Source organism: Corynebacterium felinum (assembly GCF_030408755.1).
GTDB classification, from domain to species: domain Bacteria; phylum Actinomycetota; class Actinomycetes; order Mycobacteriales; family Mycobacteriaceae; genus Corynebacterium; species Corynebacterium felinum.
In genome coordinates this window covers 634,388-691,516 of sequence record NZ_CP047209.1, presented here as the reverse complement: position 1 = coordinate 691,516, position 57,129 = coordinate 634,388, and the positions used below count along the sequence as shown (strand labels likewise).

At 54.7% G+C, this 57,129-nt stretch carries 57 protein-coding genes (2 of these 57 only partly in view); 20 read left to right on the top strand and 37 right to left on the bottom strand.

The features are described from left to right. Together CFELI_RS03100 and CFELI_RS03095 are read left to right on the top strand one after the other, a co-directional pair. Window positions 1-843, top strand: the 3' portion of a protein-coding gene (locus CFELI_RS03100) for a DEAD/DEAH box helicase (protein WP_277104739.1). 561 nt of this gene lie to the left of the window's left edge; only the last 843 of its 1,404 coding nucleotides appear in the window; its start codon lies beyond the left edge, outside the window; the stop codon is at window positions 841-843. A gap of 12 nt (window positions 844-855) precedes the next feature. Further along, the gene (locus CFELI_RS03095) at window positions 856-2,145 is read left to right on the top strand and encodes an Rv3212 family protein (protein ID WP_290259404.1); all 1,290 of its coding nucleotides are present in this window, start codon (window positions 856-858) and stop codon (window positions 2,143-2,145) included. Window positions 2,146-2,263: 118 nt separating this feature from the next. On the opposite strand, the gene CFELI_RS03090 is transcribed toward CFELI_RS03095, so the two are convergent. Further along, entirely contained in the window at window positions 2,264-2,686 is a 423-nt protein-coding gene (locus tag CFELI_RS03090) for a hypothetical protein (RefSeq protein ID WP_277104737.1), read from the bottom strand. 968 nt (window positions 2,687-3,654) lie between these two features. On the opposite strand from CFELI_RS03090, the gene CFELI_RS03085 reads away from it, so the two are divergent. Then, a complete protein-coding gene (locus CFELI_RS03085) occupies window positions 3,655-3,915 on the top strand; it encodes a WhiB family transcriptional regulator (RefSeq protein ID WP_277104736.1) in 261 nt (86 codons plus the stop codon). 173 nt (window positions 3,916-4,088) lie between these two features. Further along, the gene (locus tag CFELI_RS13670; RefSeq protein ID WP_370443781.1) at window positions 4,089-4,163 is read left to right on the top strand and encodes a 50S ribosomal protein bL37; all 75 of its coding nucleotides are present in this window, start codon (window positions 4,089-4,091) and stop codon (window positions 4,161-4,163) included. 111 nt (window positions 4,164-4,274) lie between these two features. Here CFELI_RS13670 and CFELI_RS13610 read toward each other — a convergent pair whose 3' ends face one another. Together CFELI_RS13610 and CFELI_RS03075 are read right to left on the bottom strand one after the other, a co-directional pair. Next, complete coding sequence (locus tag CFELI_RS13610; protein ID WP_353959548.1) at window positions 4,275-4,460, bottom strand: anti-sigma factor family protein; 186 nt, start codon at window positions 4,458-4,460, stop codon at window positions 4,275-4,277. A gap of 202 nt (window positions 4,461-4,662) precedes the next feature. After that, a complete protein-coding gene (locus CFELI_RS03075) occupies window positions 4,663-5,268 on the bottom strand; it encodes a sigma-70 family RNA polymerase sigma factor (RefSeq protein WP_277104734.1) in 606 nt (201 codons plus the stop codon). 273 nt (window positions 5,269-5,541) lie between these two features. Between CFELI_RS03075 and ybaK the strand changes: the two genes are divergently transcribed. Beyond that, the gene (gene ybaK / locus CFELI_RS03070) at window positions 5,542-6,045 is read left to right on the top strand and encodes a Cys-tRNA(Pro) deacylase (RefSeq protein ID WP_277104733.1); all 504 of its coding nucleotides are present in this window, start codon (window positions 5,542-5,544) and stop codon (window positions 6,043-6,045) included. A 14-nt stretch (window positions 6,046-6,059) separates the two neighbouring features. Here ybaK and CFELI_RS03065 read toward each other — a convergent pair whose 3' ends face one another. After that, entirely contained in the window at window positions 6,060-6,713 is a 654-nt protein-coding gene (locus CFELI_RS03065) for an SOS response-associated peptidase (protein WP_277104732.1), read from the bottom strand. A gap of 49 nt (window positions 6,714-6,762) precedes the next feature. On the opposite strand from CFELI_RS03065, the gene aroA reads away from it, so the two are divergent. Together aroA and rsgA are read left to right on the top strand one after the other, a co-directional pair. Continuing rightward, window positions 6,763-8,112 carry a 3-phosphoshikimate 1-carboxyvinyltransferase gene (gene aroA, locus CFELI_RS03060; RefSeq protein WP_277104783.1) on the top strand — a complete coding sequence of 450 codons (1,350 nt, stop codon included), beginning with the start codon at window positions 6,763-6,765 and terminating at the stop codon, window positions 8,110-8,112. A gap of 1 nt (window position 8,113) precedes the next feature. Then, on the top strand, window positions 8,114-9,142 hold the full coding sequence (gene rsgA / locus CFELI_RS03055; RefSeq protein ID WP_277104731.1) for a ribosome small subunit-dependent GTPase A: 1,029 nt from the start codon (window positions 8,114-8,116) through the stop codon (window positions 9,140-9,142). A gap of 103 nt (window positions 9,143-9,245) precedes the next feature. On the opposite strand, the gene CFELI_RS03050 is transcribed toward rsgA, so the two are convergent. Then, window positions 9,246-10,556, bottom strand: coding sequence for a fatty acid desaturase family protein (locus tag CFELI_RS03050; RefSeq protein WP_277104730.1), 1,311 nt, complete (start codon window positions 10,554-10,556; stop codon window positions 9,246-9,248). Between the two features lie 38 nt (window positions 10,557-10,594). Then, window positions 10,595-11,692, bottom strand: coding sequence for a ferredoxin reductase (locus CFELI_RS03045; protein ID WP_277104729.1), 1,098 nt, complete (start codon window positions 11,690-11,692; stop codon window positions 10,595-10,597). Between the two features lie 248 nt (window positions 11,693-11,940). On the opposite strand from CFELI_RS03045, the gene CFELI_RS03040 reads away from it, so the two are divergent. Continuing rightward, on the top strand, window positions 11,941-12,066 hold the full coding sequence (locus CFELI_RS03040) for a hypothetical protein (RefSeq protein WP_277104728.1): 126 nt from the start codon (window positions 11,941-11,943) through the stop codon (window positions 12,064-12,066). Here CFELI_RS03040 and CFELI_RS03035 read toward each other — a convergent pair. Then, complete coding sequence (locus tag CFELI_RS03035; protein ID WP_277104727.1) at window positions 12,049-12,555, bottom strand: DUF6912 family protein; 507 nt, start codon at window positions 12,553-12,555, stop codon at window positions 12,049-12,051. The genes CFELI_RS03040 and CFELI_RS03035 overlap by 18 nt on opposite strands. After that, window positions 12,555-12,965, bottom strand: a complete 411-nt coding sequence (locus tag CFELI_RS03030; protein ID WP_277104782.1) for an HAD family hydrolase — start codon at window positions 12,963-12,965, stop codon at window positions 12,555-12,557. The genes CFELI_RS03035 and CFELI_RS03030 overlap by 1 nt, the downstream gene beginning before the upstream one ends. A 236-nt stretch (window positions 12,966-13,201) precedes the next feature. Between CFELI_RS03030 and CFELI_RS03025 the strand changes: the two genes are divergently transcribed. Continuing rightward, the gene (locus CFELI_RS03025) at window positions 13,202-13,702 is read left to right on the top strand and encodes a hypothetical protein (protein WP_277104726.1); all 501 of its coding nucleotides are present in this window, start codon (window positions 13,202-13,204) and stop codon (window positions 13,700-13,702) included. A 36-nt stretch (window positions 13,703-13,738) separates the two neighbouring features. Here the strand turns inward: CFELI_RS03025 and secA are convergent, their stop codons facing one another. The 5 genes from secA to CFELI_RS03000 all read right to left on the bottom strand — a co-directional run bounded on the left by secA (window position 13,739) and on the right by CFELI_RS03000 (window position 19,734). Then, window positions 13,739-16,327 (bottom strand): preprotein translocase subunit SecA, encoded by a 2,589-nt coding sequence (gene secA / locus CFELI_RS03020; RefSeq protein ID WP_277104725.1) that lies wholly within the window; start codon window positions 16,325-16,327, stop codon window positions 13,739-13,741. 391 nt (window positions 16,328-16,718) lie between these two features. Next, entirely contained in the window at window positions 16,719-17,375 is a 657-nt protein-coding gene (gene hpf / locus CFELI_RS03015; protein ID WP_277104724.1) for a ribosome hibernation-promoting factor, HPF/YfiA family, read from the bottom strand. 141 nt (window positions 17,376-17,516) lie between these two features. Next, window positions 17,517-18,140 (bottom strand): ComF family protein, encoded by a 624-nt coding sequence (locus tag CFELI_RS03010; RefSeq protein WP_277104723.1) that lies wholly within the window; start codon window positions 18,138-18,140, stop codon window positions 17,517-17,519. Between the two features lie 206 nt (window positions 18,141-18,346). Further along, window positions 18,347-19,135, bottom strand: coding sequence for an MFS transporter (locus tag CFELI_RS03005; RefSeq protein ID WP_290259394.1), 789 nt, complete (start codon window positions 19,133-19,135; stop codon window positions 18,347-18,349). Between the two features lie 14 nt (window positions 19,136-19,149). Continuing rightward, entirely contained in the window at window positions 19,150-19,734 is a 585-nt protein-coding gene (locus CFELI_RS03000; RefSeq protein WP_277104721.1) for a hypothetical protein, read from the bottom strand. A 394-nt stretch (window positions 19,735-20,128) separates the two neighbouring features. On the opposite strand from CFELI_RS03000, the gene CFELI_RS02995 reads away from it, so the two are divergent. Beyond that, the gene (locus tag CFELI_RS02995) at window positions 20,129-20,353 is read left to right on the top strand and encodes a hypothetical protein (RefSeq protein WP_277104720.1); all 225 of its coding nucleotides are present in this window, start codon (window positions 20,129-20,131) and stop codon (window positions 20,351-20,353) included. 342 nt (window positions 20,354-20,695) lie between these two features. Here the strand turns inward: CFELI_RS02995 and lpqB are convergent, their stop codons facing one another. The 9 genes from lpqB to CFELI_RS02950 all read right to left on the bottom strand — a co-directional run bounded on the left by lpqB (window position 20,696) and on the right by CFELI_RS02950 (window position 30,726). Beyond that, window positions 20,696-22,432, bottom strand: coding sequence for an MtrAB system accessory lipoprotein LpqB (gene lpqB, locus CFELI_RS02990; protein WP_277104719.1), 1,737 nt, complete (start codon window positions 22,430-22,432; stop codon window positions 20,696-20,698). Beyond that, on the bottom strand, window positions 22,429-24,099 hold the full coding sequence (gene mtrB / locus CFELI_RS02985; RefSeq protein ID WP_374724760.1) for an MtrAB system histidine kinase MtrB: 1,671 nt from the start codon (window positions 24,097-24,099) through the stop codon (window positions 22,429-22,431). The genes lpqB and mtrB overlap by 4 nt, the downstream gene beginning before the upstream one ends. A 22-nt stretch (window positions 24,100-24,121) precedes the next feature. Then, on the bottom strand, window positions 24,122-24,796 hold the full coding sequence (gene mtrA / locus CFELI_RS02980) for an MtrAB system response regulator MtrA (RefSeq protein ID WP_277104717.1): 675 nt from the start codon (window positions 24,794-24,796) through the stop codon (window positions 24,122-24,124). Between the two features lie 252 nt (window positions 24,797-25,048). After that, window positions 25,049-25,681 (bottom strand): dTMP kinase, encoded by a 633-nt coding sequence (locus tag CFELI_RS02975; protein WP_277104716.1) that lies wholly within the window; start codon window positions 25,679-25,681, stop codon window positions 25,049-25,051. Between the two features lie 232 nt (window positions 25,682-25,913). After that, window positions 25,914-26,621, bottom strand: coding sequence for an ABC transporter permease (locus tag CFELI_RS02970; protein ID WP_277104715.1), 708 nt, complete (start codon window positions 26,619-26,621; stop codon window positions 25,914-25,916). After that, complete coding sequence (locus CFELI_RS02965; RefSeq protein WP_338078734.1) at window positions 26,618-27,184, bottom strand: ATP-binding cassette domain-containing protein; 567 nt, start codon at window positions 27,182-27,184, stop codon at window positions 26,618-26,620. The genes CFELI_RS02970 and CFELI_RS02965 overlap by 4 nt, the downstream gene beginning before the upstream one ends. 185 nt (window positions 27,185-27,369) lie before the next feature. Further along, window positions 27,370-28,923: an IS1380 family transposase gene (locus tag CFELI_RS02960; protein WP_290258967.1), complete on the bottom strand. Its 1,554-nt coding sequence runs from the start codon at window positions 28,921-28,923 to the stop codon at window positions 27,370-27,372. 86 nt (window positions 28,924-29,009) lie between these two features. Further along, a complete protein-coding gene (locus CFELI_RS02955) occupies window positions 29,010-29,798 on the bottom strand; it encodes an ABC transporter permease (protein WP_277103940.1) in 789 nt (262 codons plus the stop codon). Continuing rightward, complete coding sequence (locus CFELI_RS02950) at window positions 29,791-30,726, bottom strand: ABC transporter ATP-binding protein (RefSeq protein ID WP_277103939.1); 936 nt, start codon at window positions 30,724-30,726, stop codon at window positions 29,791-29,793. Before CFELI_RS02950 ends, CFELI_RS02955 begins: the two co-directional genes overlap by 8 nt. Window positions 30,727-30,811: 85 nt before the next feature. On the opposite strand from CFELI_RS02950, the gene CFELI_RS02945 reads away from it, so the two are divergent. Continuing rightward, entirely contained in the window at window positions 30,812-31,414 is a 603-nt protein-coding gene (locus CFELI_RS02945; protein ID WP_277103938.1) for a TetR/AcrR family transcriptional regulator, read from the top strand. A 978-nt stretch (window positions 31,415-32,392) separates the two neighbouring features. Here CFELI_RS02945 and ahcY read toward each other — a convergent pair. Together ahcY and CFELI_RS02935 are read right to left on the bottom strand one after the other, a co-directional pair. Beyond that, window positions 32,393-33,832 (bottom strand): adenosylhomocysteinase, encoded by a 1,440-nt coding sequence (gene ahcY, locus CFELI_RS02940; RefSeq protein ID WP_277103937.1) that lies wholly within the window; start codon window positions 33,830-33,832, stop codon window positions 32,393-32,395. A 170-nt stretch (window positions 33,833-34,002) separates the two neighbouring features. Beyond that, window positions 34,003-34,353: a DUF4259 domain-containing protein gene (locus CFELI_RS02935; RefSeq protein WP_277103936.1), complete on the bottom strand. Its 351-nt coding sequence runs from the start codon at window positions 34,351-34,353 to the stop codon at window positions 34,003-34,005. A gap of 661 nt (window positions 34,354-35,014) precedes the next feature. Here CFELI_RS02935 and CFELI_RS02930 point away from each other — a divergent pair. After that, window positions 35,015-35,863 carry a hypothetical protein gene (locus tag CFELI_RS02930; RefSeq protein WP_277103935.1) on the top strand — a complete coding sequence of 283 codons (849 nt, stop codon included), beginning with the start codon at window positions 35,015-35,017 and terminating at the stop codon, window positions 35,861-35,863. Window positions 35,864-35,974: 111 nt separating this feature from the next. On the opposite strand, the gene manA is transcribed toward CFELI_RS02930, so the two are convergent. The 4 genes from manA to CFELI_RS02910 all read right to left on the bottom strand — a co-directional run bounded on the left by manA (window position 35,975) and on the right by CFELI_RS02910 (window position 40,330). Next, window positions 35,975-37,159 carry a mannose-6-phosphate isomerase, class I gene (gene manA, locus CFELI_RS02925; protein ID WP_277103934.1) on the bottom strand — a complete coding sequence of 395 codons (1,185 nt, stop codon included), beginning with the start codon at window positions 37,157-37,159 and terminating at the stop codon, window positions 35,975-35,977. A gap of 57 nt (window positions 37,160-37,216) precedes the next feature. Then, window positions 37,217-38,206 carry a MurR/RpiR family transcriptional regulator gene (locus tag CFELI_RS02920; protein WP_277103933.1) on the bottom strand — a complete coding sequence of 330 codons (990 nt, stop codon included), beginning with the start codon at window positions 38,204-38,206 and terminating at the stop codon, window positions 37,217-37,219. A 1-nt stretch (window position 38,207) separates the two neighbouring features. After that, window positions 38,208-39,584 carry a phosphomannomutase/phosphoglucomutase gene (locus CFELI_RS02915; protein WP_277103932.1) on the bottom strand — a complete coding sequence of 459 codons (1,377 nt, stop codon included), beginning with the start codon at window positions 39,582-39,584 and terminating at the stop codon, window positions 38,208-38,210. Between the two features lie 329 nt (window positions 39,585-39,913). After that, entirely contained in the window at window positions 39,914-40,330 is a 417-nt protein-coding gene (locus tag CFELI_RS02910) for a DUF3499 domain-containing protein (RefSeq protein WP_277103931.1), read from the bottom strand. Window positions 40,331-40,421: 91 nt separating this feature from the next. Between CFELI_RS02910 and CFELI_RS02905 the strand changes: the two genes are divergently transcribed. Beyond that, a complete protein-coding gene (locus CFELI_RS02905) occupies window positions 40,422-40,889 on the top strand; it encodes a metallopeptidase family protein (protein WP_277103930.1) in 468 nt (155 codons plus the stop codon). A 243-nt stretch (window positions 40,890-41,132) separates the two neighbouring features. Here the strand turns inward: CFELI_RS02905 and CFELI_RS02900 are convergent, their stop codons facing one another. From CFELI_RS02900 to CFELI_RS02890, 3 genes are all read right to left on the bottom strand, one after another. Continuing rightward, window positions 41,133-41,432, bottom strand: a complete 300-nt coding sequence (locus CFELI_RS02900; RefSeq protein ID WP_277103929.1) for a WhiB family transcriptional regulator — start codon at window positions 41,430-41,432, stop codon at window positions 41,133-41,135. Between the two features lie 728 nt (window positions 41,433-42,160). After that, window positions 42,161-43,234, bottom strand: a complete 1,074-nt coding sequence (manB, locus tag CFELI_RS02895) for a mannose-1-phosphate guanylyltransferase (RefSeq protein ID WP_277103946.1) — start codon at window positions 43,232-43,234, stop codon at window positions 42,161-42,163. A 188-nt stretch (window positions 43,235-43,422) separates the two neighbouring features. Further along, on the bottom strand, window positions 43,423-44,328 hold the full coding sequence (locus tag CFELI_RS02890; RefSeq protein WP_277103928.1) for a glycosyltransferase family 2 protein: 906 nt from the start codon (window positions 44,326-44,328) through the stop codon (window positions 43,423-43,425). 128 nt (window positions 44,329-44,456) lie between these two features. Between CFELI_RS02890 and CFELI_RS02885 the strand changes: the two genes are divergently transcribed. The 6 genes from CFELI_RS02885 (at window position 44,457) to CFELI_RS02860 (ending at window position 50,879) form a co-directional block, all read left to right on the top strand. Continuing rightward, the gene (locus tag CFELI_RS02885; protein ID WP_277103927.1) at window positions 44,457-46,028 is read left to right on the top strand and encodes an LCP family protein; all 1,572 of its coding nucleotides are present in this window, start codon (window positions 44,457-44,459) and stop codon (window positions 46,026-46,028) included. Window positions 46,029-46,237: 209 nt separating this feature from the next. Continuing rightward, window positions 46,238-46,900 (top strand): TIGR03089 family protein, encoded by a 663-nt coding sequence (locus CFELI_RS02880; RefSeq protein WP_277103926.1) that lies wholly within the window; start codon window positions 46,238-46,240, stop codon window positions 46,898-46,900. A 356-nt stretch (window positions 46,901-47,256) separates the two neighbouring features. Beyond that, window positions 47,257-48,546 (top strand): ABC transporter substrate-binding protein, encoded by a 1,290-nt coding sequence (locus tag CFELI_RS02875; RefSeq protein ID WP_277103925.1) that lies wholly within the window; start codon window positions 47,257-47,259, stop codon window positions 48,544-48,546. Between the two features lie 244 nt (window positions 48,547-48,790). Beyond that, on the top strand, window positions 48,791-49,852 hold the full coding sequence (locus CFELI_RS02870) for a carbohydrate ABC transporter permease (protein WP_277103924.1): 1,062 nt from the start codon (window positions 48,791-48,793) through the stop codon (window positions 49,850-49,852). Between the two features lie 44 nt (window positions 49,853-49,896). Beyond that, a complete protein-coding gene (locus tag CFELI_RS02865) occupies window positions 49,897-50,679 on the top strand; it encodes a carbohydrate ABC transporter permease (RefSeq protein ID WP_277103945.1) in 783 nt (260 codons plus the stop codon). Next, window positions 50,679-50,879, top strand: a complete 201-nt coding sequence (locus tag CFELI_RS02860) for a hypothetical protein (RefSeq protein WP_277103923.1) — start codon at window positions 50,679-50,681, stop codon at window positions 50,877-50,879. The genes CFELI_RS02865 and CFELI_RS02860 overlap by 1 nt, the downstream gene beginning before the upstream one ends. 768 nt (window positions 50,880-51,647) lie before the next feature. On the opposite strand, the gene CFELI_RS02855 is transcribed toward CFELI_RS02860, so the two are convergent. Beyond that, window positions 51,648-51,899: a HypC/HybG/HupF family hydrogenase formation chaperone gene (locus CFELI_RS02855; protein ID WP_277103922.1), complete on the bottom strand. Its 252-nt coding sequence runs from the start codon at window positions 51,897-51,899 to the stop codon at window positions 51,648-51,650. A gap of 1 nt (window position 51,900) precedes the next feature. After that, window positions 51,901-53,079 (bottom strand): nickel-dependent hydrogenase large subunit, encoded by a 1,179-nt coding sequence (locus CFELI_RS02850; protein ID WP_277103921.1) that lies wholly within the window; start codon window positions 53,077-53,079, stop codon window positions 51,901-51,903. A gap of 64 nt (window positions 53,080-53,143) precedes the next feature. On the opposite strand from CFELI_RS02850, the gene CFELI_RS02845 reads away from it, so the two are divergent. Continuing rightward, complete coding sequence (locus CFELI_RS02845) at window positions 53,144-53,488, top strand: hydrogenase maturation nickel metallochaperone HypA/HybF (RefSeq protein WP_277103920.1); 345 nt, start codon at window positions 53,144-53,146, stop codon at window positions 53,486-53,488. On the opposite strand, the gene CFELI_RS02840 is transcribed toward CFELI_RS02845, so the two are convergent. The 4 genes from CFELI_RS02840 to CFELI_RS02825 all read right to left on the bottom strand — a co-directional run. Continuing rightward, entirely contained in the window at window positions 53,457-53,999 is a 543-nt protein-coding gene (locus CFELI_RS02840) for a HyaD/HybD family hydrogenase maturation endopeptidase (protein WP_277103919.1), read from the bottom strand. The genes CFELI_RS02845 and CFELI_RS02840 overlap by 32 nt on opposite strands. Before the next feature lies 1 nt (window position 54,000). Continuing rightward, entirely contained in the window at window positions 54,001-55,263 is a 1,263-nt protein-coding gene (gene cybH, locus CFELI_RS02835; protein ID WP_277103918.1) for a Ni/Fe-hydrogenase, b-type cytochrome subunit, read from the bottom strand. Further along, a complete protein-coding gene (locus CFELI_RS02830) occupies window positions 55,260-57,005 on the bottom strand; it encodes a nickel-dependent hydrogenase large subunit (RefSeq protein WP_277103917.1) in 1,746 nt (581 codons plus the stop codon). Before CFELI_RS02830 ends, cybH begins: the two co-directional genes overlap by 4 nt. Before the next feature lie 89 nt (window positions 57,006-57,094). Further along, window positions 57,095-57,129, bottom strand: the final stretch of a protein-coding gene (locus CFELI_RS02825) for a hydrogenase small subunit (RefSeq protein ID WP_277103916.1). Its footprint extends 1,204 nt past the window's final position; 35 of the gene's 1,239 nt are visible here — the last part of the coding sequence; its start codon lies beyond the right edge, outside the window; its stop codon occupies window positions 57,095-57,097.

Sequence of the window (57,129 nt, the reverse complement as noted above, 5' to 3'; positions counted from 1 at the left end):
CATCAAACGATGCTGTTCTCCGCCACAATGCCCGGCGCGGTGCTTTCCTTAGCACGTACTTTCTTGCATCAGCCGGTCCATATTCGTGCCGAACAGACTGATACCAGCGCGACTCATGCAAGTACTCAACAGATTGTTTTCGCTTCTCACCGGATGGATAAACCAAGTTGTATCGCCCGGATTTTGCAAGCGAAAGACCGCGGTCGCACGATCATTTTCACCCGAACCAAACGTTCCGCTGCCGAGCTGGCTGAGGATCTTGCTGCTCGCGGTTTTAGTGTGGGGGCAGTGCACGGCGATTTGAACCAGCAGGCCCGTGAGGCTTCATTGGAGGCTTTCCGTGCGCAGGCGATTGATATTTTGGTAGCCACGGATGTTGCTGCCCGCGGCATTGACATTGACGATGTCACCCATGTGATCAACTATCAAACTCCAGATGATCCGATGACCTATGTGCACCGTATTGGCCGTACTGGCAGGGCTGGGCATTCCGGAACTGCGGTGACGTTGGTTGGGTACGATGAGTTGAATAAGTGGAAGAATATCGATGACGAACTCGAGTTAGGTATCGGTGAGCCTCCGCAGTGGTTCAGTACTTCACCTGAGCTATTTGCTGCTTTGAATATTCCAGACGATGCCACCGATCAGGTAGGTTCGGCCAAGCGCGTGTTCGGTGCTCGCATTTCTGCCCGTTCTATGGGCAATCGTGGTAGTAGTCGGGGTCAGCGGTCAGCCCGTAGTGGCCGTGTGGGTAAGGCTGGTCGTGCGCAGCGGAGTTCGGGTCGTGAGCAGTCGTCTCGTTCGCGTCACCGTTCGCGTCCTACGCAGAGGTTTCAGGATTAGTACAAGAGGTTAATGCCTATGAATTCTCACGCCCGCATTCCCACCTTAATTCACGGGAAGAACCATCGTGTAGTCGCAGTGATAATCGCCGTGATCTGTGTGGTGTGTATTGCTGGTGCATGGTGGACTGCCCCCATTCGTTTGTCCGCATTGTCTCCGGCGCAGTCCCCTTTCCTAGAGCCGTTGCCTGCAACGCGAGTCTCCGAGGGGTATGAGGAGGCTATGCGGGTTGCTTTTGATGTTGATGTCCCTGCCCCTGTGATTGTTGGGGGTTTGCTGATCTCTGTCAGTAATGGGGCGGAAACGTTGGTGGGGGCTGATGATACACAGCACCGCCATGATGGGTCGACGGTAAGTGCATTTGATCCTGCCACTGGCGATAAAGTGTGGGAGTATCGCCGTGAGTTGGATGTCTGTTCGCTGGCGCATGGATGGGGTGAAGTGATTATTAGCTACCGCAGCGGATTGGGTTGCGGTGAGGTGGTCAGCATTGATGCATTAACGGGCAATTATTCGTCCACGCGTTCCTCCATTGCCCCTCCAGTGGTCGCCCCTGTGGCGTCCAATGACCGTGTGGGCGTTGTTGCTTCCACGCGTGTGGAGCTGTGGCGTAATGATTTGGTGCGCACAGTGGAGTTTGGTCGCGTTGAGGCGAAGCAAGAGCCGGAAATGCAGCCGTATGAGGAGTGTGAGATTAATTCTGCGCTGACTCGCACCGATGTGTTGGCAGTGGCACACAAGTGTGAGGATATCGGTTATCTGCGGGTGATTGGCACAACCCCGGAAGATTCACGAAAACCTGAATTAACGTTTGAAGCTCCGCTGCCGTCGCCGCATGCGCAGGTTGTGGGAGTGACGAGTAGTGCGGTTGCGGTGTATGTTCCGGGTGATCATCCTTCTCTGATGCTTTTCGACGCCGAGGGCACGCTTCGTAGTACCTCCACTGTCGCAGCCTCCCCCGCCGTCGATCAGGCGAATGGGGTATATTCCCCGGCTGTGGCAGATTTGCCGCACCACATTACATGGTTCGATGGGGCGCGTTTGTATGTGCTCCATCCCACCCAGCTAGATATTCTCTTTACCTTCGACGATGCCATCGGCACACCTATCAATGTCGGGTCATCGTTGGTTTATCCGACTGCTTCGGGCATCAACGTGGCGGATTGGACCACAGGGGAGGTTGTTTCTTCCCTCCCGCTTGACCGCGGTGATTTTAGTGGCACGACTGCCTTGAAGAGTTCGGGGAAGAACCTTGTTGAGAAACAAGGACACGAACTTGTTGTCTATCGCCCACGTGCATAAAACTCTGAGTTAACTGCCTGATCCCTCCCACGAATGTGTGCAAGGTGTATTCGCACCACAGACGAAAGTGGCCTTGAGTCTTCGATAGTTCTATCAGACTCAAGGCCACTTTTTGTGTTTAGTAGGTAGCTGCCGCCCAGGCAACGGCACGGGGGCTAAAGAGCATGCCGAGTGCAAGGATTGCGGAGAGCGCTGTGGCTAATCCCATTGCCACTTGTCCTGCACTGAACATGTAATAAGAAATAAGCAGCAACAAGATTTCAAGCATGATCACAGGGCCACGGCCCCATCGTTTTGCTTTGGCCATGAAAATCGCGCCGACGAGGACAGTGCCAAAGATGATGATGAAAAAGATTGCCGTCCCGTATCCAACAAACGTGTTGGCGTGGTCGGATTCGTAGACAATCGATGGGTCGCGGTAACCTGCTGCTTCACGAATGATCAAAAGCGTGGCATAGCCAAGCCCAATAACGGATTGGATGCCGGCAATTAGCGCCGCCCACAACAGTGGTGCCGGTGGTCGTATATCAGAAGTACTCACAAAAACAGTGTAGCTGGTGCCACGAGGCCGCTACAGGAGCACCCAGCCGCCCTGAACACAAAGGTGTGGGCGCAGTACATGTACGCAGGTAGTAAAAATAGCCGTAGCCTATGCGGAAAATGTACACATTCCACCCCCATTCATGTTCAACACCTTATCAATCGGGCATGGTGAATGTCGTTTTCCCACAAGTCGGGGGTGAGCTACTCGAAGGCTATCGCAGTGAAAATATTCCACCCATTTATGCACTTAGGAATAGTTAAGCTAACAAGTCACCTGCAGCTTCCCCCTTAGACAACCTCCCCACGTACGGGGGTAAACCCACTTGTCTGACGTCTTTTTTGTCGCGCGGGTGTGAAAAACGAGGGGGTGGCCGTTTCGATTTGACGAATCACGGATCATTACTTCGTATGACACTTCAGAAAAAGCGCAGGTCAAATCAATAGATAGCAGATTTTTATCAGAGAAAATCGCCGACGCCATCCCATCACGATCCCTGCTACACTTCCCAACTTTTGTGATTCTCGCCACAAAATCACCCGAAACTCTAGCCAAGTTCCGGCGAACGTGGGATCATTTTGACAGAGCAAATCGCGGATAGAAACTTAATGAGAGTTCAGGTTCTATTCGCAGCTGGCTCTTAGATAAGTGAAAGCTGAACATAAAATGGAATATTTCACAGGTTTTGCTCTGTGTCTTCTTCCCTCACTATTCAGCCGAAGCGGAATTATCTAGGCAGATGCGAGAAACACTTTGGGGGTTACCGAAAGTTTCTCCAACCCAGCGTCGTGGCACCCCAGTGTGATCGGTTTGTATGTTCGGCATAGCGCAAGTGTCGAACCTTTCCGTGAATACGGTGGAGCACTCTTGACAAGAAACTCTCACCATTAATTGTGAAGTAACTTTTCATCGTTCTATGGAAAGTTCCTTCTTCTTGCACTGATTCTTTTTCACAAGGAGTATTTATTATGGATTGGCGCCATAAAGCAGTTTGTCGTGATGAAGACCCTGAGCTGTTCTTCCCTGTCGGTAACTCTGGCCCCGCGTTGGCCCAGGTTGCTGCAGCTAAAGTTGTATGTAATCGTTGCCCTGTGACTTCCCAGTGCTTGGCTTGGGCGTTGGAGACCGGCCAGGATGCTGGCGTGTGGGGCGGTATGAGCGAGGACGAGCGTCGCGCGCTTAAGCGTCGTAAGAATCGTGGCCGTGGTCGCGCACGCGTCGCGTTGTAATCTCTTTACACATGTCTACCGCACAGGTGATGCGAGCGCTTTCCACTAGGGTTGTGCAATCGAGTAAACCGCTGTTGGTAGAATGTTTCTCCCCCACTGATTTTCGCGTAGCTACTGCCACCCAGTAAAGTGGACAGCTGATATTCCCTTCGTAATTTTATAAGGAGAGCACCATGAGCCAGCGTGGCCGTAAGCGCAAGGATCGTCGCAAGAAGAAGGCTAATCACGGCAAGCGTCCAAACGCTTAAGTTTTAGCCCAATACCGCGTGTGCCCCTAGCACCTTTTCCATGGTGCTAGGGGCACACGCAAATCTAGCCCTTTCCTTATACAAGGAAAGGGTTAGTTTTTTCTTTAGTCCCTAGACACAGGGATCATGAGTTTGGTGCAATCCTTGGAGGATTTTTTGTCGCAAGGAATTTGGGGCATTTGTTTCGCAGACATGCTGGAGCACTTGGCGTATCTGTTCTTCCGCACAGACCATTTCGGCACAGTCGGGGCATGCGTCAATGTGCTGTTCTAGTCGCTGTCGGTCCTGCGCGGACATTTCATGATCAACAAATTGATAGAGGAAGACATGTAGATCTGCGCAATCCGGATGTTCCTTCAGCACCGGATGTGCCTCTAAATATTCTTCGTCAGCCACCAGTGGGGTGGAGTTTTCTGACGCTCGATCTGAGGTGGTCATAGAAGCCTGTTTTCTGTATGAAAGTGGGTTGTTGCTATAGGCACAATTGTGCCACGGAGTGCTAGTGTGCGGACGCGGAATCGTCGACTGAAAATCCTCGTTCTTTCGCTACATCTATTAACGCACTACGGAGCATTTTTCTTCCACGGTGTAACCGGGACATGACAGTACCGAGCGGAGAACCCATAATCTCAGCTATTTCCTTGTATGCAAAACCTTCAATGTCAGCATAGTAAACAACCATCCGGTAATCGTCGGCGAGTTCCATCATGGCGTGTGCAATTGTCCCATCGGGAATGTTGCGCAGCGCTTCAACTTCCGCAGATTCCAATCCAATGGCCTCGTGCATAGATGTGGTCAGAAGCTGGTAGTCCGTCACCTCTTCGTGGCTGGTGTGTTGCGGCTGGCGCTGTTTTTTCCGATAGGCGTTGATGTAGCTATTGGTCATAATTCGGTACAACCAAGCCTTCAGGTTTGTCCCTGGAGTAAAGGAGGCAAACGATTGAAATGCCTTCATGTAGGTTTCTTGAACCAAGTCTTCCGCATCCGTCTCATTGCGCGTCATTCGCAATGCACCACTGTAAAGATGATCCAACAGTGGCAGTGCTTCTTCTTCGAAGCGTTGTCGAAGTCCCGTATCTTTGGCGGCTGAAGTTGTGGTAGCCATCGCGGTTACAGGGTTCACCTCCTTATGAGAGTGTCAGCGAAACATGTGTACCTTCTTCCGAAAGAAAGCTTACCGTGCATCCTTACCCCACCCTTAATATTAGACGTGCTACAGCCTTTGTGCGGTAAAAATACGAGAAGCAGCTGCACCAGTTGAGCTTTGTACACACAGGTCTCTTGTGGTGGTTTTCACCGTTGACAGCGTTGTGGTGCGCACCAAATCCATGCTCTTCACGTTAGTTTTTTGACTCAGCGTGGTGTAAACATTGAGTTTATGGGCAAGAAGAAAGTGCATGCAGCTACTCCGGCGTTGAAGGTTTTGGAAGAGTCGCAGACACGTTATGTGACCCATTGCTTTTCAGCGGGGACGTCTCATTTTGGACAGGAGGCTGCTGAGGCTCTCCAGGTCAGCCCTGAGCGGGTCTTTAAAACCTTAATGGTGGATTTGACCGCTGGGGTGGGGCCCAAAAGGAAGCTTGCGGTGGCGTGTTTACCTGTGGCATATCAGTTGAGTTTGAAAAAAGCTGCTGCAGCGCTGGGAGTACCGAAGGTAACGATGGCAGATCCACACGATGCGTCAAAGTCTTCGGGATATATCCCGGGTGGCATTTCGCCCCTTGGACAAAAAACGCCGGTGCCTACCGTGCTTGATGAGTCCGCGCAGCTTTTCGATACAATTTTTGTTTCCGGCGGCAAGCGCGGGTTGGACGTGGAACTTTCTGCCGATGATCTCGTGCACCTGACCAATGCTAAGGTTGCCGATATTGCAGCGATCTAGCGTCCCACTGTGCTTTAAAACAGCGCTGGATTGTTGATCAGATCGGGATCATCGTTTTTGACGTTGCCCACGCGTGGGTCCGCGGGGCTGATGGTAAAGGTGCTCACCATTTCGTGGCTGGTGGGATGCAGTAATTGCGTTGCTGCCTGTATGTCTTCCCCCAGCCAGATTCGGAGTTCGTCCGGTTCGAGAAAACGGGGCATTCGGTGGTGGACGCTATCGAGTGGGGGTATGGCGTCGGTGGTGACCATGGTGGCAGAAAGCCGGTTGAGCCCTGTGTCAAAAAGCCCTGCTACATAAACAATGTCACCGGTGCTGATCCAGTAGGGTTGTTTGTCTTTCCATTCGTAATATCCTGACATGGGGATTGCGCAGCGGTTGGTGCGAAATGCGTGGGAGAAGCTGGGTTTGTGGGTGAGTGTTTCGCTTCGTGCGTTAAACAACGGTGCACCGCTCAGGTCTTTTTTCCACGCGGGAATCAGCCCCCAGCGGGCTGGTTCGATCACTATTTCTTCCGGTGTGTCACCGGTGCGGATAATGGGAATGATCTGGGTGGGCGCGATGTTGTAGCGTGCTTTGGGCAGCCCGTGTGGGGCATAGACGACAGGGAAGCCAGGTACTGCCATGATTTCCTCGTCGGAGGCGAAGAGTACGAATCGTCCACACATAACTTCTTAGTTTTGTCTACATGGCCTCTGGTTGTCTACATGGCATACTATTGTTTTTATGGCTCAATCCTCGTGTCCTTCTTCTTTCCCGTTGTGGTCAGCCCCGGTTGCCCATCATCCGGTGTCTGCGACTGTTACTGTCCCTGGCTCTAAGTCGATTACTAACCGTGCGTTGGTGTTGGCTGCTTTAGCGCACTCCCCGAGCACCATTTCGGGTGCGTTGTTGAGTCGGGATACTGAGTTAATGGCACGGGCCTTAGAGCGGTTGGGCGCGCGCGTGGAGTTTGAGGCGGATGAGTCGCATCCGGCGAATACTCGTGTACATGTCGACCCGATTGAGCAGGTGACTAGTGGTGCGATTGATTGTGGGCTTGCTGGTACCGTGATGCGTTTCGTTCCGCCTATTGCGGCGTTGGCGCACGGGACGGTGTTGTTTGATGGGGATGAGCATGCCCGAAAACGCCCAATGGGGGGCATTTTAGCTGGTCTTCGGGCATTAGGTGTGGAGATCATTGCCTCGGAGAATGATTCGTTGCCGTTTCGGGTGGTTGGCCGTGGCGGTGTTGCTGGGGGTGTGGTTGAAATTGATGCCTCTGGCTCCTCGCAGTTTGTTTCTGGGTTGTTGTTGGCAGCGCCGCGTTTTGAGCAGGGGTTGACTGTTCGCCATGTGGGTGGGAAGTTGCCGTCGATGCCGCATATTGAGATGACGGTTGATATGTTGCGCAAGGCTGGCATTGTTGTGGATACGTCTGTGGAGCATCAGTGGACTGTGTCTCCTGGCCCGATTCGTGGGGGAACGTGGCGGGTGGAGCCGGATTTGTCCAATGCGACTCCGTTTTTAGCGGCGGCTGCGGTGACGGGTGGTTGCGTGACGATTCCGCATTGGCCTGTGGCAACAACGCAGCCTGGTGATGCGATTCGAAACATTATGGAGTCGATGGGCTGTTCGGTTGAGCTGCAGGCTGAGGGGTCGCGTTTTGATTTGACGGTGACGGGTCCGCCACAGGGCAGGCTGCGTGGCATTGATATTGATATGTCGGATATTGGGGAGTTGACTCCGACGGTGGCGGCGTTGGCGGCGTTGGCAACGTCTGAGTCGCGGCTTCGGGGTATTGCGCATTTGCGGGGCCATGAGACTGATCGTTTAGCGGCGTTGACGAGGGAGATTACGGCTGTGGGTGGTGACTGCACAGAGCTTGCCGACGGCTTGCTCATCCGCCCTGCGCGTCTGCGCGGTGGTCAGTGGTTAAGCTATGCGGACCATCGGATGGCTACGGCTGGTGCAATCATTGGCTTGGTGATCCCTGGTGTGAGTGTTGAGAATATTGCCACGACGTCGAAGACTCTTCCGGGCTTTGAGCACATGTGGACTGCAATGGTGCAAGGGGGCAAGGCGTAGCGTGGCACGTCGTAGTGGGTATTCGCGTTCTCGTTCGCAGTGGGATGAAAGTGATGTGAGGGTTCGCCCAGGTAAGGGTTCGCGGCCGCGGACGAAGGATCGTCCTACGCATGACAACGCGGTTTTTGGCATGGTGGTGACGAAGGATCGTGGCCGCTGGGGTGTGGTGCTGGATGGGCGCGAGTATGAGGGCAATCCCATTGTGTGCATGAGGGCTCGGGAGATGGGGCGTACCCCTGTTGAGGTGGGCGATCGTGTGGGCATTGTGGGTGATACGTCTGGTCGCCCTGGTTCTTTGGCGCGTATTGTCAAGCTTGATGAGCGTACAAGTGTGCTGCGTCGTACCGCTGATGATACTGATCCTTTTGAACGGATTGTGGTGGCGAATGCGTCGCAGTTGTTGATTGTGTGTGCGGTGGCGGATCCTCCCCCACGTGCGGGTTTTGTTGAGCGTGCGTTGGTGGCGGCGTTTGTGGGAAATTTGCAGCCGATCATTTGTTTAACGAAGTCTGATTTGGCTGATCCTACGGAGTTTGCTGCGGAGTTTTCTTCGCTGAATGTTCCTGTGGTGATCTGCGGGATGAATGATCCTCTCGATGCCGTGATGAAGGTAATTGATGGGCATATCACTGCGCTTATTGGTCATTCGGGCGTGGGTAAGTCGACGTTGGTCAACCGCATTGTGCCTCATGCGCAGCGTGAAACTGGTGAGGTTTCGGGCGTGGGTAAGGGTCGTCATACCTCAACTCAGGCGGTGGCTTTACGCTTGGAAGATAATGGCTGGATTATCGATACCCCCGGTATTCGTTCCTTCGGTTTAGCCCATGTGGATGCCGATACCGTGGTGGGGGTGTTTGATGATCTTCGCGAAGCGGTGGAGGAATGCCCTCGTGGTTGTACGCATATGGGGCCACCTGCTGATCCGGAGTGCCAGTTGGATTCTTTTGAGGCAGACTCCCCCACGGGTCGCAGGGTGCAGGCTGTTCGGAAATTGCTGGCTGCGTTGCGTACCAACATTGAGTGGGATTAATACCGCACCAGTGTAAGCGTTGAGTTTCACCGGCGTCGATACGCAAGAAACAACACACGCCGCACCGTAAAAGTCGAGGGTGCGGCGTGTGTTGTTGTGTGTGTTAGCGGGCGAGCGCCACGCGAGCGCGTTTAGCCATGCGTTGTGGTGTGCGACCGGTGTAGTGCATGATCACATCTTTAACACCAGGGCGCAGCTGCTTGAGCATGCCAAGGCCGTGGATGAGTCCGCGGCGCTGCCCGTTGTGCTCCCCGTGGAGAAGTTGCGATTCGATCTGGGGGTTTTTCTCAAACGCACGGTTGGAGCGCACTTCTGGTGCGTTGTCGGGGTCTGCCAGCAGGTATTTGTTGGGCAGTGTGAGTTTGAGCAGTGTTTTTTGCACTTTGAACAGCTGTGCGGGGAAGGAATCGACGTTGTAGGGCAGGTGGAATTCGGAGCACAGTGCTCGTACTTTTTCCCCTGCTTCCGCTAGTCGGTTGGAGGGCATGTCGGGGAAGAGGTGGTGCTCGATTTGGTAGTTGAGGTTACCGGAGAGAATGGTCAGCAGTTTGCCGCCGTGGAAGTTGGCGGAGCCGAGCATTTGGCGCAGGTACCACTGGTTGTGGTCTTCGTTTTTGAATTGTTCTTTGGTGAAGGTTTCTACTTCGTCGGGGAAGTGTCCACAGAAGATCACGGCATAGGCCCATACGGAGCGCAGTGTGTTGGCGGTGAGGTTTGCCACGATGGTGGATTTGAAGTTGCGTCCGGATAGCGCTGGGTAGAGCACGTAGTCGCGCAGGGTTTGTTTGCCTGCTTTGGTGGTGGTTTCCCAGAATTTTTCTTCGATGTCTTTCCACTGAACACGCCCGGAGAAAAAGCGCCCGAGTTCGACGTCGTAGTAGCCCACCGCCCACTGGAACACACTCGCCAAAATGGGATTAATCACAGGCTGGAAGGCGTTGAGTGGGCTCCATTTTTTGTCGCGGGTCACGCGCAGGATGCCGTATCCGACGTCGTTGTCCATGCCGAGGACGTTGGTGAAGGTGTGGTGGACGTAGTTGTGGGAGTGCATCCATTGGCTGGATGGGCACACGATGTCCCATTCCCAGGTGGTGGAGTGGATTTCTGGGTCGTTCATCCAGTCCCATTGTCCGTGCAGCACGTTGTGCCCGATTTCGAGGTTTTCGAGGATCTTGGCGAAGGTGAGCATGCTGGTGCCTGCCCACCAGAATGGCTTGTTGCCTGAAAACAGCAGGGTGAGTCGGCCTGCTACTTCGAGTGAGCGTTGGAGGCGGATGAGGTTTTTGATGTAGCCGACATCTTTGGGGCCAAGGTCGGACATGATGTCGTTTTTGATCTCGTCGAGGCGGCGTCCGATTTCGGCGATGTCCTCGTCGCTTAGGTGTGCGTAGACCTTGATGTTGTCGATTGCCATGAGCTGGGTACTGTTCTTTCTTCGAAAGGGGTTGGAGGTTAGCTGATTGCGATGTTGCCGCAGGCTACGGATACGCAGGTGCGGATGCGGGCGCCTTCTTCGTGTTCTTCTCCTGTGACGAGGTTGAGCGCGTGGCCTTTGCTGAGTGTGCGGGTGCAGGTGTGGCAAATGCCCATGCGGCATCCGAAGGGTAGTTGTACTCCGGCGTTTTCGCCTGCTTCGAGGATGGTGGTTGCGCCATCGGCGTGTGTGTGGCGTCCGTTGCCGAAGTCGATGTCGCCGCCTTGGGCATCAGAGTCGCGCTCGAGGGTGAATCGTTCGGTGCGGAGGATAAGGTTGTGTTCTTTCGCCCAGTGTTCGTAGTCGTTGAGCATGGCCGCGGGTCCGCAGGCGTAGAGGGTGCGCTCGGTGATGTCTGGGCAGATCTTGGCGATGTTGTCTGGAGTGATGCGCCCGTTGTCGCTGGTGATTTGGATGTGTGGGTGGAAGTTGGGGGTGCGTTCTGCTAGTGCGAGGATTTCATCGCCGAAGAATAGTTGGTTTCGGTCGTGCACGGAGTAGATGAGTGTGACGTGGGTGTTGTCGAATTGTCCGCGTTCATTCAGGGTGCGCAGCATGGAGATCACGGGGGTGATTCCGGTTCCGGCGCAGATGAAGGCGATTTTTTCGGGCAGTGTGTTAGTCAGGTGGAAGTCCCCTGCGGGTGCGGCTAGGCGCACGGTGGTACCTGGTGCGATGGTGGACACGAGGTGGTTGGAGAGTTTTCCTTTTTCCACGGCGCGCACGGTGATGCTGAGTTTGCCGTTGCTGGTTCCTGGTGCGTTGGTCAGTGAGTAGCTGCGCCAGGTGTAGCGGCCGTTGATTTCTACGCCGATGCCGATGTATTGCCCTGCTTCGAAGGTGGTGGGCACTCCCCAGCCGGGGGTGATGACAAGGTGGGCGACGTCGCCTTCTTTGCGTACGGAGTCGATGCTTCCGCGCAGTTCGCGGGTGGACCACAGTGGGTTGAGCATCACGGCGTAGTCGTCGGGTAGAAGTGGGGTGGTAAAGCGGGTGAGGATGCCCCGCAACCCGGCGAGGCGGTCTTTAACTTTCGCTGCGGGTGGGGTGGGTGTGGGCGGGTTGATGGTTGTCATAAGCGTTGTTGCGCAGTTCACTTCCTGGCTATGCGGCGGGCTGTTTGCGTGGTGTGGGTGTGCGGGTAGTTCAACACACCAAACTTACTCTACCGTAGCCTACGCCAGCGTAAGCTATTGTTCAAAACGCCACGCCGCGCATATTCCCACCCCAAACACCCCTGACTCCCCCCACGTCAGAGCGCTACCGCAGGCAAACAAACACAAAGCCACCTCCCGCACTCCCCCACACAGAGGAGAAAAAGAAGGTGGCTTTGATGCGTATCGACGCCGTCACACCGCACACTGCTCACGCCCACGATGCCCGCGCACTGCGACCGCAACGGGAATGGGGCGTGGTGGCGACGTCGATACGCTTAGAGCAACTGCACTAAAATTCCCAGTTCAGACGGGTCATACCAGGCAAGGTAATTATCAAGCGCATCGCCAACGGTCAGCTCAGCGCCCTCCTCACCCAGATCAGCAGCATCAATAACCTCAATGGCGGCAGCGGTGGCGGCTTCGCTCGACTCCACATCAATATGAATGGCAGCGACCTGCTCAAACGCAATCTGCGCCGGTTTAATGCTCACGACCGTCTCCCCCAGATCCGGCTCAAGTGAAACCTGCGCATCCTCAACATCGATCGAAACCACGACCCGACGGTGTGGGAACTGCTCCACATCCCCGATCGCCAGCAGCCGAATAGACGCGCGCGCGGCATCATCAAAAGCGAACTCCGCGAAATCCTCTTCCTCCCCCTCGCGGTAGAACTCGCGCAAAGCAGGGGTCACCGCAAAGCCGTAGCCAGAACGTGCCGAGAAAACCCCGCTACTTTCAAGCTGCTGCAACATGGCAAACGTTGCCGGAATATAGACCCGCACTAGAATTCGCCCTCAAGATCGAACAAGCCCTGAATCTCCACAACGGCACGATCAAACTGCTGGTAGTAGACGCCCACCAAACCCGACTCAACCGCGCCGCGCACGTTCAAGATCGAGTCATCCACCATCACACAGTCACGCATCGGCAGATCAATCGCATCAGCCGCAGCCTGAAACGCCTCAGTAGCCGGCTTTTCCGCACCGATTTCACCAGAAAGAATAACCGCATCCACAATGCCCTGGGTGGCCAGCACCCGCACCGGCTCCGCAGCAGGACCGCCTGGGTTATTCGACAGCACCGCAGTACCTACCCCTTGGGCACGCAGTGCTTGTAAAAGATTGCGCCAGCGACGCTGATCCTCATCTGTACCGTCGAGCACACCAACAAAATCTACAATCAGGCCACGCATTGCCATGAATGTCACCTCACACACTAAAATTTTGGCCTAAGATCGACTCTTAGACACCCTAGAAAATAATTTGAACAAATTACTGCCCATTATTCTTACACATTTACCCCCTCAAACTCTTCTTAGGTTGGCAAAAGTATAGGAAGTATGGGTAGAATCTTCCACCTCGCACCTACCACACACCGTGCTCCCGCATTGACAACGCCTTCATGCTCACCACAGAAAGGCCTAAGCCAATGTATACCCCCATCCCCGGATTAGCCCTGCTCAAATCCTTCCAGCCCTACGCTCATCCGATTCACAACACCACAGCTGACCTCCAGCTCGCCCCCGAAACAGCACACAGCGCACGAACCTTGGTCACAATTGGCCTAGCCTGTGCTTTTGGTCAACGCTCGCTCAAAACTTTAAAGCCGGAGATGTTCGACCCCGCTGTACGCCGCCACATCGCCGCGAGGCTGCGCAACGGACTCGGTTTAAACCGCACCCATTTGGTACTGCACTCCTGCAACCTTCAGCTGCGCCGTATGAATAAAGAATCACAGCATCTCGATACTGGAACAACCAGCGCACGCAATGACTTCTACGGCAGCGCCTCCTTCCAAGTGCCGGATTCATCCCAACTGATCGACCTTTACGGCACACTCAGTGTGGGCGATAATCACTATGCCTATACCGCGCTCATTGAAAAACCCGCACACAGCGCAATGATTCTGCGCAATATGCGGGTTGTTTAAGACCAGTGAGTCACTGGCCTGTGCACGAGAAAATTCTTAAACCTCGACGGTGCCGTCGGAATCAGCATCGCCTTCAGCAGCAGCCTGGGCAGCAAGCGCAGCCTCAGCCTGGGCTTGGAAGGTGCGGCGCAGCATAAACAGCTGGCGAACGGTTTCTTCCTTGATCCCGTCCTTCATGGCATTGAACATGTCGCCGCCTTCCTTCTGGTATTCCACCAGAGGGTCACGCTGAGCCATCGCACGCAGGCCGATACCTTCCTTGAGGTAGTCCATTTCATAGAGGTGCTCGCGCCACTTCTGGTCAATGATCGGCAAAATGACCTGACGTTCAAGGTTACGCATCTGCGCCTCGCCACCAACCATGGAGATCATGGACTCGAGTTCTGCGTACTGCTTGTGAGCATCAGCCAAGATAGCTTCGCGCAGTTGATCGGAGGACAGTTCCCCTGCGTTGCCGTATTCGGTGCCGTCGATAAGCTCCTGTGCAGTCATGGATGGGCCGTAGAGTGCTTCAAGGGCGTTCCACAGGCCGTCCAGATCCCAGTCTTCAACATAGCCGTTGGCGGTCGCGCCGTTGACGTATGCGGAGATGGTCTCGTCGATCATGGACTGGATATTAGCCTCGATATCTGCCGATTCGAGGATCTCGCGGCGCTCGCGGTAGATCACCTTGCGCTGCTCGTTCATCACTTCGTCGTACTTGAGCACGTTCTTGCGCATTTCAAAGTTCTGGTTCTCCACCTGCGCTTGGGCGCCCTTGATGGAATTGGTCACCATCTTGGCTTCGATTGGCACGTCGTCTGGAACGTTGAGGCGGTTCATCATGTTTTCCATGGTTTGACCGACGAAACGCACCATCAGATCATCGCGCATAGACAGGTAGAAACGGGTGGTGCCGGGGTCGCCCTGACGGCCGGCACGACCACGCAGCTGGTTGTCGATGCGGCGCGATTCGTGGCGCTCGGTGCCCAGCACATAAAGGCCGCCGGCCTTGCGCACCTTTTCGGCAAGCTTTTCCGACTTTTCCTTCTGCTTGTGCAGCTCTTCATCCCAGGCTGCTTCGTACTCGTCTGGGGTTTCGATCGGGTCGAGGCCCCGGGCACGCAGTTCGATATCAGCGATGATGTCGGGGTTACCACCGAGCACGATGTCGGTACCACGGCCAGCCATGTTGGTGGCAACAGTCACCGCGCCTGGCAGACCTGCCTTTGCCACGATCTGGGCTTCTTGGGCGTGGAACTTCGCATTGAGCACGTTGTGCTTGACACCCTTGCGCTGCAGCAGCTGGGAGAGGTATTCGGAGCGTTCCACGGAGGTGGTGCCCACTAGCACTGGCTGGTTCTTGGCAACGCGTTCGACGATGTCTTCGACAACGGCGGCGAACTTTGCTTCCTGGGTCTTGTACACCAGGTCGGTCAGGTCGTCGCGCTGTGGGGTGCGGTTGGTTGGGATGGGTACAACGTCGAGTTTGTAAATCTGGTGCAGCTCGGCTGCTTCAGTTTCGGCGGTACCGGTCATACCTGCGAGCTTGTCGTAGAGACGGAAGTAGTTCTGCAGGGTGATGGTGGCAAGTGTTTGGTTTTCGTTTTTGATCTCCACCTTTTCTTTGGCTTCGATCGCTTGGTGCATGCCTTCGTTGTAGCGGCGTCCGTCGAGCACACGGCCGGTGAAGTCGTCGACGATCATCACTTCGCCGTTGCGCACGATGTAGTCCTTGTCCCGGGTGAACAGCTCTTTCGCCTTGATGGCGTTGTTGAGGTAGGACACGAGGGTGGAGTTTTCTGGCGCGTAGAGGTTTTCGATGCCCAGCTGGTCTTCGACGAAGGCCACGCCTTCTTCTTTCACGCCGACGGTGCGCTTGCGGTGATCGACTTCGTAGTGGATTCCGTCTTTCATCTTCGGTGCGAGTGTGGCGAAGATGCTGTAGAGGTGCGAAGGGCCGTCGGCTGGGCCGGAGATGATCAGCGGGGTGCGGGCTTCGTCGATGAGGATGGAGTCAACTTCGTCGACGATGGCGTAGTGGTGTCCGCGCTGCACCAGTTCACTTAAGGAGTGCACCATATTATCGCGCAGGTAGTCGAAGCCAAGCTCGTTGTTGGTGCCATAAGTGATGTCGGCATTATATGCTTTACGACGCTCTTCCGGGCGCATCTCGGAAAGGATCACGCCGACTTCCAAACCGAGGAAGCGGTGGACGCGGCCCATCCATTCAGCGTCGCGCTTGGCGAGGTAATCGTTGACGGTAACAACGTGAACGCCCTTACCTTCAAGGGCGTTGAGGTATGCGGGGAGCACACAGGTGAGGGTTTTACCTTCACCGGTGCGCATTTCGGCAACGGATCCGTAGTGGAGTGCTGCACCACCCATGACCTGCACTAGGTAGTGCTTTTGTCCGAGAACGCGCCAGGAGGCTTCGCGGGCTACGGCGAAGGCTTCCAAGATGAGGTCGTCGACGCTTTCGCCGTTTGCGATGCGCTCTTTGAATTCGGCGGTCTTTGCCTTGAGCTCGTCATCGGTCAGGTCAGCGTACTTGGGCTCGAGAGCAAGCACTTCCTCTGCGATCTTTTGAAGGCGCTTTACTTTGCGGCCTTCACCGATGCGGAGCATCTTGGAAAGTCCAAACACGAGTTACGTTCCTTTACTTCGTTCTAGTATTGTTCGCACAGCTTTGTCGCCACCTCAACCCTTGGGGTTTGTGAGTTTTCTCTCAAACCTTGATGAGGAAACGATCGCATCTTGTTCGGTGATCGTAGGGTTGTTCACCGAAATGATTTTAACTTTTTCATTGTACGCTCTGACCAAAGAAATGACAGAACCACGGGATTAGCGTTGGCTTAGTTGATTGCCCCCGCAGCTATGGCGTTGCGTTGTTCTTGGTGGTGGCACAAACTGGTGTTTATGTTGGGGGCTTGGTTTTCTTTTTCACTTCTCCACTACCCCCCCCTTTGAGATTATGGAAACCCCCGTTCCCCGCTGTGAGTGGTGCGGGGAACGGGGGTTGTGTGCCGTGTGGTGGTTATTCGGCGGTCAAGGAGATCAGACCGTAGTCGAATGCGTGACGACGGTACACCACCGATGGCTGGTTGTTTTCTTCGTTGATGAAGAGGTAGAAGTCGTGCCCAACCAGTTCCATTTCGCTGAGCGCTTCGTCAACACTCATGGGGCGTGCTGGGTGTTCCTTGGTACGAACAACCTGCCCTGGAAGTACATCTTCGACCTGGTCTGCGTATGGGTCGTGATCGTACTGGCTTTCCGTCTTTGCTTCCTCCGCCTCGGTGATCAGGCCTGCGACTGCTTCGCTGGTGCTCATTGGTGCGCGGTGCCCGGAGAGGGAGATGGAGCGGCGTGCCTTCACCTTGCGCAGCGAGCGCTCCATGCGGGATAGGGCTGTTTCTAAGGCTGCGTAGAAGGAATCTTCCTTCGCTTCGGCGCGGGCGATGTGGCCTTTGCCGGTTGCGGTGATTTGGATGCGGTCGCTTTCATCTGCGCGACGTGGGTTCCGTTCGTGCTGTAACTCCACATGGAAGAAGGTGAGAGTGGGGTCGAGCCTAGCGATCTTTGCGAGTTTGGAGTTTACTCGTTCCGCAAAGTGGTCGGGGACCTCAACGTTGCGTCCGGTGATGTTCACCTTGACGTCGGGGCTCAGGGACTCGTTACCAGCAGGCGTGGTCATAATCACGTGCCTTCCTGTGTCAGCCGCCACCCAAAGGGAATTTGAGAGGGATTACTCATTCCCCCGTATCTGTGGCGGGAATCAACTTCCACTCCAAGCATACCTCTGGTCATAACCTTTGTGCCACAGCTTTGAAAAATTTTAGGCATGGCTCAACCCCAACACCCCCCGCACCTTAACTCCTTTGCTGGTCAGCGCCCTAACTGCGGCTGTGGCTGTGGCCCCAGTTGTCAGAACGTCGTCGACGATGAGGACATGACCAGTTGGTTTTTGGGTACATGTGATGGCTCCGGTGAGGTTGGCTGCGCGTTCGGCAGCGCTCAGGCCGACGGATTCTGTTGTGTGTTCATTCAGGTACAAACAGGGCACAACGCGGTAGCTGGTTTCTTGGCATATGCGCGTGACGACGTCGCCTCCACGTCGTCGTGCTGCGCTGCGTCGGGTGGGTGCGGGGATGAGGGTGATGTCTTCGTCTACCCAGCCTCCTGCTTGAAGGTGACGGATTGCGGCGTGAAGCACGGCACCAAGATGCGGTGCCACATCGGTTCTGCCGCGTTCTTTGAGGTGAATAATGGTGCGCCTGCGTGGTCCGCCTAAGACACCGAGGGAGTAGATGGGCACTCCCGGGTCGATGCGTAGTGAGATTTGTTGAGGCGGGGCACTCCACACACGTTTGCACTGCCCGCACAGTATCTGGCCTGGTGCGGCGCATCCTGCGCATTCTTTGGGGAAGAGTAATTCCCAGGTTTCGTGGAGTAGGTTCATGTTTTCTCAAAACGGCGGAAAGCGGCACTCTAATGGATGCACACGCGCTGAATTTTATGCCGACCAAGTGGCACTATTTTCGCCCGCGATGAACGCGTTTTACTAGCTATTAAGGATAGCGCAATGCACACGAAGCCAACCCACTCTCCATACAAAAAAGAGCACATCGGCTACTATCGCTTATATTGTCTTCACCCCACCTCATGTTAGGTTTTGTGCCAATTGAGGTGGCGGTAGAGTTTTGGACTTAAAAGTCCAGCTACAGCGATTCCAAGACCACCGACGATAAAAGCAATTCGGTATCCCCACGTGTGCATATAGTCTGGGCTGACCTGCGAACCAATCCATGCGTAGGCAGCCCATAATGCTAGACCGGCAGTTGAGGCGGCCTGAAAAACGGCGGTAAACGCGGTAGAGGTGCTACCTACCAAGTGCGCTGGTGTAAATTTCATCTTTGCTGCTTGGAAAAGCCCTGAGTTGAGGCCGAGGCACAGGCCTTCCCCTGCGGTAAAAAGGAGGACGAGCCACCATGATGTGGCGAGACCTTTCGCCGCGAAGCATAAACCGAATCCTACATAAACCGCACTGGGCCATAACTGCCAACTGATAACCTTGCGTGCCCATCCACTAGCGAATGACCCTATGGCGAGGCCGACCGATAGAACGGTGGTTAATATACCCAAATCAGCAACGCCACGTCCAAGGGTGTCTGTGATGAAATAAACATCGAAAGACTCCCTGGCGCGGTTTCCGAGTGCTTCGATCACCATCAAAAGCAAAATTATTTTGATGTGTTTGACGTAGCGAAGTGATGCCAGCCCGCTGACTTGCGGATGGTGGTATTCTGTACTTTCCTCCACGGATTGCTGTTGTTGGGATGCTTGCGCCTGAGGTGTTGTTTGTCTGGTAAAAAAGCTGTTTAACCAGTGTTTGATTGACCACGAAATACGAGTTCCGTATTCATAGTGTTCAAGTGCTCTATAGGGTTTAGTCAAAAGCGCCAGAAGGCTTAGTAGAGAAAAACCTGCACCGATTCCAGTGCCAGGTAGATCGACTTTTCAGCAGCGTATGAGGCCGCGACTGGTGCAGTGAAGACAGCGATCAGGCCAATGCGGAAGTCCCACATGTAATAATCAGTCCGCACGTTTTCATCAACTCGGTGCGCAATAAAGACATTCACTGCACTGTCATAGGTTGAGGAACGAGCTGAGATCAACAGGTCCAATACGAGAAGTATCACCAGAACTGTGAACGGATGATTGGGCTGGGCATACATGACCAGCAATGCCATTGCTGGCAAAAGCACAAGGTTCATCACCTGCGTGGAAACGAAAAGGCGATAAGGCTTAAAGCGGTCGACAGTCGAACCAATGCGCTTGGTAAGGAGGAAGATTGACAGCCCGGCAACCGCCATGAAAATTGTTGAGGTGGCCGCTGGGTTGAGGGATGTCTGTGGCAGAAACTCGATTGTGAGCCAAATGAAAAGAGCCATCATGGAAAAATTGACCGAGAATGATTCGAGCAGCCCAATAGCGATTACCAGTTTCGCAACACGCGCCAAGTGTTTTGAGGAATTATTGTGCTTAGTTTTCATGTCGCTTCGGAATACTCTGAAATCCCAGTCTTCTACCAAGTTCGCTTAATCTTTTGCCCATAAATCAACGTCGCAATCTTAAGGGTTTGCAAGGAGCCTCATTTCAATTGAATCAATTGTGGCCTTATCAGCCGGATCACTACGTGTCATAGTAGTCATTCTCAGCTCACCCTTCATGAGAATCGACCCCTCTCACACAAACCATGAGTCGCTCTCTGTTCGTCGGTTCCTCGTAGCCGGACATCAACAAAAATGACTTTAATTGTTACGATTTCCACTAAGGCACTCTCCCAACTAGGAGGAAGGTGCCTTATCGGCACACAAGCTCGGAAATTGGGCGCATCTAAGCAGTCCACCCCATTTCAGCACGACACTACAAAAGGAGAATCCCCCTATGCTGAAAAAGATCTTGGCAACGCCCACGGCAAAGATCTTAGCAATGCCCATGGCTAGGAAAATTCCAGTACTAGCCGTGACCTCTATGGCTTGCCTGTACTTCAAAGCGCCCCCGTACATTGTCTACCCACTGTTCACCTTATGGACAGTAGCCATGTACGAGCACTACCGCGACGCTTACCGCACCTATAAAACAAACACCCCGAGTGCCGTCACGAGCTAATCCGATCACCACCTGCAAAACGGCGCCACCATCACAACACTAAAGCCACTGCGCCCTCTTCTTATGGGCGCAGTGCCCCCTTTGTGAAAATCTGTGGGAATTATCAGTTAGAGATAGAGCAAGTGCTACGCCTAAAACCGCAGGTCAATTTTTGCGCACTGCGCTGAAACTCTAACTATTAATTTTGAATCAATCCGCACATATTAATAGGGCCCTAATCCCCAAGGTGGGTTGCCGCAAGCATCCACGCAGGACAACAATCCATTGGCCACGCAATCCCCCAGCTTTCCCACGGGGAAACGCTGGGCAGGCGACGTCGATAAGCTGCCGATAAGCACACATCTAGCGCGGCACAATGGTCACGCTGCGCTCCCCCTCTAAACCTTGAACCTCACGCCAATATGTGGCCTGCCCCGTCGTGCCCAGTTGGAGGGCGGCGCGGGCGTCGGTGATAAAAACGGTGGAGGCATTGGTGCTGATGCTGACCACGGGGGCAACAATATTGCCGCTGGATAGGGCAATCGCGGAGGAGCCATCAACTTCCGCCCGCCACACCGGGGTGTCGGAGCTGGCGGTGCCCACTAGCAGTGAGGTGTCGCCACCCCATTCAAGAGTGATGGCGGAATCGCCGACAACGGGGATGATTTCGCGCACATTGCTCAGCTTGCGTTCACCCGCAGTGGGGCGCGACACGGTGGCGGTATACACGCGACCGTCGACGATGAATGCTGCCCGCACACCCGTGGAGGACAGGCGCAGGACGGAAATATCGCCGTGATTTTCACCCAGTTCAGTGGTGTCCACTTCGGTTTGGGCTATATCGCCGGTGGAGGCGGAGCGAGCGATGCGGGTGATGGTGCGCCCGTCAACGACAGTCCACACCGCGTTCGTGTTTGCCTCAAACGTGGGGCGGCTGAAAGTAGAGGCCTCCAGGATGGTGCTTAACGGACCATTGATAGTGCCGACGAGGAATTGGGATTTCTTTTCTTCCTTCTCCCCTTGCGTTTTCACGGCGGCGGCGATTTTCGTGGGCGCTGAAATATCCACGGATTCGATGTTGCCTTCCGCACCAAGCGGGCCCGGCACTGGGGTGACTTGGCCGGAAGCGATTTTGGAAACTCGGCCGTTAGTAAGCGCGAACATTGTGTTCGTGCTCGATGCGGAGGCTTGGGGGTTGAATTCGGGGAAGTCGTCGACGCTGAGCTCCTCATTGCCATCATCGGAGAGCAGCGGTGTGTCGTCGATGTTGAAGCGGTAGGGTCCGGCGATGTCGGCGAGCGCGAGTGTCCACACGAGTTGGGCGGCGAGGCGGCGTTGGGCGGCATCATCAAGCCCGCTGAGTCCGCGGAGTTGATACACACCATTGTCGACGCCGGCGAAGGTTGCGGCTTCGGGAATTTCGTCGAGCACGCCGGGCGCGATCACGGCGCTGGGCCCTTCGACGATCAGTGAGATGAGTGCGGAGTCGAGCGCGCTCAGGCCGTTGTAGATCCAGCGTCGGTCGGACACGAGTGTGTTGCCGCCGGGTTCGAAGAAGTAGACGTCTTGCGGCAGGTAGCGGTTGCGCAATTCGGTGCGTTCGACCACGAGCTGGTTGGGCAGGCTGGAGATGCGCCACTGCCCGTCGACTTTATTGAGGCTGACGGAGGTTTTGTATTGTTCGCGGCGGGGGTTGAATGCCCCGCCTTCGGTGATGGTACCCACCACGGTTCCTGAGACGGTGTAGGACAGTCGGTCGGCTTCGGTGACTACATTCGAGCTCATGTCAATGCGGTCAAGCACGATAATTTCGGGGGCGGGTGCCCATTGTTGCGCGAGTTCTGGGGTGAGGTAGCTGCGTGCTTGTTTGCGTTGCTGGGTGGGGTTTGCGCTGGCAGCGTAGAAGTCGCGGACGAGCAGATCCGGTTCGCGGTCTTTGATCATGCCCGCTTCTTGGGTGGCGGTGGTTGCTTTGATGCTGCGCAGTGCTTGGGGTTCGCTGGATGATGGCAGGCTGGCGCATCCGGCAAGCAGGCTTATCGACGCCGTCACGAGGGTAAGTGTGCGCAGTTTCTGCGGCAGGGTGTGTGGTCGTGTCATAAGTGTGAATCAGCCTCCTTGACCAGTGGGAGCGTCGAGAGTGTGGATTCTTCGTCTGGGTTTTTCTCCAGCGCGGGGGTTTCAGCGCTGTCGAAAGTCTCTTCTTCAGCGGTGGGCACGACCAGTGGGAGGGGGTCGTTTTCATAACGCTGCCCAGGCGATTTGGGCAGCGTGAGCCTGAAGCAGGAGCCCAGCCCAACAGTGCCGGCGGCTTGGAGTGTGCCACCGTGTAAGAGTGCATCTTCGTGGGAGATGGCAAGACCCAAGCCGGTGCCACCGGAGTGGCGGACGCGAGAAGGATCGGCACGCCAGAACCTGTTAAATACCAGTTCTTCTTGGCCGGGCTTAAGACCCACGCCTTGGTCGGTGACGGTCACAGAGATGGCCTTCTCATTGGCGGCCACTGCCACTGTCACGGGGTTGGATTCGGAGTGGTCGATAGCGTTGGCCAAGAGGTTACGTAGGATTCTTTCGATGCGGCGGGGATCACCATTGATAGTGACGGGTTCGTCGGGCATGTCGAAGATGACGGGCACGTTGAGTTCGTCGGCCAGGTGGTGGGTTTGTTCGAAGGCGGCTTTCACACAGGAGCGCACGTCAATGGTGGATTCGGCGAGGTCGGCTACGCCCGCGTCGTGGCGGGAGATTTCGAGCAGATCATTGAGTAGTGCTTCGAATTGGTCGAGCTCGTTGACCATGAGTTCGCTGGCGCGTTTCATGGCCGGTGAGAGTTCTTCGTTGTTGGCCTGGATCATATCCGCGGCCATGCGCACTGTGGTTAGTGGGGTGCGCAGTTCGTGGGAAACATCGGAGGTGAATTGGCGCTGCAGGTTTCCGTATTCTTGCAGCTGGTTAATCTGCTTAGAAAGCGATTCGGCCATGGAGTTAAAGCTCATGGCTAGTCGCGCCATTTCGTGTTCACCATCGACTCCCATGCGTTCGCGCAGGTGGCCGGAGGCGAAGCGTTCGGCGATGCGGCTGGCGGAACGCACTGGGGTGATCACTTGTTGGATAGTCAGCCAGGTAATGCCCACGAGCAAAACCACCAGCACAATCCCAGCGGCGGAGAACACACCGCGCAAAAGTGACAGCGTTGCTTGCTCTGATTCCATGGAAAGCACGAGGTACACCTGCAGGTTGGGAATGTCTGCTTGGGTGGGGGTGCCAATGATCATGGCTTTGTAGCTGGAGCCATCCGCCCGAGAGATGCGGGCGAATTGGTAGGAGACTTGATCTTGGCTAACAAAGGAGCGAAGCCGGTCGGGGATGTGATAGTTTTCGGGCGACACAACCAGTGAACCGTCGGGGCTATCGACCACGAGGACGGGGTCGTAAACGGTTTGGGTATCGCCGGAGCTGATGGAGCGAGCGGTGAGTGCTGCGCGGGCGGAGTTGAGGCGTGCTTGCACGCTGGAGCTGGTGGCGGTTGCTTCTACTTGTTGTTCAACGGCGACTCGCGCCCGGTCGATTTCGGCGCTGGCGATGTCGAGTTTGGCGTCGATAAGCCTCGATGTCACCAGTGAGACAAGCACGTAGGCGAGGATGATCATCACCACGGCTGAGGCCGCAAAAATCGAGCTAATCACTCGATATTGCAAGGATGTGCGCCAGCCGTCGGTGAACCAGGACCGGAGAGTGGCTAGGCGCGACTGAAGTGAAGCAAAAATAACTATTCGCCGCCTTTAGCTGCTATTCCCCAGTTTTGTAGCCCACGCCACGAACGGTGAGGACGATTTGTGGGTTCTCGGGGTCTTTTTCAATCTTGGAGCGCAACCGCTGCACGTGCACGTTCACCAGCCGCGTGTCGGAGGCGTTGCGGTAACCCCACACGCGCTGGAGGAGTTCTTCGCGACTAAACACTTGGCCTGGTTTGCTCGCCAGCTCAGATAGCAGGTCGAATTCAAGGGGGGTCAGGGAAATTTCTTCGCCCCCGCGGAACACGGAGTGTCCCTTGATATCGATGAGCAGGTCGCCGATTTCAATGGAGTCGTGGGTATTTTCCGGCGCACCACGCAGGCGGGCACGCACACGCGCAACCAGTTCTTTTGCTTTAAATGGTTTGGGCACGTAATCGTCGGCGCCAGATTCCAGCCCTAAAACGACGTCGACGGTGTCAGTTTTTGCAGTGAGCATGACAATGGGCACGGTGGATTCTTGGCGAATCGCGCGGCAAATGTCGATCCCGTTCATTCCGGGAAGCATGAGGTCGAGGAGTACCAGGTCGGGGTTTTCTTTGAAAAACACATCCGTGGCTTGGGCTCCGTCATTGACGACCACGGCTTCGAAGCCTTCCGCGTCGAGCACGAGTGAGAGCATTTCTGAGATCGCTGGGTCGTCGTCGACGACAAGAATCTTTTGTGCCATGTGTGTCTTTTTCCAATTTCGCTGTGTTTCCACGCTCTGCAGTCACTGTGGTGACACGACCTGCGCCGAGTTGTGTGACCGACTTCGAGTGTGGGTGATGTTTTCTGTTAGGTTTCTATAGTAGTCGCTGTGTGGGGTGCGCGGATTTTCGCATACCCCTGTCCCTGCTGCTGGCCGCGCCCGCCTAGGTGTGGTCGCATTCTCTCTGCTTATCGACGCCACCCCAACGTGTCGTTACTCTTTGCGGTATTTTTATGCGCGGGTGCAGGTGTTGAGGAAGTGGGCGATTTTTTCCGCAATGTCGGTGGCGTGTTCGTCGGGGTTGGCGATGATCCAGGGGGAGCGCCAGTTTTTTTCGGCAAGCTTCAGGTACGCATCGGCGGTGCGTCGTTGCAGGCCGCCGTCGGCTTCGTAGCGATCCCGCACCCGGTGTGTTTGTTCGCTTTCGCGTGTTGCTGCCCGTTGGGCTGCGAGTTCTGGTGGGGTGTTGAGCAGGATTTGAAGAGTGGGGGCGGGTAGCCCGAGTTGAGTAAATTCTAGGTCAGCAACCCATTCTGTGAGTTTATCGTCGTTGGCGCGCGCTGCTGAGTAGGCTGCGTTGCTGGCCACGTAGCGATCCAGCAGGAGTACTTTGTTGGGGTCGGTGGCAAAGGTGTTGAGGTGTTCTTTGATTTCTGCCCGGTCGAGGGCGAACAGGGTTGCCATGCCGTAGATGGAGTCGGTGAGATCCCCCATGTGTCCGTAGAGTGCTTTTTGGGCAAGGGCTGCGTGGATGGAGTGTTCGTAGCGCGGGAATTGGATGATCTCTGCGTCTAGTGTGCTCATTAAAGCGTTGACGAGTGTGTTTTTTCCGGCGCCATCGATTCCTTCGATCGCTACAATCATTGCCTGCACAAACTCCTTGGCGGTGGGCTTTACGTATCGTTTCAAGGTTACAGTAACCGAGCCTCAATCCTGCACATAAGCCCCGCACCTTCACATACCTGTATTTCTGTTCTGGATTCACCCCACCAGCACACAACTCGACCTTTTCCCACAATCCCTCCCCCAAAAGACCGCCCACTCACGAAAAGGTCGAGTAATCCAACTCCTAGGTGTCCAGGTCACCGATTGCTCATTACAGCACTTCATCTATCGCAATATGCTTTGAACAGGCTACGACCATAGTTACCGCTACTATTGCTGCGACTACTGTGGCAATCGCGCTATAAACTACGGACGCGTTGAGCGAAAATGCAATGATATTTCCCGCCATACATACAGCAAGGATTGCAACGATAATGGTGGTAATAACGCTGCGTCGCCACATGCCCACTATTCCGCTGATGAGGCTTAACGCAAGCGCAAGAAATGTCACCACTACAACCTTCAACAGAACCTCAATCCAAAGAATGCTGCCGGTCTTCCCTTCCACCAACGGGCTAAACGCTTCGCTAAGAAAAAATACGCACGTGGCCACAAGCAGCCCCAAAAATGTTGCTGCCAGTTGAACACTGGCGCACGCAATATTTTTAGCCAAAAATAGAGTTTTCCGCCCCAAAGGATAGGTGTACAACTGGATTCTTCGGTTGCCTACGTAATCGGTAACAATGAACCGTGCGTACACCACAGCACCATAAATCACCGCAACGCACATACTGATAGTAAAAGACATGGCAAACACCGCAGAATATTGTCTGAACATAGCGTTGGCAGGATCTTGATCCATTTTTCCCACAAGGGCAAAGAAATACAGGAATCCGAGCATAGCGGTGAAAGTTGCCAAGCCAATACCCATTGCAGAAGAGTAATAGCGCCCTAGCTCCAACCTTAATAGTCGATTCATTGCACACCTCCATGAATGTTGTGATGATAGAAGGCTTCTAAACCACCTTCGTATTCTTCAAGTACTGAGCCGATATCGCGTTTGAGACTTAAGCTGCCATGATTGAGCACAGCTACAGTGTGCGCTGAACGCTCAAGTTCAGTCAGAACATGGCTTGCCACAATAATCGCGGTACCGGATGCCGCAATCCTTTCAAGTAGATTTCGTAGATCCACCACCCCTGTAGGGTCGAGCCCATTATTTGGTTCGTCAAGAATCAGGAGCTTAGGCGAATGAATCATTGCTCTAGCCAGCGCTAGGCGCTGTTTCATTCCTAAAGAAAAGCTTGAGACCTGCGCCTTTTCGCTCCCCTCTAGCCCCACCTTTTGAAGAATTTCCGTAACAGACTGTTCGGGAGTGCAATCGAGCATTGCTATATGAAGTTCCAATACTTCACTGGCTGTGGACTTTGCTCGAAATTCGGGGCTTTCAATCATGATCCCCATCAACGGCAAAATTTCATCACGAGTTGCTTCACTCAATTCCATCCCGCTGATCCGAATAGTTCCGGCACTAGCCCAGATTTTTCATGGGGTGGGTTTGGTGGTGGTGGGTTGGGGTGGTGTGTTTGTGGGGTTGGTTGGTTCACCTTCGCCCTTTGATTCGTGGTTTTTAGGGCAAGGTGTGCGTCCATAAAGTTGTGTGGGGTTTGGGGGTTGGGGTGTGCCTGCAGTGTGGCTGCCAGATCGCGTGTGTGGGCCTAGGGGTGTTAGGGTTTTCGTTTCTTCCAGCGTGGCTGTAGAAGGCTCTGGGTGTAGCCAATAAGCGTGACCAGTGTGTGGGTGTGGGGGTTGTGCTGGTCAAGCTGGAGGATGATGCGTCTGCTGCTTGTGGTGATTTTTGATGCAACCGCAACAAACCTTACACGGATAGTCTTCGGCACCCATGTCCACCAAGGCTTGCTTGTTTCTTGGTGTGAATGATCCTTGTGGTGGCAGGCGTCGATGAGTTTCGTCCAGGTAAGAAGTTGGTGGGATAGTGCAACGATCAAACACCAGATTTGGTTCGCCCCGAATTGTTTAAACGGCAGTTTACTAAGGCCTTGGTCTTTGGTGTCTTTGATGTGTTGTTCACATAAAGACCGATTACGGTAGCAGTAGTCAATGTGTTGAATATTCCCAATAAGGTTCGTTACGCACAGTTGGGCGCGAACACCATGTTGGTTGAAAAGACTGTGTTGGCACCCTGGGTGGGGTGGTTCGATTCGTGCGATAACACGCATATCCTCGGGGTAGTCAGCTAGAAGATTCACCAAAGGTTGGTGCTCATCTATATTTGCGGTGCGCAGTAGTCCGGTGATGTCTTCAAGGAAATGGTTCTCATCACAAACCAGATCCCCTGAAGCACGCACAATCGGCACCCGAGTATCCCACCGATCACAGTCTTTGCCTGTGTGAGCACTGGTTCCCAAGTGTTGTGTATCAGCGTTGGTTGTTTGTTGGGATTGAAGGTGATGGTCAAGGGTGATGCGCGCTGTCGGCGGGGCGGAATAACCCAGAACATACCCAAGGTTGTGATCGTTGAGGAAACTGATGAATTTCTTTGTCCCACCAGCACTGTCAGCACGGATGACTAATCGTTTGCCCCAGGGTTGACCATCACTGTGATCAGGCAGGGTGGCAAGAATCTCGTCAACAAGCTGGCAGTGATCACGAATTGTGTTTGCCCCGGCATTTCCTGGTCGAAGCAGGCAGTTAAGAAACTCCCCACCAGGCAGACCGATGCTGGTGTAATCAATAAAGGCACATAACGGGTGGAAACCAAAGCCTTTCTTATAGGTAGGCGTCGCGTTTTCCTTATCGGAATGTGCGGTAATCAACGTGGCATCAATATCGATAACCAGTGGTTGTTCAACTGTTGCCACCCGATGCGGAGCGTGATCACCTAACAAATCCCACACCCTAGTGCGAGCTTGTTTCGCTGCGTGGATAAACCCTTCTCGCACATGCTCGCTGGTATCTGCATATTCTGTGATCCGCCGCCATGCGGTTGTCACTGACGGTAACGATTTTGATGCTAACGCGGTTGAAACAGAAGAAAGCAAGGTGATGTCGTGGACATCATCCCCACCAGCAATCAACGATAAAGCCAGATTCACCCACACATCCCCTAACGTGTGCGTGAGCCCAGAACGCGGCAAAGCGGAATCAAGGCAGTCACTTATTCCCACCAATTCGGCTACGTGAGCAAACGGTAACACCCCCGCACCGGATACAAGATGAGAACAGCTAGCAACCCGTGGAATGTATGTGGTAGTCTTCACCTTGAAAGTGTTTCTTTCTGCCTAGATTATTGACTTCAAAACATCTCTATTCTAGCAGGTCAAGAAGCACTTTCTTTACTTTTTGCTCACCTTTTCACCCCACACCCATGAAAAATCCGGGTTAAGGCGCTATATGACAACAGATATCCGGCAGTACCCCACACCGCTAAGACGAAAATATTGAGCATTTGATCAGAATCAGTACGAAAAGCAGCATGACGGATGAGATCCGCTAGTGGAGCAAAGGGAAGAAACTGATGCAATGACACAGCCCACTCTGGCAACCTATGGGCTGGATATGTGATTGGCGAAAATAAAAAGCCTCCGATCATAAGCACTTGCGTCGCTAATGAAGTGGCGTTTTGTGGTAACCAGAGGGCAAGCGCATATCCGATGCTCATCGTGACTAATTGAGCCCCTAGGATGACTGCCACGGTGAAGATGTCCACATGAAGTGCGAGCTTGAATCTCATAAGTGCAGCTACTATCCCCACGCCAATGCCTGGCAAGGCAGCAAGTGACCAGATCACGGCATCGGCAAGTAATAGCGTTGAGCGCGGAACGGGGAGTGTTTTTTGATAGTCCAATAGTCCTTCTTGCTTCGCATTGCTTAAAATCTGCGGTGCCAACACGCAGCCAACTGCAATAATCCCCAAAGTCCACGCCCCTGCCGATAAGTACTGTGCTACCTGATCATTAATATCGGGTATCAGCAGTGCCAATCCGTAAACGATAGCGACTGCAAAAACAGCCTGAATAATACTAAAAGCAGGCAATAAATATTTGTGTCGAACGAGACTCCAATGAACCAATCCCCACCAGCAAAGCAACCAAGGTTGTCGTGGTAGCGGGTTAAAAACCTGCGAACTATTCATGCGTGATCCTTTCATAAAAGCTTTCTAGCGATTCTGGCGCCAAGGTATATCGCTCGACTTTGTGGCGGGAACACATTTCCAGAACCCACTCAATTGCTGCCGGAACGTTCCGAGGTTCAAGCTGCATCCGCATGATATTGCCTCCGCAAAAATCAACCGATTGTGCTTTCTCGAACGGTTCAAGCACACAGCTAGGTGCTTGAACAATTTCAAGCACGGCAGCGTTGAACTGATTCGCAAGCTGCTGCGGTGTGTTGTCGCTGCGCATTTCCCCCTTGTGCATCAAAACGAAGCGATCCGCGTAGCGTTCAACTTCAAGAAGGTTGTGAGAAACAACGACAACACAATGCCCAGAATCTGCCAATTTTCTTAAGTGCTGCCAAATAAGCGTTCGCCGAAGGGGATCAACATCATTGGTGGGTTCGTCAACAAGAAGAACAGGTGCGGGTGCCGCAACGGCCATCGCAAATGAGGTTAAGCGCCTAAATCCTCCGGAAAGCTTGTCTGCTTGAGTGTCACTAAATAAATCGAGATCAAGAGAGCCAAGTATCTGCTGTGTTGCTTGTGACGCTTGTTGGCGGGAGAGGCCTCGAATGCGAGCGATTGAGGTGATTGCCTGCCTAGGCGTGACGCCATGAAGTGGCGCCTGAAGCTGTGGCATCATCGCAACGATACGGCGCGCATATTCAGGATGGTCACTCAATTTCAGGTCACCGTATCGAATTTCTCCACTGTCGGGCCGGAGGCTTCCGACAATTTGATTAAGCAAGGTCGTTTTGCCTGCACCATTGTGCCCAATGAGTGCTGTAAGAGAACCGGCAGCGAAGCTAACGGTGACATTGTTGTTTGCTGGACGTGCACGCCCTGAAAAAGTTTTAGTAATGCTTTCTACATGCAGGTCAGATGGTGATGAGTTGCGCTGCTTCATAATTCAGATACTAACGGTATGTGAAATGTGAAGCAAGGGATATCCTCAACAAAGTGTGATGAGGATTTCACCTATAATCAGAGCCATGATGAGAAGGACCCGCGATGAACTCCGCCAACATAACCGAAACTTACTCATCGAGGCTGCCGAGGCCATTTTTGCCCAAAAAGGCGTAGCTGGCGCATCACTAGATGATGTTGCTCTACGCGCTGGCCTAACGAAAGGTGCGGTCTATTCCAACTTCCGCAGCAAAGGCGAATTGATTCTGGAAGTGATAAAGCAGCGTCAAAGAAAAACTTTGGAAGCGCAGGAGTTTAACGAAATCCGACACGAACAAAAAGATGATCGCGAACGTCTCCTCGAATGGTGCGATTTATGGATAAAGCAAGTCACAGACGGAAAAAGAAATGACTATGCGCGCCTTATCTTCGAATTTATTCCGCTGGCTCTCCAAGAGCCCGATTTAAAAAATCAATTTCTTGAATATATTTCACCTAGGCCGAATAGCGAAACTCAGTCACCGCTTCCTCCGAATGGCCCAGTGGGGAGTCTTCCGGTTGAGGATCAATTCCGTATCCTCGTGGCTATTGATATCGGGCTCGCTTTTTTGATGCTGTTCGACAAAGATAACGTAAGCCCAGATCTGTACAAATCTACACTTCTAGCTTTGTCTCAACTCGAAGCATAATCAATGCCTGCACTGAGCGTTTCTCACTAGGAATCTGTGTGTGAAACGCTGGTCTGTGGTTATGAGGCTAGTTGAACAAGAGCGAATAGTTCGTGCTTAGCATGGTTTTAAGCGAGCTGAAAAATGCTGGCGCGCTTTTTCTCGTAGTTTTCCTTTCACCCTCAAGATCGCACGCCCAAACCACCTCACGCCACCACTCCTCCACCTAACTCGACCTTTCCCCGCAACCCCTCCCGTGAAGCCACCGCATTCCTAAAAAGGTTGAGTAGCCCCTTCCAACACACACTCTTGCCTTCGCTCCAACGCTCAACTCGACCTTTAACCGCAAAACCACCCCATCAAGCTGCCACACAGGAAGAAAAGTCGAGTAACCCCACCCACGCCACCACTCCTCCACCTAACTCGACCTTTCCCCGCAACCCCTCCCGTGAAGCCACCGCATTTCCCAAAAGGTCGAGTAGCCCCTTTCCGACACCCACACTCTTGCCTTCGCTCCACCTGCCAACTCGACCTTTCCCCACAACCCTTCCCCTGAAAGCACCGCATTCCTAAAAAGGTCGAGCAACCCCTTTCCGACACCCACACTCATGCCTTCGCTCCACCTGCCAACTCGACCTTTCCCCACAACCCCTCCCGTGAAGCCACCGCATTTCCCAAAAGGTCGAGTAGCCCCTTCCAACACACACTCTTACCTTCGCTCCAACGCTCAACTCGACCTTTCCCCGCATCCCCTCCCCCTGAAGCCACCGCATTCCCAAAAAGGTCGAGCTACGCCACCCACGCCCCAGCCCTTACACCCACCCCGACACAGGTAACTCGACCTTTGAGGAAAAACAGCCCCACAAACGCTACCCAATTACGAAAAGGTCGAGTGAGGTGGGTGTGTGGGGGTCAATAAGGGGTTGGGTGGACATGAAAAAGTCCTCCTACCCGAGCGAATGCGCAGGTGAGGAGGACTGTGGTGAAAAACTGGTGGGATTAGTAGCGGTAGTGCTCAGGCTTGTAAGGACCAGCGACGTCCACACCAATGTATTCTGCTTGTTCCTTGGTCAAGGTGGTGATCTGTCCACCCAGTGCTTCCACGTGGATGCGGGCAACCTTCTCATCCAAGATCTTCGGCAGGCGGTAGACCTCGTTCTTATAGCGGCCATCGTTGTTAAACAGTTCGATCTGGGCGATCGTCTGGTCAGCAAAGGAGGTGGACATCACAAAGGAAGGGTGTCCGGTTGCGTTGCCGAGGTTGAGCAGGCGGCCTTCGCTGAGCACGATGATGGAGCGGCCGTTGGGCAGGTGGAACTCATCAACCTGGGGTTTGATGGTGGTGCGGGAAACATCTTCGCGGTGCAGAAGGGAAGCCATGTCGATCTCATTGTCGAAGTGGCCGATATTGCCGAGTACTGCGTGGTCTTTCATGGCCAGCATGTGCTCGAAAGTGATAATTCCCATGTTGCCGGTGGCGGTAATCACGATATCGGCGTCTTCAATGGCCTGTTCCACTGTCACCACTGGGAATCCATCCATCAATGCTTGCAGCGCATTAATAGGGTCCGCCTCAGTCACCTTCACGCGTGCACCCTGGCCAGCCATGGCCTCAGCGCAGCCCTTGCCCACGTCGCCGTAGCCACAGATGAGAACGTTTTTGCCGCCCATGAGCATGTCGGTGGCGCGGTTGATGCCGTCGATAAGCGAATGGCGGGTGCCGTACTTGTTGTCGAACTTTGACTTCGTCACAGCATCGTTGACGTTCATCGCGGGGAATGGCAGGGTGCCTTCTTCCGCGAAGTGGTACAGGCGGTGCACGCCGGTGGTGGTTTCTTCGGTCACACCCTTGACAGCGTCGGCGATGGCAGCCCACTTGTTGCCTTCAGCAGCAAGGACCTCGCGCAGCATGTTCTTGAATGCAACGAACTCATCAGAATCGCCGGCTTCGGCGGCAGGTACCAGCCCTGCTTCCTCGTATTCTTTGCCGCGGATCACGGCCATGGTTGCGTCGCCGCCGTCGTCAAGAATCATGTTCGGCAGCACACCTTCACCCCAGCTGAAGATCTGGTTGATGCACCACCAGTACTCGTCAAGGGTTTCGCCCTTCCACGCAAACACGGGCACACCCTGCGGGTTCTCAGGGGTTCCGTTTTTGCCCACGACAACGGCGGCGGCGGCTTCGTCTTGGGTGGAGAAGATGTTGCACGATGCCCAGCGCACTTCAGCACCCAGCGCAACGAGGGTTTCAATCAGAACTGCGGTTTGCACGGTCATGTGGATGGAGCCGGCGATGCGGGCACCCTTCAGTGGCTGTTCGGCGGCGTATTCTTCGCGCAGTTGCATCAGGCCTGGCATTTCGTATTCGGCAAGCCGGATTTGGTGGCGACCGGCCTCGGCGAGGTGAAGGTCAGCGACTTTAAAATCAAGGGTGGACATAGTGGAAGAAATACTCCTTGAAAAACTCATCGTGAGCCTTGTACGTGCTTCGGCTCTGATTGGTGTAAGCGGTGACACACGTGCGCCAACCTTCACTAGCATAGCCGGATTTTTCAGCGAAAACACTACCGCGATTCGCCCCGTGCAGCCATGCTGTGCGCAGCGGGGAGTTAACTCAGCGCTTCGATATAGACTTCGAGGTCGAGTTCGGTGTCGGCGCTTTCGAGCAGCTCGCTGGCTTTTTCGCGCAATTCTTCTTCGCCGGTGCCGATCATGTCGCGGATGAAGGGGTAGTTTTCGATGATTTCGCCCGCGGAATACGGTGCGCCGGCCCAGATGGCGACGATGGTGGCAGCGGCAAGGCCGTTGTAAAACTCGTCGTCGGTGGCGGTGTCGCTATTGCCGAGTACGACGGCGTCAGCGATGGCTTCTTCGATGTCTTCAACGTCGCTGTCGGCAATGTCGTCGAGAAATTCGGTGTTTACTTCTTCGCTTAAAATTTCGCGGTCCCAGGTGCTCATCGTGTGCTCACTGTCCTTTTCTTATCGGTGTTACTGTTGTTTCCCTTTAAAGCTGCGGTGGCAACCTGCGCGTGACGACGTCGTTACTGCTCACCGCGTATTAGTGCTGTGGGGGTGTCAAAATATTGAGAAGTTTTTGAGAACATTTCCCACTTCGCTCACGACACATCGGGAATCCACCGATTAAGAACAGGAGGGTAGCGGTGTGTGGAGAAATGCTTCGTTCCCTTTGAGCTTAGGATACAGGGAAGTAGTGAGGAAAGATCCCGCGCAAAAACCAGAAAAACTTTAGTGCAAAATCACAGCTTTAATGCAATCTTTTCTTCGCAGCGCTCTAAGAATCCCCCATCCTTTAGCCCAGCCCCTGCGCCCGTTCCACAGCGTGGGAAGTCGATGCTGGCTATCCCCCACTATGTGCTTGGGGAAAATGGGAAATCATCCATACATATCAAACCCTGTATTAGCCCGCGGTGATTATCACATCACTACTGGTAGCGGAGTGTTTTTATAGGTTTTCTAGCAGATGTTTTTCAGCTTATGTGCGTATTTTCTGCACCACACACTAGTGATTTTTCCTATCAGTATGTTAGTGTCGAATAAACTACCGTTATCTAATCGTGACTTTTAATGTGAGGCGTGCATCGAATAGAAAGGGGCCTGCATGACCGCAACTGTGCCGCGGCGCTTCTTTCTTTTTATTTCCCTCGGATGCGTATCCGCGGTAGCAGTCGGTTTCATTGTATGGCGTTCCAGTTTAAGTATGACCACACCAGGCAACACGCTCAATGCCGGTTTTACCCCTGTGACAACCACCGCAGTATTACCCGACAGCGATCTGCCCATGCCAACCGATAGCTCCGAAAGCCCCAAGCCCCAAGAGCCCGCACTCGCCCCCTCGGCCACCCTCGACCCCTTGTTGCCCCCGCGCGCTTTTATCGACCCCCAGTGGATTGAGCCCCGCGTACCCGACAGTCCCAATGGTGTGGCCACGTTTATCCCGCAGCCTCTTCCACCAGCCCTCCCACCCGCCGATGTGGTAGTCCCTCCTGCTGGTGATCGCGCCGGTGCGCCTGTGCCGCCTGCACCGGATCGTCCACGGCCAACCTCACCAACCATGGCCCCGCCGCAGCCTGTTCCCTCCACACCGCAGGCGCCGACTACTACACCTTCCACGTCGGCATCTACTACCCCACCGGCAACCACAACGCCTAGTGAACAGGTCACACCTCCTGCACCATCCGCACCCCCGAAGCCACAGCCTTCAGCACCGGCTATTCCGCAGGCACCACTGCCGATGCTGCCACAAAGCACACCGCAACCCCCAAAGCCAGGTTTCCGGGAGCCCGCCCCGATCGATCACACTGCACAACCTCACTATGAAAGCACGGTGCAGGCCACCTTACCTACACCTGCCACACCTTCAGAAGCCGCACCGAGCACCACAGTATCGCCCACCACACCAATCCATGATGGGGAAGCCCCACTCGTGCCCGCCCCAAAGCATCCTTAAATCCCGCCCTCACCGGGCTTGCCCTGATAAACAACAGTGGCCAGATCGAGGCGAAGGAAAAACTCTCCCCCACTGATGCAGGCTTTCCGCCCACCCGCTGAAGGGGAGACGCTACACGCGGGCGAGAAACAGTTGGCCTTTTCCAACAAAATCCAAGCGCTCACTATCACCAGCCGGCACCCACAACGCTTGGCTAGGGTGCAGCGTTTCACACTGGTTGCTATTACGTACATCCACTTGGCCTGAAGTGCACAACACAATCCGCGGCCCTGAGGACTCTACCTGCGAGGCGCCATCGACATCCACGATGCGCAGGTCAAATTCATCAATCGGCACAGTGAAATGCCCATGGTTGCTTTCAAGACGCGGATCATCCAACGGCTCAAACTTCAACACCTTCACCAGCTCTGGCACATCCACGTGCTTAGAGGTCAAACCACCCCGAAGAACATTGTCCGAATTCGCCATGATCTCCACACCCAAACCACGGCAATAAGCATGCAAATTCCCAGCATCAAGATAAATGGCTTCGCCAGGCTCCAAAATAATGTAGTTGAGCAAAAGACCACCCAACACACCCACATCACCAGGATAATGGCGGTGCAAATCCACCACGTTCGACGCCGTTAGCACCATCCACTCCGGATACATATCCACCGAAGTAGCCATCACCTTTGCGCGGGCAACAATGGCATCAATGAGCTGCTTACGCACCGCCACCGGGATGGTGATCCAGGTGGTAAAAAGCCCCCGCAATTCCGCTTCTTGGGTGGTATCATCCTCGCCACCAAGCATCGACGAATAGCGGCTAAGCTCTGGGCAATCCAGAGCCTCAAACAACGCAAGCGTGTCATCCACCGGCCGGAAACCCGCCATCGCGTGGAAACGGCTCAACGCCACAATCAGCTCCGGCTTATGGTTATCATCGCGGTAATTTCGATGCGGGGCACGAATATCAATGCCTAAAGAATTCTCCCGCTCAAAACCTTCCATCGCCTGCTCACGCGACGGATGCGCCTGCAAACTCAACGGCTCATCCGCCGCCAAAATCTTCAACAAAAACGGCAACCGAGAACCGTGCCGAGCAGTCACCTTCGCACCCAAATGATACTGCGGATCTTGGGCAATAATCGCATCCAAACCCACGCCGTCGACAAGCGAGGGCAGCGCCGGATGCGCACCGTACCACAACTCAGCCTCCGGGCAATTCGAAGGGTGAGAATCACCGCGCAAACCTGCAATTAAAGTCTTCGAGCCCCACGGATAGGCCTGGGTACGAGGACTAAGAAACAGCATCACGAGAAGTCAAATCTTTCCAAAACTCACAAAGGTGCTCTCAACCAAACAGCCACACTAGGCGGCGAAGAAAGCAGTAGCGGCAAAGGCGCGAACAGCAAGCCGCACAACACCCACCGGGGCAGGATCAGGCAGAGGCACAGAATAATCAGCACACTCAGGATCATTCGGGCCACACCACACAATGGCTTTCAACGGTAGCAGCTGCCGCGGACCATCCAGTAACGGATCATGAAAAATATCCGCCTCAGCGCCCCTATTACGGCCTCGTGCCTGCGCCAATTCATAGCCGTTAAGTGCAGCACACACCTTCCCCTGCCCACTCCACAACCTAGAGACCAGTCGCGCCAACGCCGCCGACCGCTCACCGTGCTCAACAAAACCCACGTGCACAATCTGGCCAGGAATGTCCGCCAACTCACGCGCAGGATTGACAAACTCATCGCGCTCAGGCGAACACTGCACCAATTCCTCATCCACGGCATCGGCATAATCTTTCAACTTCTGCGCAACCAACAGCGCCGGAGTATCAGCCAAATCCACCACCGCCATCACCAGCCCCACAAAACGCATCACCGAACTGCCCTCATGAGTAGGCAACGCATCCAACACAATCACATCATCGGGAGCTTCAGCCTGCAGCGGCGACTCCTTCGGCGCGCACAGCACCACCGGAATACCCCGGGAAGCCACCTGCGACACAGCTTTTTGCACCAGCACATTATGTCCAGTCTCACTGAGCACAACCACCACATCCAGCGCACCGACAAAGCCCGGCATCTGCTCACAGACCACCACTGGGCAAGCCAAGGGTTGGAAGAAGCTCAACGCTAATTCAGCGCACTCCTTTGCCACCGACCCATCCGTCACAATAACCAAGCTCCGCGGGCGCACACCTTCTAAATCCGCCAGCCCCTTGGCAACCACACCCCAAGCATCAGGTTCGGGACTGACCGACGCCTCAATCGCTGAAGCAATCAGGCGAAGCTGCGCACCCTCGTGGGCGATATCGTAAAAAGCAACGGCGAGTGGATCGTAGCCGGACATACTAGCTCCTAATAATATTCAGGATCTCAGAAACCAAAGCGGACACCTCATGATCAGTGCAGGCCTCCACATTCACACGCAACAACGGCTCCGTATTCGAAGCACGCACGTTAAACCACGCCGGAGTGTCACGCAGTTGCACCGTCACACCATCCAGCTCATCCACATGGGCAATGCGGGATTCAAACGCATCTAACACCGCCTGCGTGCGCTCCTTCTGCGCCTTGGCGGAGGAAAGCTTGGAATTAATCTCCCCACTTGCCTGATAGCGGTTGTACTTATCCATCATGACACTCAAGGACTCATCCTGCTGACCTAAAGCCGCCAATACGTGCATGGCCGCCAGAATACCGGAATCCGCATTGAAGAATTCTTTAAAGTAATAGTGCGCGGAGTGCTCACCACCAAAAACAGCCTCATGCTCAGCCATCTTCGCCTTAATAAACGAATGCCCCACACGGGTGCGCACCGGCACACCACCGTTTTCCGCAATCGTCTCCGGCACAGATTTTGAGGTAATCAAATTGTGAATAATGCTCGCACCAGGATATTTCTGCAGGTAGCGCTCAGCAACAATGGCACAAATCGCCGAAGGGCTCACCGGCTGACCCAGTTCATCCACCACAAAACAGCGATCCGCATCGCCGTCGAAAGCCAAACCAATATCCGCACCTTGCTCGGTGGTGAACTTCTGCAAATCCACCAGATTCTTCGGATCCAGCGGATTCGCCTCATGGTTCGGGAAGGTGCCATCCAATTCGAAATACAGTGGCTCGATCTGCACCGGCAGCCCCGCAAACACCTCAGGGACAGTGTGCCCAGCCATACCGTTGGCCGCATCGACCGCCACCTTCACAGGGCGAATATCCGACAGATCCACCAGGGAACGCAGGAACACACCATAGTCTTTCAAAAAATCCTGCTCACGGATCACGCCGGGTGCGCCATCGAAGTGGGGGATGCCGTCGACAAGCATGTCAATAATCTGCGCCAAGCCGGACTCCTGCCCCACCGGACGCGCCCCGGAACGACACAGCTTAATGCCGTTATACTCAGCGGGATTATGCGAGGCAGTAAACATCGCCCCCGGCGCATCCAACGTACCGGAGACAAAATACAGCTGATCGGTCGAACACAACCCAGCCATCACCACATCCACACCCTGACTGGTTGCGCCTGCAGCAAAAGCGCGCGCCAACTCAGGGGAGCTTGGGCGCATATCGTAACCAATCGCGATCTCACGCGCACCTTCCGCCCGCATCAATGCGGCAAAGGCCTGCCCCACCTCGGTAATAAACTCAGCATCAATATCCTGCCCAACAATGCCTCGAACATCGTATGCTTTGATCACCTGGGTTACAGATTCACGAGTGCGCATAAAGACCTTTCACCACTAAAAAGACAAAAAAGAAAACAGTGTTGATCGTGTCAATCAACACAACAGCAACGATATGCACCTGCAATAAAAATCCCCCCTCACCGCTGCGCGCGCAGGGTGTAAGGGAACAGGGTGCATCAGTGCGTGATACTGCGCTTAATCTTACGCCCACGCGCTGAGAAAAGACCATCCCCTTCTCACCCGTTGTCACTTAACCCCACTGCGAATCAATCGCCGCACCTCATGCGCCCTTCAGCAGCACCAGCCTCCCCCCTGTGCATCCCGCAGGCCTGGGTTGAGCGTGTCACCTCGAACAGATGCGTCAGTTTTTATTCGTCGGGCTCGTCGGGAACGATCGATAAATGCGCGCGCCTGGTTGCTTTACGCTCCGCTTCCTTCGCTGGGCGTTTAGAAGGGTGATGAGGTGCGACTTCCGCACTGGGCGGGTTGTTGAGTTTCGGCTCGCCGAGCAAACCCGAATGGATGCGGCCTTGTTCGCGAACTGCTTCCGCAAGCGCGGTGAGTGCTTCATCATCGTCGGTTTCGGGAACTTCCACGCGCAGCAATTCCCACCCTAGAGGTGCGGTGATTTTTTCCGCATGACGCTCACACAAGTCCCACGAATGTGGGTCACTGTTTTCCACGAGCGGCCCGACAAATGCCGTGGACTGTGCGTAGGCGTAGGTCAACGTCGCTACGGCAGGGCAACCGCAGCCCGGGCGAGAACAACGACGGATAGGATTCACAGCAACAAAGTCTAGACTGTTACTTGAGCTTTTTCGGCTTTCGGCGCGCCAAACTCACCCCTATACCTCCCTGGCGCTAGTGTTGGGGCTTATGCAGAACCGGAGTCAGTTTTCCCGCAACCGTCACGGTCGGGGTGTGCGTGGCCTGCTGCTGCCTACCGAAGTCCCGCGTTACCGCACCCGCCGTGAGCTTTTCGACGCCGCCGTCCTCGAAGCCTACAGCCCACTGCAGGAGGCATACGGGCAGCAACTTGCTCACCTTGACCTCGCAGTAGACACCATCCCCAGGATGCGCCTGCATTCGGAGTTTCATTCCTTCCCCGACGAGATCGTCGCCGACGGCCCCATCCCCTTGGGGCGGGTCATCCCAGCAGGCGTGGATGCGCGCGGGCGAGCCACCCGGGCCCGCATTGTGATCTTTCGCATGCCCATTGAACAACGCGCCGCGAATGCTGAGCAGCGCCAAGAAATTTTAGAAAATATTTTGATTCAGCTTGTCGCCGAATACCTCAACATACGCCCCGAGGATATCGACCCAGGCTTTAACCGCCTGTACTAACCCCCACCACCCAGCAGCCAGTAGGCACAAAAAGAAAAACTTCGGGAATTCCCACCACGACACTTAAGGGGGTATTCCCAAAGAAGATTATTCCAAGACACACGCGCAGACTCTCCCTTGTGGGAGGTGTGGTTGCTTTTCACGCAGCGAAAACACCGACGTGGGGCTCTCCCACCATGTCCTGCCCTCACACCCCCTTGTGCGCGAAGGCGGAAGGTGCGGCCGCTTACACCTGGTGAGGCGTTAACCGATATCTCGTTTGAGACGACGGCGTTCGCGTTCCGAAAGTCCGCCCCAAATACCAAAACGCTCATCATGCTCAAGGGCATATTCCAAGCATTCATCACGCACCGCGCACGCTTGACAAATACGCTTTGCCTCGCGGGTAGAACCACCCTTTTCAGGGAAAAACGCCTCCGGATCGGTCTGTGCACACAGGGCTTGCTCCTGCCATTCCTGCTCCACAGCACCAAAGAGGTCATCCAGAGACAGTTCAAGGGACGAACGAGTACGGGGCTCGGCGTTACTTGCCATATCTTCCACGCCAGCCTCCTTCACACTCGTAGATCTTCCAATGACGTCTAAACACGCTCACAACCCCCAACACACCCCTTACTTTAAGAACCACAGCCACCCCCCACACATGGGTTGAGACCGACAAAGCCAGTATACCTAGCATCCACCAGTAAGGCTGTGCGTTGATGCCTTGCCACGAATGGAACGAGGGATTCACCATGATCGTTGCCGACCACTGATACCGACCGTATGGAACTAAAGAAAACTGATGTGCCACAGATTGCGAATCACATACCTGCGATTCAACACGCAAACACAAGATGTCGTCAAGCTCGCGATGGCTAATTTTTTCAAAGACGGACGTTTCCCCAGCTCGCAAATAACATTAGTCACAAATGTAACACCATGCCCACCTTCGGGGGAATCAACGGGGGTACTACATATTGTGGTTACCCCCTATTTTATCCCCAATTGCAGCATATTTTGGGCGTGTCGCCCACACATTCCACGGGTGAAAACACTTCTATCAACGAATCCTTACCCCCAGATTAACCTTCCCCACAGAAAACACAAAGAAAAATCCGTTTAAAACCCACAAAATTCACATAACCCCACAGAAACTGTCAGAACGCGCTTCCACACCCCCAGCCAACCACCAATCAAAACCACCGCACAACACCACAAAACACCCCCGCGACAAATCCATAGCAAACCCATAGAAAAATCACGGGGGCATCCCCCTCACAAACAACTCACTAGGCGTCAGATGAGAAACGAATACCGTTATCCGGGATCTCCACCCCAGGCCACACACGCATCCCACCCTTCAACTCACAGCGGGCACCAATCTGCGCACCCTCACCAATCACACACCCCTGAATACGCGCATTCGCACCAATACGAGCACCATGCGCAATGATCGAATCCTCAATCACCGCACCCGGCTCGATCGTCACACCATCAAAGACCACGACGTCGTCAAGGCGACAACCAGCACCCACCTCAGTGCCACGGCCAATAACAGTGCCACCCAGCAACAACGTGCCATCCTTAACCATCGCGGAATCATCCACCAAAGACTCACCCGTACGGCCAACAAGCAGCGGCGACGGCGCAATACCACGCACCAAATCAGAGGAACCCCGCACAAAATCCGCAGGAGTACCCATATCCCGCCAATACGCATTATCCACATAGCCAAACACGCGACGGTTCTCCTCCAGCAACTTCGGGAAGGTCTCCCGCTCCACACTGACCACACGACCAGCCGGAATCTGCTCAATCAGCTCACGGCGGAACACGTAGCAACCAGCATTAATCTGATCAGTTGGTGGATCCTCAGTCTTTTCCAAAAACGCCAGCACCCGGCCATTGTCATCCGTAGGAACACAACCAAAGGCCCGCGGATCAGGCACCCGCACCAAATGCAAAGTCACATCCGCATCTTTTTCATGATGCGCCCGCAAAATACCGCTCAAATCAGTGCCACCGAGCACATCGCCGTTAAAGACCATCACAGTATCGCCGCGCAGCTTCTCATACACGTTGCGGATACCACCACCAGTGCCCAGCGCGGTTTCCTCAACCACATACTCAATTTCAAGACCCATGTCTTCGCCAGTACCGAAGTACTCCTCAAACACTTCCGCCTTAAACGAAGTACCCAACACCACATGGGTAATACCGGCAGCCTTAATCCGTGCCAGCAAGTGCTTCAAGAAAGGAACCCCCGCCGTCGGCAACATCGGCTTCGGGGTAGACACAGTCAAAGGACGCAAGCGCGTTCCCTTACCACCGACCAAAATCACCGCATCGGTCGCTCGGCTCAGCGACGAAACATCCTGAGCATTCACCCCACGTCCACCACACTCGACTCGTGGGGCAGACTGTCCACCATTAACAGCTTCGTTCACTTTTACACTTCCCTGCTTAGAAAAAGACAAAATCTCTGCCCAATAACAACAACTGGGACAGAGACATCACTCTTGCCCCACATTATTTCACAGCAAAGACGACCTTATCTATTTTTCACCCGCGCCTTGGCCACAACTATTCCCGCCCGAGCCTTCAAGCCCAACCACAACAGCACCCGTAATGGCAACTGATACCAATGCGGATGCCGATCCGCCTGGAAACGATAGGCCGAATTATGGTGCGCAGGCAGCATCTTTTCCGGATGCTTCGCCGCCGAGTGACCCACCGCATGGGTAATCTGTGCGGTGGGACAAAACACATTCACAAAACCGGCGCGACCAAAACGATCTCCTAAATCCACATCCTCCATATACATGAAGTAGCGCTCATCAAAACCACCAATGGCATCAAAAGCATCCCAGCGCACCAACAAACAACTACCCGACAGCCAGCCCGCAGTACGCTCTTGATCCATCACAGCATCATCAAAATACGACTTGCTCCACGGATTACCTGGCCAGATACCCGCGAAAAGCGCATGCCCAATGCCGTTGCGCAACGTCGGCACGGAGCGGGCGGAGGGATAGGCGCTACCGTCAGATTGGCGGATGTAGGGGCCGACGTCGGCAAGCTGAACCCCGCGCTGCTCCCAGCGCTTTGCGCACGCGATCATCTCATCAATGCTGCCTGGATCGAACACAACATCGGGGTTCGAGATCACAAAATATTCACCATCAATTAACCCCTTGGCAATCAGCGGGCGCAGATAATTGGCAGCGAAGTTAATCGCGGAACCATAACCCACATTGCCCCCAGTAGGCAGGAAAGTGACATTCTCACGCGCCTTCGCCGCACGCTGCGGTACCTGATCTGTACTGCCGTTATCAGCGAGAATGATCTCCACCCCTGCTTGCGTGGCCTCGGCACAAGAGTCGAGGAAAGGGTCGAGGTATTCGCCTGGCGAGTAAGTGACGGTCACAATTGCTATGGGCTTGTTCACGGAATCCAAGTCTAATCGGCATCCGCTTTAGGGTGCGGTTTTGCGCATGTGCGGTCTTTTCGGCGTGTCGCATCACTAGTGCGTGGGCTAAACTCAATGGATTGTATGAGTTCGATGAAAGAGGGATACCGTTCATTGTGAGTGAGACTAGTCGCCGTCCCGTCCGTGATATTAAGGCACCTCCTACCTCGGCACCGGTAACAAAGCAGCAAGGACCAGCGGCGGTCAAAGCGTTTGTAGCGTTTTTGTCTGCCCTTGTTTTGGTGGTTTCAGGTGTTGGTTATTTCACCGTGGGCCGGATTGGTAACACCGTGGCCTCCGCAGGTTCTTTGGAGCTGGGCGGGGATCAAGGTGTGAAAAACCAAGCTAAAGACGGTGCGGTGGATATCTTGCTGGTGGGCTCAGATTCACGTTCTGATGCTCAAGGTAACCCGCTGACGCCAGAGGAAATCGCCATGCTGCACGCCGGCGATGAAGAGGCAGATAATACAGACACCATTATGGTGATCCGTATTCCCAACGACGGTTCCTCAGCGACCGCTATATCAATCCCCCGCGATACCTATGTATCAGACCCCGAATTAGGTAATACCAAGATTAATGGTGTCTATGCCGGCTATAAGGCAATCAAGAAGTCTTCTTTATTTAATAGCGGTGTCGTCGACGAGCAGCAACTAGAAGAACAATCCAAAGATGCCGGCCGCAAGGGACTCATCGACGCCGTCACAGACCTCACCGGCATCACCGTCGACCACTACGCTGAGATCGGCCTGCTCGGCTTCGTCCTACTCACCGACGCCGTCGGCGGCGTCGACGTGTGCTTGAACAACGCAGTATTCGATGAATTCTCCGGCGCCAACTTCCCCGCCGGTGTCCAAACACTCGGCGGTGCGCAAGGCCTTGCATTCGTGCGCCAACGCCACGGCCTACCACGCGGCGACCTTGACCGCATCGTACGCCAGCAAGCATTCATGGCCTCACTGGTCAACAAGGTGCTCTCCACCGGCACACTAACCTCCCCATCGAAACTCTCCTCCCTCGGTGACGCGGTGACACGCTCCGTGATCATCGACAAAGACTGGGATGTCATGAGCTTCGCCACCCAGCTCCAAAACCTCGCAGGTGGCAACGTACGCTTCAACACAATCCCCGTCACCAGCATCGACGGCGTAGGCGACTACGGCGAATCCGTAGTCACCGTCGACGTATCCGAAGTCCACGCCTTCTTCAAAGCACTCCTCGGCGACGCCGACAAAGCCCTCACCGACACCCCCACATCCGAAACACCACGCCCACAATCAAAGGTGAAAGTCCTCAACGCATCCGCCATCTCCGGCCTCGCCGCCGGCATCAGCGGACACCTAACCACCCTGGGCTACCACATCGCCGAAACCGGCAACGCCGAAGAAGGCCTCTACAACCGCACCCAAGTGGTAGCACGCAGCGACGGCGACCGCGAAGCACTCATCATCGCAAAAGAACTCGGCGGACTCCCAGTCGTTGCGGACCCCACACTCGAACCCGGTATCGTCCTCGTGGTTGCCGGCGCCGACTACGACGGACCTACCGGCACTCCAACAGCGAGCACGCCGACGTCGACAAGCGTTAGCAGTGGCACAAGCGTCGGCCAGCCTGGTCACGCGCTGGGTGAAGAGCAGATCTCGCCAGTGATTGATGCTGGCGGCAACGGCCCGCGCTGCATCAACTAGCAGCACCCTCTCACCCCTGCCTTAACCCCCACCCCCCCCACATTCCCTCTGCTTGGTGCGCAGGGGATTGGCGGTGGGGGTTTTGCGCGAAGCCGCCGGCTCGTGTCGCGTGAGTATCCCGCTAGTTCTCGCATGCCCGGTGCGAAGTTTTCGCCAGCTCCGGTGTGTCGTTTTGTGTTTTCTCCTGTGCTGCGTTCATTGTTATTGCTATGACGTTGCTGACCGCATTGCTTGCCGACGACCCCGCCACACCCCGCCTCACGTTCTACAACGAAACCACGGGTGCCCGTCTCGACTTCTCCGCACTGACCCTCGACAACTGGGCTAACAAGGTAGCAAACATGCTCACCGACGAGCTTGATCTTGAAGCCGGCGACCAGATCACCGTTGCCCTCCCCTGCTCCTGGCAAGCCGCATGCATCGTCCTCGGCGCACTGCGCGCTGACATGACTGTAAACTTTAAGCCCGACACCAGCGCCACGGTGCTGTTTTGCAGCCCGGATTTTCAGTGGGATGACTACGCTGCCGACACAGTACTCGTAACCGATGACCCCTTTGGGCGCGGCATCGTTGAGCTGGGCATGGATCTGCCCGACGGCACCATCGATTTCGGCCCCACCGTGCGCTTCTACGGCGACCAGTGCTCCCTGCCCTGCCCGCCGCTGGCTGAGCATGCGAACGACACCTGCCCACCGCACACCCGCTTGCTGTCCACGGGGTGGCAGGATTGGGATAGTTTCTGCCGCGCCATTATCAACCCTCTTGCTGTTGTAGGCTCTGCCGTGGTGGTGTCGGGCCCAGCCTCGACCGAGCGTTTGCACCACATCGCAGGCGTGGAAAAAGTCACCGCTTCCCCCTTCGACCAAAGCTAAGCACCCCCTTAGGTTCGCCGCGTTTTTCAGGTGCGTCCATTGCGTATCGACGGCGGGGAGATCGCCACCACCCACGCCTGCGATCGGCGCGGGGTGAATGTCACACCCGCAGCGCTTTCCCCACGTCTCTTGCTGCTCGGCCTGCGTTAGTGCCTGCGCTAGTGCCTGCGTTAATGCCTGCGCGAGGCATGGTGACAGGCATTCGACTTCTGCCAGCGCAGGCCGTATGACACGTGGAATTGGGCGGTGTCTACCACCCCCGTTTTTGCCCCCACATGCAGCATTTTGAACACAAGACTGTCTGGGGTAACTACATTTTGTAGGGGACATATCCTTTTCCACGAAAGGCACATATTATGGCTACCCGTTCTCGCTCGCGCGTAAAAATTGGCGCACTCCTCGCAGCCGCAGGCCTCGCATCCACGCTGGGGCTTGCCGCTTGTTCGAGCACCGATAGCGGTTCTTCTCAATCCACTGACAAGACTGAGGCGGCCAGCAGCAGCGACCGTGGCCCTATCACCTATGCCATGGGCAAGGTGGACTCTGAAAAGCTCATCCACATCATTGACAAGTGGAACGAAGCTCACCCAGACGAGAAGGTCACCTTCAAAGAGCTCGCTGGCGAAGCCGACACCATGCGTGATTCCCTCGTCCAGTCCCTGCAGGCAGGCAGCGACGAAATCGACGTCATGGCCCTCGACGTGATCTGGACCGCAGAATTCGCCGCGCACCAATGGATCGCACCACTGGAAGGCGACCTGAAGATCGACACCTCGGGCCTTTTAAAGTCCACCGTGGACTCCGCATCCTACATGGGCAAGGTCTACGCTCTGCCACAAAACACCAACGGACAGCTGCTGTTCCGCAACACTGAGATCATCCCAGAGGCACCAAACAACTTCGATGAGCTCGCATCCTCATGCGAGAAAGCTAAGGAAGCACAGGTCGAATGCTTGACTGTTCAGCTCAAGCAGTACGAGGGTCTGACTGTGAACACCGTCGGTTTCATGGAGGGCTGGGGCGGTCATGTTCTCGACGCTGACGGCAAGCCAGTGGTCGATAGCGACGCATCCAAGGAAGGCCTGCAGAAGCTGGTCGATTCCTACAACGATGGTGTGATCTCCAAGGCTTCGACCTCCACCACTGAGCAGGAAACTCACCTGTCGTTCATGGCTGGTGAAACCGCATACGCCATCAACTGGCCATACATGTACGATCTTGCTCAGGGCGAAGAGTCTAAGGTGGCAAACAAGTTTGAGGTTCAGCCACTGGTTGGCAAGGATGGTGTTGGTGTCTCCACTCTGGGTGGCTACAACAATGCAATCAACGTCAATTCCAAGCACAAGGCAACCGCCCGTGACTTCCTCGAGTTCATCATTTCTGAGGAAAACCAGCTGTACTTCGCGGAGAAGTCCTTCCCACCTGTGTTGGCGTCGATCTACGACAACGAAGAGATGATTAAGAAGTACCCATTCTTCCCAGCACTGAAGGTTTCGTTGGAAAACGCGGTTCCACGTCCTGCTTCTCCTTACTACCCAGCTATTTCTAAGGCTATCCAGGACAACGCATATGCTGCGCTGACTCAGGGTAAGAATGTTGACGAGGCAACTGCCGACATGAAGGCTGCTATCGAAGCTGCTGGATAATCTTCTTATCCCTCCCTCCTTTGCTGGCGGTGGCTGTTAATTTCCGTTTCTTCGCGCGGAAACTGCCACAAGAACACTCACCGCCAGTAGTGCCTTGCTAAGCTAACGCTCGACACACTCCCCCCCTTTTTTCAAGTCACACCACTGCAACGCTTCACCGAGTGTTTGTGTGGTGGTGGATTAAAGGGGGTTGGTGGTGAGCGTTAGCTTTTCCACTTTTCTTCAACAAAAGGATTCATCATTCATGGCGATTAGAAACCGGGCGCGCACCAGCAACCGTGCTGCGTTTATGCTCATTGCGCCAGCGTTGATTGTTCTCGCCGTCGTGATCGGCTACCCGATTATTCGGGCCATTTATTTGAGCGTGCAATCCGATAAACACCTCGACCCCGCCACTGGCGTGTTTGTCGAAGGCGGATTCGCCGGTGCCCAACACTACGTGTACTGGCTCACACAGCGCTGCATGACGCCGAGTGGCCAGGTGGGGACTTGCCCTCCCGGTGTGCTTTCGACTGATTTCTGGCCGGCTGTGGGCAATACGATCTTCTTCACCGTTGTCACCGTGATTTTGGAAATCATCTTAGGTATGGCGATGGCGTTGGTGATGAACCGCGAATTTAAAGGTCGCGCATTCTTGCGTGCGGCAGTGCTGGTGCCGTGGGCTATCCCCACTGCGGTGACGGCAAAGTTGTGGCAGTTCATTTTTGCGGATCGTGGGATTGTGAATTCGCTGCTGGGTACCCCTATTTCGTGGACTACCGACCCGTGGGCGGCGCGCACCGCGGTGATTATTGCGGATGTGTGGAAGACAACGCCGTTTATGGCGCTGTTGATTTTGGCGGGCCTGCAGATGATTCCTAAGGATGTGTATGAGGCGGCGAAGGTTGATGGTGCGAAGTCTTATCAAACGTTTTTCCTTATCACGTTGCCGTTGGTGAAACCTGCGCTGATGGTGGCGATTTTGTTCCGCACTCTTGATGCGTTGCGTATGTATGATCTGCCGGTGATTTTGATCTCGGGCAGCGCTAACTCCCCTACTGCCACGATTTCTCAGCTGGTGGTTGCGGATATGCGCCAGAATAATTTCAATTCGGCTTCCGCATTGTCCACCATGATTTTCCTGTTGATTTTCGCTGTGGCTTTGTTCATGATTCGGTTCCTCGGGGCGGATGTGAGTGGCAATGCTGAGAAGCGGGCAATGAAAAAGGCCGCGGAAAAAGCTCCCGATACGATTGCCCCGACTCCGCCTGATAGTTGGGTTGCGAAGTATGGTGCGGCGTGTTCTGCTGGAAAGGAAGGTGCGTGATCGTGCGTAAAAAGATTGCTGACTATGCGGGCATTGTGCTGATCATGGTGTGGGGTCTTGCACCGTTTTATTGGATGGTGGTGACCGCGCTGCGCGATAAGCGCTACACTTTTGACACCACCCCGTGGCCCACGCATGTGACGTTGGATAACTTCCGCGATGCGCTTTCGACAGCAAAGGGCAATGATTTCTTAGGCGCTATCCTCAACTCGCTACTCATTGGGTTTGTCACCACGACCTTGGCGGTGATGGTGGGGGTGTTTACTGCGTATGCGCTTGCCCGCATGGATTTCCCCGCTAAGGGCTATGTGGCGGGCATTATTTTGGCTGCCAGCATGTTCCCCGGCATTGCGCTGGTGACGCCACTGTTTCAGTTGTTTGGTGATTTAGGGTGGATTGGGCAGTATCGTGCGCTGATCATCCCGAATATTTCTTTCGCTTTGCCACTGACTATTTACACGTTGACGTCGTTTTTCCGGCAGCTTCCGTGGGAGTTGGAGGAGGCTGCGCGTGTCGACGGCGCCACCAGCGGCCAGGCTTTCCGCATTGTGTTGCTTCCGCTGGCCGCCCCAGCACTGTTTACGACCGCTATTTTGGCGTTTATTGCAACGTGGAATGAGTTCATGTTGGCCAACCAGCTGTCGAATCGTTCAACAGAGCCTGTGACGGTGGCCATTGCTCGTTTCTCTGGCGATAGCCACTTTGAGTATCCCTACGCTTCGGTGATGGCTGCCGGCGCGTTGGTGACTATTCCACTGATTGTGATGGTGTTGGCATTCCAGCGCCGTATCGTTTCGGGTCTGACCGCAGGTGGTGTGAAGAGCTAATGGATGACGAGTCGCAGCACAAGCGCACACTACTGGTTCGGGAATCCATCGTGGGGTTCTTAGGCTTTTTGAGTTTTCTTGCCGTCGTGCAGGCTGTGATTAACGTGATGCAGCCACAACCCAAGGTCTGGCCCGCTGTTTTAGCTTTAGTTCTCGTCATTGCGGCAGTGTCCGCATGGCGCTGGCACCGATCCCACTAAACGAATCTGATTATTTTCAAGCGCACCACAGATACCTGTGGTGCGTTTTTAGTTATGCCATTCCAATTAACGAACCTTCGTTCAGCGCAAGGCACGATGCAAATACACCACAGTCACACCAACCTGGCCTAGTGCTAGTAATGGTGCGGACATCGCCTACCCACGCTCTGGTTTTCTGTGGTGCCACTATCTAGTAATCCCAATGCCAACTGGTAGTTTGCTCAGCAGCGACACCTTTACTCGACCTTTCCATCACCACAGTCCCAAAACCAGCCACCACCGCACGGAAAAGTCGAGTTAGCCCTCCGTACTCATACCCTCCCGTCATGTTTCCGCAGGTTCTACAACCCGCTACATCCCGAAAACAATGCGCACACAATCCCCAGGAAAACATCACCCTCTCAAAGTCCGCCTCTCAACGGCTTTGTCGAAGCGCCTCGGCACCAGGCACGCATGGGGATCGGGTTTGGAAGTTTTTCGCCTGCAGCCTTGTTCTCAAGGATTGGTCAGCACACCATGCTCTTCCCCCTTACTCGACCTTTGCGTCTTGGCAGCTAGGGATCCACCCGCCAAAGCGCACAAAAGTCGAGTTACCAAATAAAGGTGCACCAATCACAGAGGGCTGCTGCACGGAAACGCAGCTTAATCCGAAGAATTCTGCACGAGAGCATCCCACATTAGGTAGTGTGGGCACCGATTCCACGAAGCACAGCGCATGTCTAAAGCGCACCACTCATACCGGTGGTGCGCTTTTCTTGCCCTACGGGTTTAAGGTGCTGAATCGTCGTTGTGTGTTGAGCGCACTTCAGCTATCGCGGCTAGTGCTAACTGCGCTTCTTCTTCGCTCACGGTTGTCATTGCGAACCCGTTTTGGATGAGCACCCACTGCCCAACCTCGGCATCAGGAAGGTAGGCGAAGCAGCATGGGCGTTTCTCGCCCACCATGTCGATTTCCCCCATGGGCATGGGGGATGAAAAGTCGCCAATTTTGGTGATTCTGGCGGGAATTCCTAGGCACATCCTAGTTTTCCTCCGTGATAATCGTCATGCCGCCGAGTGGTGCTGCAGTGCATGGCAAGCAGGGATCGGCCGCACGGATAGCTGTTTCAAGGTCACCACCGGATTCAAGCGCTTCAGACAGCATTTGCGCCAGCCACGTTTCGTTTTGGGCAGTCGGGCTTAAAATTCGGCAACGTGAAAGCACACTCCCCTCCACTTCGTAAGTATGCAGCAGTAACCCACGAGGACCATCCACTGCACCTGTGCCGACCGTATGTATCCGCTGATCTTGGCCGTGTGCATCAGGGGTAGAACATGGGCTTTCTGCAGCATATGTGTCGGCATGTACATTCACTAACTCACTGGGTATGTGGGTGGAAAGAATCTGACTGATCGCAGCCAGCGAATCCATAATGCTTTCCACTTGGGCACTTAAAGCGTCACGATGCGGGTATCGAGCCGCAGGCCCCACCCGGTAGGTGCGCCACGATCCGCCCACAAAAATCTCAGGACGGGGAGCACTATCAAACGGATAAGTCTCCCGAATCTTCACGGGCACATCCGCCACGGGAATTAGTTCGTCATCAGCGCGAAGGTAGTCCCCCAGCGGGTCGTAATCCCCGCTTTCGTTGGCAACGGTGACGTTGACGCCGTCGTAAAGCGTCGGTGCCGTTGTAAGCTGCAACGCCCCAAAAACACCGTGTGCCCACGCCACGGCGTCGAGAAGCGACCGCGCATCGCAGTGGGCAAACGCCGACGCAGCCTGCTCAGTAACCCCACCGGGAACGGCAACGAAAGGGAAATGGCCCTCAAGCCCCGCCGCCGCGCACACGCGTTTAGCCAACTGTTTAATACTCCGCGCCTGTTCGCGGTCACCATAAATTGCGGCAACACGAGGAGCCAGCACATCGAGAACGCTGGCATGGTGCAGCAACTGGCGCACTCGCTGCGCAGCTGGTGCGACACTCATACCGTAGAGCGCATCGAGCGCGCGAATCCCCGCAAGGTGGTGGGTAATCGGGCACAACCCGCACAACCTCATAACAATACTGGGAACATCATCAATAGGTTTACCCGCAAGCAACGGATCTACGCGCGGCACACCCGAAATATCAAACCGTGCGTGAATCCCCTCAGCGCTGCGGCTGTAAAGAACCCGCGCGGCCAGCGGGTCGACAAGTTCGTTAAGTTGAAGTCGCATAATTTCACACAATCACAGTTGCGGCAAGGTGGGGTTTGTCTGCTCGGAGCGTACCATGACACTCATGCATGAATTATCGTTGCTTGCAGGGGTGGTGGACACAGTCCTAGACGCAGCGCAGGGGCGGCGCGTCAGCGCAATCGGGCTGCTTGTGGGCGCACGCTCGGGAGTGCTTGTCGACGCCCTGACGCAAGCATGGCCGATAGCGTCTGCGCACACCCCACTCGAGGGAGTAACGCTGGATATCGAAACCCAAGCAGCAACGGTATTCTGCCCGCACTGCGCGAAAGAAGTCGACATCGATGAGTATTTCGCCCTTACCTGCCCTGTCTGCGCAACCCCCACAGCGGACCTGCGCAAGGGCCACGAATTCAGCATCAGCTGGGTGGATGTTGAAGCCAACGAGTAATCAACTCCTCCGCACACTCTACCGCTTCAGGCAGCGCTTGGGATGCACACTCTGACAGCCCAACGTGCAGCTGAAGATCTTGAGCCACAATTCCCACCGCCGCCACCGCTTGGGGTTCGCTACCCAGTAAGCGTACAGCAGCCAACAGATCCAATAACCCCACCTGATGCGGGGAAAGTTTCGCTTTGAGCAGGCGCGGAAGTTGATCACCAACAAAATTATGCACCTGCCCCGGCGCGCCTGGGCCGCCGAGAGCGTCGAGTACAAGAAGGTAATCAGCGTCTTCGATGTCGGGCAGTAATTCCATGCCGGAGGTGCCACCATCGATGTAGGAGAGTTGGATTGTGCGGCCTGAGTTAGTGTAGCTGCCTTCTTTCGGCCCTGTGTGTCGTAATTGTTCGAGCATGGCCAGGCCGATACCGTCGTCGCCCATGATTGTGTTTCCGATACCGATCACATGGAAAGTTACGGGGCGGTTTTCGTTGGTGGTATCGGAGTATGGTGTGTTCATGCTACTCGATTTCGGGGGCGTCGATTGGTTTGGTTCCGGTGGGCACCCACACCCCACCGTTAATCATTGCGGAAATACCCCCATGATTTTCCAGCGCATCTGCACGGAATGCGAAATATACATGGAAAATAACAAAGACCCAAATAAAGAACATAATCATGGCATGCAGCACACGCATATTTGGTATCCCAATCCAATGCACTGGGTAGCTGAAAACTACCCAGAGTATGTTGTATTGATCGTAGAGTCCGTAGAGCGCGAGGCCGGAAAGAATCTGGATGATACACAACACATAAATACTGGTGTAAGTAAGCTGCTGAAGTGCGTTATGCCCAATGTAGTGAGGTCCGTGTTTCGAAAGAAACAGATAATACTTCACCGTTCCAAACAAATTCTTTACATCGTCAACACCATAAATAGGCCACAAACTGCGCCATTGCATCTGTCTGGTGGTAGCAAACATGGTCAGGCTCAGCCGCCACAAGGCGAGTGCGATCCAGGCAAAACCTGAGATGAAGTGGATGTAGCGTATCAACCCCATGAGATAACCTGTATCTTCACTGGCAGGAGGACCGAAGAAAGGATTCATGATGTAGTAGCCTGTCACCGACATAGCTACGATGAGCGCCACGTTCAGCCAGTGCTGAACGCGCAAGGCTGCAGGCCACATCTCAATGCGAGTGTATCCGCCGCGGGTAGGCGATTTAATGCATTTTTGATCACCAATGCCGAGCACTACCACACCCTGGAATCTAAACTCGCCTGTGGTGAGAACCTCTTTCGAGGACACCTGTGAAACATCTGTGATGTCGGCGATTGCCACTCCCATGCAGCGGCGCCCCAGTTTGATATGGGCACCAGCGTTTTTCAGAGCAAGCGCCCTGTCGCTACCGCTAGACTTTGAGGCTTCCAACACCGACTGGAGATCGCCACGCATCACAGCCACATTGCGACTCCGCCCGCCAAATTTAACCCCGCGCACGATAGCCAGGGAATACTTACGTTGGCTTGAGGCTGGATCGAAACTTTCAACTTCAAGTAGTGACTGAGCACTGCCGTTATAGGCCCCACAGGCGTCGCCTTCAAAGACGAGTTTCACTGCCCGATACAGGGCGTGATCCACGGGGTCGATAGAGCCTTTCGGGGCAGCCGCCGCCAAACGTACCAACGTTTCCGATCCCACTAGGTCGACAGGGAGGGAAGATATCACACACAACCTAGCGCGGTTGTGCGTTCCGGCATGGGTGATTTCTTGCGAGGTCATTGAGTCATCACCTGCATCAGCACTTCACCTTCTGTATCCAACAGGTGGACGGCACACGACATGCACGGGTCGAAGGAGTGGATTGTGCGAAGCACCTCCAAAGGTTGCTTCGGATCAACGAGAGGATGTTCACCATTAGCCAAGGAGGACTCGTAAGGGCCTAGTTGCCCCTTCGGATCACGGCCACCAGCCAACCAGGTGGTGGGAACTACCGCTTGGTAGTGCGCGCACTTTTTGTCCTCAATAGTGATGTAGTGGGAAAGGGTTCCGCGTGCAACCTCTAGCATTGCAAAACCGGAAGTCTTAGCAGGCCAGCTGCTTGGTTCCCACGTCTTGGAATTAAAGACATCGAAGTCGCCCTGCTGCAAGCCTGTGATAAATTCCGGAAGCAGCACCTGCCCCAGCGCCTTTGCAGTGGTCACAGCCTCTACTGCGCGGGCGAGAGTGCGTCCGCCGGTGGAATTCATCTTCTCAATGCCAATGTCTAAGAACTTCAAGGCATCGTCAACGATTTTCTTCGTGTGCACTTCGTTGTGAAGATAAGCCACCAACACACGCGAAACGGGACCAACCTGCGTGGGGCGGCCGTCGTAACGCGGCGATTTCGACCACGAATACTCTGCGTTGTCTGCCAGCCACGTCCACGGAGGCTTTGGTCCCGTGTACTTCGGGGTGGTTTCGCCCGCCTCAGGAGCAAGACCTTTATCTTTGCCCACCGAATACTCGTACCAAGCCGAGGAGATGTACTCCTTAATCTTGTCTGTATCCAGCGGATGCAGGGTGGTGTAGTCGCCATCCAGAATCACGCCGGGCTGGACCTCTGGGTGGGCAAAGCTGAAAGATCGATCCAGCTTGTCGCTGCGCAACGTTGCCCCTGCCATGCCAACGGCAAGGAACGTATCAGCAGATTTTCCAATGTCGAAGTAGTCGGAGTACACCTTCATGATCGCGAGAGCGTCGGGAAGGTAGCAGCCATTAACGAAGTCGTCGATTTCCTGAATCCACCCCTTGATCTGATCAAGGTGAACCTGATTGACTGTCTCAGACTTGTCCGGGTCAATCGAACAGGCCATGCCACCAACAAGGAAGTTCGGGTGCGGGTTCTTTCCACCAAAAACCGTGTTGATGCGGATGATGGAACGCTGGAACTGCAGCGCATCAAGGTAGTGCGAAACCGCCATCAAATTAGCCTCAGGTGGGAGGCGGTAATCGGGGTGTTCCCAGTAGCCACCAGTAAAAATACTGAGCTGACCACTGTCCAGAACACCCTTAATTGTGTCCTTGACCTTCGCAAACTGTTCGGGGGTGTTCCCACGCCAGGTGGAACCAATCGAGCGGGCAAACTCCGCAGTTTTGAACGGGTCTGCTTCGGCGGCGGACACGACATTCACCCAGTCAAGCGCGTGCAGGTGGTAGAAATGCACCACGTGATCGTGGATCTCCTGACTCGCTAGAACCATTTCACGAATCAGCTGCGCTTGCTTGGGAATGTCACACCCAATTGCTGCCTCCACTGCGGTGACCGACGCAACAGAGTGGGTACCTGTACACACACCGCAAATGCGCCCCACGAATGCCCACACGTCGCGGGGGTCTCGCCCTTCCACAATGGTTTCGATTCCCCGGAACTGGGTGGTTTCGCTCCAGGCATCTTTAATCATCCCGTCTTCAACTTCGAGCTCAACACGAAGGTGCCCTTCGATTCTGGTGAGGGGGTCAACAACGATTCTTTCGGTAGTCACGGCGTTCTCCCTTTTTAACGTTTTTCTTCTGCGGTTTGGTGGTCATCACAAGCGCGAACCCTCAAAGTGGTGTGAGGTCCTGGCTCGTCTTAGCTTTTGCTCCCTTGATCTTGAGCTTGAGCAT

Bases quoted from the DNA above. Each gene is read 5' to 3' on its own strand.
- CFELI_RS13610 (WP_353959548.1), bottom strand. From the start codon at position 4,460: ATGTCCGCGCAGGACCGACAGCGACTAGAACAGCACATTGACGCATGC.
- CFELI_RS02880 (WP_277103926.1), top strand. From the start codon at position 46,238: ATGACGTTGCTGACCGCATTGCTTGCCGACGACCCCGCCACACCCCGC.
- CFELI_RS02970 (WP_277104715.1), bottom strand. From the start codon at position 26,621: ATGAATCGACTATTAAGGTTGGAGCTAGGGCGCTATTACTCTTCTGCA.
- cybH (WP_277103918.1), bottom strand. From the start codon at position 55,263: ATGACCTCGCAAGAAATCACCCATGCCGGAACGCACAACCGCGCTAGG.
- CFELI_RS02870 (WP_277103924.1), top strand. From the start codon at position 48,791: ATGGCGATTAGAAACCGGGCGCGCACCAGCAACCGTGCTGCGTTTATG.
- CFELI_RS02955 (WP_277103940.1), bottom strand. From the start codon at position 29,798: ATGAATAGTTCGCAGGTTTTTAACCCGCTACCACGACAACCTTGGTTG.
- manA (WP_277103934.1), bottom strand. From the start codon at position 37,159: ATGCTGTTTCTTAGTCCTCGTACCCAGGCCTATCCGTGGGGCTCGAAG.
- CFELI_RS03030 (WP_277104782.1), bottom strand. From the start codon at position 12,965: ATGCGTGGCCTGATTGTAGATTTTGTTGGTGTGCTCGACGGTACAGAT.
- CFELI_RS03045 (WP_277104729.1), bottom strand. From the start codon at position 11,692: ATGACAACCATCAACCCGCCCACACCCACCCCACCCGCAGCGAAAGTT.
- CFELI_RS03065 (WP_277104732.1), bottom strand. From the start codon at position 6,713: ATGTGTGGACGATTCGTACTCTTCGCCTCCGACGAGGAAATCATGGCA.
- CFELI_RS02995 (WP_277104720.1), top strand. From the start codon at position 20,129: ATGCTGAAAAAGATCTTGGCAACGCCCACGGCAAAGATCTTAGCAATG.
- CFELI_RS02975 (WP_277104716.1), bottom strand. From the start codon at position 25,681: ATGATTGTAGCGATCGAAGGAATCGATGGCGCCGGAAAAAACACACTC.
- CFELI_RS03095 (WP_290259404.1), top strand. From the start codon at position 856: ATGCCTATGAATTCTCACGCCCGCATTCCCACCTTAATTCACGGGAAG.
- CFELI_RS02850 (WP_277103921.1), bottom strand. From the start codon at position 53,079: ATGCGACTTCAACTTAACGAACTTGTCGACCCGCTGGCCGCGCGGGTT.
- CFELI_RS02930 (WP_277103935.1), top strand. From the start codon at position 35,015: ATGACCGCAACTGTGCCGCGGCGCTTCTTTCTTTTTATTTCCCTCGGA.
- CFELI_RS03000 (WP_277104721.1), bottom strand. From the start codon at position 19,734: ATGAAAACTAAGCACAATAATTCCTCAAAACACTTGGCGCGTGTTGCG.
- CFELI_RS02875 (WP_277103925.1), top strand. From the start codon at position 47,257: ATGGCTACCCGTTCTCGCTCGCGCGTAAAAATTGGCGCACTCCTCGCA.
- CFELI_RS02855 (WP_277103922.1), bottom strand. From the start codon at position 51,899: ATGTGCCTAGGAATTCCCGCCAGAATCACCAAAATTGGCGACTTTTCA.
- CFELI_RS02845 (WP_277103920.1), top strand. From the start codon at position 53,144: ATGCATGAATTATCGTTGCTTGCAGGGGTGGTGGACACAGTCCTAGAC.
- CFELI_RS02905 (WP_277103930.1), top strand. From the start codon at position 40,422: ATGCAGAACCGGAGTCAGTTTTCCCGCAACCGTCACGGTCGGGGTGTG.
- CFELI_RS02945 (WP_277103938.1), top strand. From the start codon at position 30,812: ATGATGAGAAGGACCCGCGATGAACTCCGCCAACATAACCGAAACTTA.
- CFELI_RS02860 (WP_277103923.1), top strand. From the start codon at position 50,679: ATGGATGACGAGTCGCAGCACAAGCGCACACTACTGGTTCGGGAATCC.
- ybaK (WP_277104733.1), top strand. From the start codon at position 5,542: ATGGGCAAGAAGAAAGTGCATGCAGCTACTCCGGCGTTGAAGGTTTTG.
- CFELI_RS03050 (WP_277104730.1), bottom strand. From the start codon at position 10,556: ATGGCAATCGACAACATCAAGGTCTACGCACACCTAAGCGACGAGGAC.
- mtrA (WP_277104717.1), bottom strand. From the start codon at position 24,796: ATGGCACAAAAGATTCTTGTCGTCGACGACGACCCAGCGATCTCAGAA.
- CFELI_RS02950 (WP_277103939.1), bottom strand. From the start codon at position 30,726: ATGAAGCAGCGCAACTCATCACCATCTGACCTGCATGTAGAAAGCATT.
- CFELI_RS03025 (WP_277104726.1), top strand. From the start codon at position 13,202: ATGTATACCCCCATCCCCGGATTAGCCCTGCTCAAATCCTTCCAGCCC.
- lpqB (WP_277104719.1), bottom strand. From the start codon at position 22,432: ATGACACGACCACACACCCTGCCGCAGAAACTGCGCACACTTACCCTC.
- CFELI_RS03010 (WP_277104723.1), bottom strand. From the start codon at position 18,140: ATGAACCTACTCCACGAAACCTGGGAATTACTCTTCCCCAAAGAATGC.
- CFELI_RS03085 (WP_277104736.1), top strand. From the start codon at position 3,655: ATGGATTGGCGCCATAAAGCAGTTTGTCGTGATGAAGACCCTGAGCTG.
- CFELI_RS02840 (WP_277103919.1), bottom strand. From the start codon at position 53,999: ATGAACACACCATACTCCGATACCACCAACGAAAACCGCCCCGTAACT.
- CFELI_RS02935 (WP_277103936.1), bottom strand. From the start codon at position 34,353: ATGAGCACCTGGGACCGCGAAATTTTAAGCGAAGAAGTAAACACCGAA.
- hpf (WP_277104724.1), bottom strand. From the start codon at position 17,375: ATGACCACGCCTGCTGGTAACGAGTCCCTGAGCCCCGACGTCAAGGTG.
- CFELI_RS03075 (WP_277104734.1), bottom strand. From the start codon at position 5,268: ATGGCTACCACAACTTCAGCCGCCAAAGATACGGGACTTCGACAACGC.
- CFELI_RS02865 (WP_277103945.1), top strand. From the start codon at position 49,897: ATGGTGTGGGGTCTTGCACCGTTTTATTGGATGGTGGTGACCGCGCTG.
- CFELI_RS02915 (WP_277103932.1), bottom strand. From the start codon at position 39,584: ATGCGCACTCGTGAATCTGTAACCCAGGTGATCAAAGCATACGATGTT.
- ahcY (WP_277103937.1), bottom strand. From the start codon at position 33,832: ATGTCCACCCTTGATTTTAAAGTCGCTGACCTTCACCTCGCCGAGGCC.
- CFELI_RS02920 (WP_277103933.1), bottom strand. From the start codon at position 38,206: ATGTCCGGCTACGATCCACTCGCCGTTGCTTTTTACGATATCGCCCAC.